The 57,671-nt window shown below is 70.0% G+C and carries 36 protein-coding genes (1 of these 36 cut by a window edge); 11 read left to right on the forward strand and 25 right to left on the reverse strand.

Annotated features, from left to right (window positions below; all coding sequences use genetic code 11):
* The 3 genes from ACH413_RS34585 to ACH413_RS34595 all read right to left on the reverse strand — a co-directional run.
* Nucleotides 1-16,046, reverse strand: partial view of a non-ribosomal peptide synthase/polyketide synthase gene (locus ACH413_RS34585; protein WP_360045646.1) — the 5' portion only. The gene continues 2,206 nt to the left of window position 1, outside the view; 16,046 of the gene's 18,252 nt are visible here — the first part of the coding sequence; it begins with the start codon at nt 16,044-16,046; the stop codon falls past the left edge of the window.
* Nucleotides 16,047-16,250: 204 nt separating this feature from the next.
* Nucleotides 16,251-16,448, reverse strand: coding sequence for a hypothetical protein (locus ACH413_RS34590; RefSeq protein WP_360045644.1), 198 nt, complete (start codon nt 16,446-16,448; stop codon nt 16,251-16,253).
* Nucleotides 16,449-16,534: 86 nt separating this feature from the next.
* Nucleotides 16,535-17,830 (reverse strand): serine hydrolase domain-containing protein, encoded by a 1,296-nt coding sequence (locus tag ACH413_RS34595; RefSeq protein ID WP_360045642.1) that lies wholly within the window; start codon nt 17,828-17,830, stop codon nt 16,535-16,537.
* Between the two features lie 237 nt (nt 17,831-18,067).
* On the opposite strand from ACH413_RS34595, the gene pdxY reads away from it, so the two are divergent.
* Nucleotides 18,068-18,919, forward strand: coding sequence for a pyridoxal kinase PdxY (gene pdxY / locus ACH413_RS34600; RefSeq protein WP_360045640.1), 852 nt, complete (start codon nt 18,068-18,070; stop codon nt 18,917-18,919).
* A gap of 273 nt (nt 18,920-19,192) precedes the next feature.
* Here pdxY and ACH413_RS34605 read toward each other — a convergent pair whose 3' ends face one another.
* The 14 genes from ACH413_RS34605 to ACH413_RS34670 all read right to left on the reverse strand — a co-directional run bounded on the left by ACH413_RS34605 (nt 19,193) and on the right by ACH413_RS34670 (nt 32,487).
* Entirely contained in the window at nt 19,193-20,134 is a 942-nt protein-coding gene (locus ACH413_RS34605; RefSeq protein ID WP_360045638.1) for a hypothetical protein, read from the reverse strand.
* On the reverse strand, nt 20,131-20,523 hold the full coding sequence (locus tag ACH413_RS34610) for a hypothetical protein (RefSeq protein ID WP_360045636.1): 393 nt from the start codon (nt 20,521-20,523) through the stop codon (nt 20,131-20,133). The genes ACH413_RS34605 and ACH413_RS34610 overlap by 4 nt, the downstream gene beginning before the upstream one ends.
* A gap of 17 nt (nt 20,524-20,540) precedes the next feature.
* Nucleotides 20,541-24,191: a CHAT domain-containing protein gene (locus ACH413_RS34615; RefSeq protein WP_360045634.1), complete on the reverse strand. Its 3,651-nt coding sequence runs from the start codon at nt 24,189-24,191 to the stop codon at nt 20,541-20,543.
* 156 nt (nt 24,192-24,347) lie between these two features.
* On the reverse strand, nt 24,348-24,944 hold the full coding sequence (locus ACH413_RS34620) for a TetR/AcrR family transcriptional regulator (protein ID WP_319986325.1): 597 nt from the start codon (nt 24,942-24,944) through the stop codon (nt 24,348-24,350).
* Between the two features lie 28 nt (nt 24,945-24,972).
* Nucleotides 24,973-26,019, reverse strand: coding sequence for a hypothetical protein (locus ACH413_RS34625; RefSeq protein WP_360045632.1), 1,047 nt, complete (start codon nt 26,017-26,019; stop codon nt 24,973-24,975).
* Nucleotides 26,016-27,485 carry an FAD-dependent monooxygenase gene (locus ACH413_RS34630; protein ID WP_360045630.1) on the reverse strand — a complete coding sequence of 490 codons (1,470 nt, stop codon included), beginning with the start codon at nt 27,483-27,485 and terminating at the stop codon, nt 26,016-26,018. The genes ACH413_RS34625 and ACH413_RS34630 overlap by 4 nt, the downstream gene beginning before the upstream one ends.
* Nucleotides 27,486-27,609: 124 nt before the next feature.
* Nucleotides 27,610-28,317 carry a GvpL/GvpF family gas vesicle protein gene (locus ACH413_RS34635; protein ID WP_360045628.1) on the reverse strand — a complete coding sequence of 236 codons (708 nt, stop codon included), beginning with the start codon at nt 28,315-28,317 and terminating at the stop codon, nt 27,610-27,612.
* Nucleotides 28,314-28,649 carry a gas vesicle protein GvpJ gene (gene gvpJ / locus ACH413_RS34640; RefSeq protein ID WP_360045626.1) on the reverse strand — a complete coding sequence of 112 codons (336 nt, stop codon included), beginning with the start codon at nt 28,647-28,649 and terminating at the stop codon, nt 28,314-28,316. The genes ACH413_RS34635 and gvpJ (ACH413_RS34640) overlap by 4 nt, the downstream gene beginning before the upstream one ends.
* A complete protein-coding gene (locus tag ACH413_RS34645; RefSeq protein ID WP_360045624.1) occupies nt 28,646-28,915 on the reverse strand; it encodes a gas vesicle protein K in 270 nt (89 codons plus the stop codon). The genes gvpJ (ACH413_RS34640) and ACH413_RS34645 overlap by 4 nt, the downstream gene beginning before the upstream one ends.
* Entirely contained in the window at nt 28,912-29,070 is a 159-nt protein-coding gene (gvpJ, locus tag ACH413_RS34650) for a gas vesicle protein GvpJ (RefSeq protein ID WP_319980723.1), read from the reverse strand. Before gvpJ (ACH413_RS34650) ends, ACH413_RS34645 begins: the two co-directional genes overlap by 4 nt.
* Nucleotides 29,063-29,746 carry a GvpL/GvpF family gas vesicle protein gene (locus ACH413_RS34655; protein ID WP_360045622.1) on the reverse strand — a complete coding sequence of 228 codons (684 nt, stop codon included), beginning with the start codon at nt 29,744-29,746 and terminating at the stop codon, nt 29,063-29,065. The genes gvpJ (ACH413_RS34650) and ACH413_RS34655 overlap by 8 nt, the downstream gene beginning before the upstream one ends.
* Nucleotides 29,743-30,048 carry a gas vesicle protein gene (locus tag ACH413_RS34660; protein ID WP_360045620.1) on the reverse strand — a complete coding sequence of 102 codons (306 nt, stop codon included), beginning with the start codon at nt 30,046-30,048 and terminating at the stop codon, nt 29,743-29,745. The genes ACH413_RS34655 and ACH413_RS34660 overlap by 4 nt, the downstream gene beginning before the upstream one ends.
* Before the next feature lie 17 nt (nt 30,049-30,065).
* Nucleotides 30,066-30,368: a gas vesicle protein gene (locus ACH413_RS34665; protein WP_360045618.1), complete on the reverse strand. Its 303-nt coding sequence runs from the start codon at nt 30,366-30,368 to the stop codon at nt 30,066-30,068.
* Between the two features lie 202 nt (nt 30,369-30,570).
* Nucleotides 30,571-32,487, reverse strand: coding sequence for a S8 family serine peptidase (locus tag ACH413_RS34670; RefSeq protein WP_360045616.1), 1,917 nt, complete (start codon nt 32,485-32,487; stop codon nt 30,571-30,573).
* A 150-nt stretch (nt 32,488-32,637) separates the two neighbouring features.
* Between ACH413_RS34670 and ACH413_RS34675 the strand changes: the two genes are divergently transcribed.
* Entirely contained in the window at nt 32,638-34,998 is a 2,361-nt protein-coding gene (locus ACH413_RS34675; RefSeq protein WP_360045614.1) for a tetratricopeptide repeat protein, read from the forward strand.
* A 25-nt stretch (nt 34,999-35,023) separates the two neighbouring features.
* Here the strand turns inward: ACH413_RS34675 and ACH413_RS34680 are convergent, their stop codons facing one another.
* The 3 genes from ACH413_RS34680 to ACH413_RS34690 form a co-directional block, all read right to left on the reverse strand.
* Nucleotides 35,024-35,887, reverse strand: a complete 864-nt coding sequence (locus ACH413_RS34680) for a class I SAM-dependent methyltransferase (protein WP_360045612.1) — start codon at nt 35,885-35,887, stop codon at nt 35,024-35,026.
* Nucleotides 35,888-36,029: 142 nt separating this feature from the next.
* A complete protein-coding gene (locus ACH413_RS34685; RefSeq protein ID WP_360045610.1) occupies nt 36,030-37,103 on the reverse strand; it encodes a hypothetical protein in 1,074 nt (357 codons plus the stop codon).
* On the reverse strand, nt 37,103-37,603 hold the full coding sequence (locus ACH413_RS34690; RefSeq protein WP_360045608.1) for a SigE family RNA polymerase sigma factor: 501 nt from the start codon (nt 37,601-37,603) through the stop codon (nt 37,103-37,105). The genes ACH413_RS34685 and ACH413_RS34690 overlap by 1 nt, the downstream gene beginning before the upstream one ends.
* Nucleotides 37,604-37,724: 121 nt before the next feature.
* Between ACH413_RS34690 and ACH413_RS34695 the strand changes: the two genes are divergently transcribed.
* The 3 genes from ACH413_RS34695 to ACH413_RS34705 all read left to right on the forward strand — a co-directional run bounded on the left by ACH413_RS34695 (nt 37,725) and on the right by ACH413_RS34705 (nt 44,183).
* Nucleotides 37,725-41,279 (forward strand): S8 family serine peptidase, encoded by a 3,555-nt coding sequence (locus ACH413_RS34695; RefSeq protein ID WP_360045606.1) that lies wholly within the window; start codon nt 37,725-37,727, stop codon nt 41,277-41,279.
* A 65-nt stretch (nt 41,280-41,344) separates the two neighbouring features.
* Nucleotides 41,345-42,199: a helix-turn-helix domain-containing protein gene (locus ACH413_RS34700; protein ID WP_360045604.1), complete on the forward strand. Its 855-nt coding sequence runs from the start codon at nt 41,345-41,347 to the stop codon at nt 42,197-42,199.
* Nucleotides 42,200-42,227: 28 nt separating this feature from the next.
* Nucleotides 42,228-44,183, forward strand: coding sequence for an ATP-binding protein (locus tag ACH413_RS34705; protein WP_360045602.1), 1,956 nt, complete (start codon nt 42,228-42,230; stop codon nt 44,181-44,183).
* Nucleotides 44,184-44,185: 2 nt separating this feature from the next.
* Here the strand turns inward: ACH413_RS34705 and ACH413_RS34710 are convergent, their stop codons facing one another.
* Entirely contained in the window at nt 44,186-44,683 is a 498-nt protein-coding gene (locus tag ACH413_RS34710; protein ID WP_360045600.1) for a MarR family transcriptional regulator, read from the reverse strand.
* 167 nt (nt 44,684-44,850) lie between these two features.
* On the opposite strand from ACH413_RS34710, the gene ACH413_RS34715 reads away from it, so the two are divergent.
* The 3 genes from ACH413_RS34715 to ACH413_RS34725 all read left to right on the forward strand — a co-directional run bounded on the left by ACH413_RS34715 (nt 44,851) and on the right by ACH413_RS34725 (nt 47,331).
* Entirely contained in the window at nt 44,851-45,318 is a 468-nt protein-coding gene (locus ACH413_RS34715) for a cupin domain-containing protein (RefSeq protein ID WP_360045598.1), read from the forward strand.
* Between the two features lie 97 nt (nt 45,319-45,415).
* Nucleotides 45,416-46,351, forward strand: a complete 936-nt coding sequence (locus ACH413_RS34720) for an NADP-dependent oxidoreductase (RefSeq protein ID WP_360045596.1) — start codon at nt 45,416-45,418, stop codon at nt 46,349-46,351.
* Between the two features lie 29 nt (nt 46,352-46,380).
* On the forward strand, nt 46,381-47,331 hold the full coding sequence (locus tag ACH413_RS34725) for an alpha/beta hydrolase (protein ID WP_360045594.1): 951 nt from the start codon (nt 46,381-46,383) through the stop codon (nt 47,329-47,331).
* Nucleotides 47,332-47,377: 46 nt separating this feature from the next.
* Here the strand turns inward: ACH413_RS34725 and ACH413_RS34730 are convergent, their stop codons facing one another.
* The 4 genes from ACH413_RS34730 to ACH413_RS34745 form a co-directional block, all read right to left on the reverse strand.
* A complete protein-coding gene (locus ACH413_RS34730; protein WP_360045592.1) occupies nt 47,378-47,794 on the reverse strand; it encodes a DUF6892 domain-containing protein in 417 nt (138 codons plus the stop codon).
* A 67-nt stretch (nt 47,795-47,861) separates the two neighbouring features.
* On the reverse strand, nt 47,862-48,731 hold the full coding sequence (locus ACH413_RS34735; protein WP_360045590.1) for a peptidase inhibitor family I36 protein: 870 nt from the start codon (nt 48,729-48,731) through the stop codon (nt 47,862-47,864).
* Nucleotides 48,732-48,800: 69 nt separating this feature from the next.
* Nucleotides 48,801-49,682, reverse strand: coding sequence for a hypothetical protein (locus ACH413_RS34740; protein WP_360045588.1), 882 nt, complete (start codon nt 49,680-49,682; stop codon nt 48,801-48,803).
* Nucleotides 49,683-49,734: 52 nt separating this feature from the next.
* Nucleotides 49,735-50,172 (reverse strand): peptidase inhibitor family I36 protein, encoded by a 438-nt coding sequence (locus tag ACH413_RS34745; protein WP_360045586.1) that lies wholly within the window; start codon nt 50,170-50,172, stop codon nt 49,735-49,737.
* 142 nt (nt 50,173-50,314) lie between these two features.
* Between ACH413_RS34745 and ACH413_RS34750 the strand changes: the two genes are divergently transcribed.
* The 3 genes from ACH413_RS34750 (at nt 50,315) to ACH413_RS34760 (ending at nt 57,640) form a co-directional block, all read left to right on the forward strand.
* Complete coding sequence (locus ACH413_RS34750) at nt 50,315-52,795, forward strand: tetratricopeptide repeat protein (RefSeq protein WP_360045584.1); 2,481 nt, start codon at nt 50,315-50,317, stop codon at nt 52,793-52,795.
* Nucleotides 52,796-53,017: 222 nt separating this feature from the next.
* Nucleotides 53,018-54,550: a serine/threonine-protein kinase gene (locus tag ACH413_RS34755; protein ID WP_360045582.1), complete on the forward strand. Its 1,533-nt coding sequence runs from the start codon at nt 53,018-53,020 to the stop codon at nt 54,548-54,550.
* A 264-nt stretch (nt 54,551-54,814) separates the two neighbouring features.
* The gene (locus ACH413_RS34760; RefSeq protein ID WP_360045580.1) at nt 54,815-57,640 is read left to right on the forward strand and encodes an MGH1-like glycoside hydrolase domain-containing protein; all 2,826 of its coding nucleotides are present in this window, start codon (nt 54,815-54,817) and stop codon (nt 57,638-57,640) included.
* Nucleotides 57,641-57,671: the final 31 nt, after the last annotated feature.

Here is a 57,671-nt window from a genome sequence, read left to right on the forward strand (position 1 = left end):
GTCTCATCCACGTCCACCCGGACGGGCAATGTGTTGATGAAGATGCCGGTGATGTCGTCCACGCCGGGCAGATCGGCCGGACGACCGGACACCGTGGCACCGAAGCAGACGTCCTGACGCCCGCTGTACCTGGACAGCAGCAACGCCCAGGCGCCCTGCACCACGGTGTTCACGGTCAACCCGTTGTGCTGGGCCATGTCGCGCAGACGGCTCGTCTCGTCGGCGCCCAGCTCGAACGGCAACCACTCCGACGAGCGGGTGGCGTACCTCTGGGCCGGCGTCCGTTCATAAGGCAAGGTCGCCGGCGCCTCGTAGCTCGCGAGCACCTGACGCCAGTAGGTCTCGGCGGCGTCGTGGTCCTGCTCCGCCAGCCACCGGAGGTACTCCCGGAACGGTCGGCGGCTCGACGGCGTGGGCGGCCGTCCACCGGACAGCGCGGCATGCGCGTCGAACACGTCCGACAGCACCCGGAACACGCTCCACCCGTCCAGCAGAACGTGGTGGAAGGTCCACAGGACCTGGACCTCGGTGGCCGACAACCGTGCCAGGACCAGTCGCATCAACGGAACGGTCCGCAGATCCAATCCCTCGGCCCGATCAGCGGCGAGAAGCTCCGCGAGCCTGCGCTCCCGGTCCTCCTCGGACGGCGAGTCCCACTCGAGGAACGTCACCGGCACCGCAGCCTCGGCGTGGACCAGTTGCAACGGCTCGGCGACACCCTCCCAGACCATGCCGCTGCGCAGCACCGGTGTGCTGTCGACGACGTGCTGGAAGGCACGGGCCAGCACCCCGGGATCGGGCACGCCGTCGAGCACGAACGTCGCCTGCTCGAAGTAAAGACCCTGCCCCTCCTGCGACAGCCCGTGGAACACCATCCCGGCCTGCATCGGCGTCAGGGGGTAGACGTCCTCGACCGAGCGCCCGTCTCCCACGAGCCGGTCCACCGCGGCCTGGTCGAGCCCGGCCAGGGGGAAGTCGGACGGGGTGCGACCACCCGCGCCCGGCTCCGCGCAGTGCGCGATGATCTCGCGCAGCGCCGCCACCAGCTTCTCCGCCAGCACCCGGACCGTGCTCTCCTCGTGCACGTTGCCCGAGTACAGCCAGGTGAACTCCAGTCGCCCGGCCTCGACACTTCCCACGACGTCGAGGAGATGCCCACGGGTGGCCTCGGCGCTGATGTCGGACTGAAGACCGCCGAGCACCTCGTGGAACAGCCCGTCACCGAGGCTCGTCCAGTCGAACCGGCCCAGGTAGTTGAAGCTGACCGGTGCCGTGGGCGTCACGTCGCGGCCCGCGAGGTAGCGCAGGGCGCCGTAGCCCAGGCCACGACGTGGCACAGAACGCAGCCCTTCCTTGACGGACTTCAGCGTCGAGCCCCAGTCCCCCGTGCCGCCGTCCAGGACCACCGGGAACATGCTCGTGAACCACCCCACCGTGCGCGACACGTCCACGCCGGCAAGGACTTCCTCACGACCATGCCCTTCCAGGTCCACGACGACGCGGTCACGTCCGGCCCATCGGCCGAGGACCCGGCCCAGCGCCGCCAGCAGCACGTCGTTGACCTGCGTCCGGTACACGCCAGGAACATCACGCAGCAACGCCTCGGTCTCCGCGACGCCCAGCCCCACCGACACCGACCGGACCGAGGAGGCGGTGTTCTCGCCGTCGTGGTCCGCCGGGAGTCCGGTGTCGGCCGGGATCTCCGCCCAGTGGGCCAGCTCGTCGTCGAACCCGCCGCCGAGCGTGAACTCGTTGAGGCGCAACGCCCAGTCGCGGAACGCGGTCGTCTTCTGCTCGGCGTTGACCGGCTCACCCGCGGCCAGCTTCTGATAGGTGGCGTCGACGTCCTCGAGCAGGATCCGCCACGACACGCCGTCGACCACCAGGTGATGCACGGCCAGCAACAACACCGGACGCCGGTCGCCCGCGAACCGGAACAACACGGCCTTCAGCAACGGCCCGCCGGCGAGGTCGAAACCCGCGTGCACCTCGGCGGAGACCTGGCGCATCACGGATTCGCTCTCCGCCTCGGACAGGTCGTGGATCTCCAGCAGATCAGCCTGTTCGACTGGAGCGTTGTGCTGCGTCCAGCGGCCGTCGGCGACGTCGAAGCACATCCGCAACGCGTCGTGATGGGCGAACACCGCCTCCAGCGCGCCGCGGAGTGCCTTCTCGTCCACTCCACTGCTCAGCTCGACGGTCACCGACTGGTCGAAGTGCCCGGCGTGATCCGGATTGGTCTCGAAGTACCAGTGCTGGATCGGGGTCAACGGCACGTCGCCGGTCACCACGCCCTGGTCGACCCGCTCGACGACCACCTCGCTGACGCTGGCGGCGAGCGCCGCGACCGTGGAGTTGCGGAACAGATCCCTTGGTGTCATCCCGAATCCGGACTTCCGGGCCCGGGACACCACCTGGATGCTCAGGATCGAGTCGCCGCCCAGCTCGAAGAAGTCGTCCTCGACACCGACCTGGTGAACACCCAGGACCTCCGCCCAGATCCGCGCCAGTTCGGTCTCCGCGGCGGTGCGCGGAGCCACGTGGTCGGCGAGGGCGCTGTGGAAGTCCTTGGCGGCCAACGCGTTGCGGTCGAGCTTCCCGTTGAGGGTCAGCGGCAGTTCGTCCAGCACCAGCACCGCGGACGGGACCATGTAGTCGGGCAGCTGCACGGCCGCGTGCCGCCGCAGGTCCTCCACCTCGACACCGCCACCGTTCTCCGGCACGACGTAGGCCACGAGGCGTTTGACGCCGCTGCGGTCCTGGCGGGCGATGACCACGGCCTCGCCGACACCGTCGTGCCCGGTCAGCGCCGACTCGATCTCACCGGGCTCGATCCGGAACCCGCGCACCTTGACCTGGTCGTCGGCGCGACCGACGAACTCCACCACGCCGTCGTCCGTCCAGCGCGCGACATCGCCCGTCCGGTACATCCGGCCGCCGGGTTCACCGAACGGATCGGCGATGAACGACTCCGCCGTCAGACCGGGGCGGCCCAGATAGCCGCGCGTGACGCCGGCTCCCGCGATGAACAACTCCCCCGGCGCACCGATGGGCAGTGGGCCGAGGCCGCCGTCCAGGACGTAGACCTGCTTGCCGTCCATCGGACTTCCGATGGGCACGATGTCCGGCACCGGGTCCGGCGCGCGGAAGGCGGTCGCGAACGTCGTCGTCTCGGTCGGACCGTAGCCGTCGACGACCGTCAGTCCCGGACAGGCCTCCAGCACGCGCCGGACCGCGCCCGCGGACACGACGTCCCCGCCGGTCCACACCTCCGACACGCCCGCCAGGCACGTCGGATCGTCCTGTGCCAGCACGGTGAACAGCCCCGCCGTCAGCCACAACGCCGTCACCCCGTGCCGGGAGATCAACGCGCGCAACACGTCGGGATCGACGTCGCCCGCCGGCGCCACCACGACCCGGCCGCCGGTCAGCAGCGGAACCCATACCTCGTAGGTCGAGGCGTCGAACGCCGAGGCGGAATGCAGCAACACCCGGTCGTGCGCACCGGTGAACCGCCGGTCGGCGGCCAGTGTGACGACGTCGCGATGGCATACCGCCACGCCCTTCGGCACTCCCGTGGAGCCCGACGTGTACATCACGTACGCAAGGCTGTCCGGGTCGATGTGGGTCGCGGGCGGCTCGCTCGACTCCTCGTCGACGTCCGCGGCGCGAATCACCGAACCGTTGTGCGCCAAGGACGCGGTCACGTTCCACTCCTGATCGGTGATCAGGACGGACACGTCGGCCTCGGCCAGGATCGTCCGCATCCGTTCCACCGGAGCGCGGAGGTCCACCGGCATGTACGCCCCACCGGCCTTGAGCACCGCCAGTTCGGCGACGACGAAGTCGACCGAGCGATCCATCAGCAGCCCGACCCGGCTTTCTCCGCCGACGCCGAGCCCGTGGAGGCGATGTGCCAGCCGGTTCGACCACGCGTCCAACTCGGCGTAGGTCAGGGACTGGTCGTCCGACGCCACCGCGACCGCGTCCGGCGTGAGAGCCACCTGAGCGGAGAACTTCCCGGGAACCGTCGAGTGCTCGACCTCGCGGACGTTCTCGTTCCACTTCAGCAACACGTGGATGCGCTCCATCGGAGACACCGTGTGCAGCTTGCGCAGGGGGCGGTCGAAGTCCCTGGCGATGCTCGCCAGCAGCGCTTCGAGGTTCGCCGTCATCCGTTCGATCGTGGTGGCCTCGAACAACGCCGGGTCGTAGTCGAGCCTGATCGACAGTGCGGGGCCGGGGCTCACCACGACCGTGAGCGGGTAGTTGGTCGGCTCCACGTCCTGCGACTCGACCAGGCCGATGCCCTGGGTGGCGCTGGTGCCCGGGTCGAACGGGTAGTTCTCGAACACCACGATGCTGTCGAAGAGGTTGGTGCCGCACCAGTTCTGCAGCTGGGCCAGGGAGACGTACCCGAAGCGCCGCGACTCCGCCTGGGAGGCCTGGAGATCCAGCAGCCACGGGACCAGTCGCCGGGCACCTTCGACGTTCGCCCTCGTCGGCACCGTGTTGATGAACAGGCCGATCATGGTCTCCACGCCGGGCAGTTCGGCCGGCCGGCCCGAGACGGTCGTGCCGAACACCACGTCCTGCTGACCGCTGTAGGCCGACAGCAACGCGGCCCACGCGCCTTGGACGACCGTGCTCAACGTCAAGCCGTTCTGTTTCGCCGCCGTGCGAACGCGTTCGGACTCCTCGGCGGACAGCGTGACGCGGACGGTCTTGGAGGAGTGCGTCCGATGCGCCTCGCCGGGTTTGCGGTCGTAGGGCAACGGGGTCGCGGAGTCGACGTCACCGAGCAGCGAACGCCAGTACTCCTCGGCGGCACCGAGGTCGCGTTCGGACAGCCATTCCAGGTAGTCGCGGAACGGCCGCCTGACCGGCAGATCCGGCACCCTCGCCTCGACGATCGACGCGTAGTGCTCGCACACCTCCGCGAACAGCTGAGCCGCGCTCCACCCGTCCAGCAGGACGTGGTGGAAGGTCCACACCAGCAGCACTTCGCCGGGCCCGGTCGTGATCACGGCGAGCCGCATCAGCGGTGGTGCGGCGAGATCCAGTCCCTCCGCCCTGCCCTCGGCGAGGACACGGGTCAGTTCGGCGTCCTTGCGCTCGTCCGTCCACTCCGTCCAGTCGTCGTAGCGGACCGGCAGCACCACGTCGCGTTCGACGACCTGCAACGGTTCGGCGAAGCCGTCCCACACCACACCGCTGCGCAGCACCGGGGTGCGTTCGACGACCCGTTGCCACGCGGTTCCCATCGCCCGCGGGTCACCGACACCGGTCAGGCGAAGGCGCACCTGGTTGAGGTAGTCACTGGAGCCGACGTCCTCCACCAGGCTGTGGAACAACATCCCGGCCTGCATCGAGGTCAGCGGGTAGACGTCCTCGACCCGGGACCCGTCGCCCGCCAGGAGGTCCACCGCGGTCTGGTCGAGACCTGCCAACGGGAAGTCCGAGGGCGTGCGACCGCCTGCTCCCGGTTCGGCGCAGTGCGCGATGATCTCGCGCAGTGCCTGGATCATCTGCCGCGCCAACGACTCGACCGTCGACTCGCGGTGCACGTTCAGCGAGTAGTACCAGGTGAGTTCCAACGCCCCGTGCTCGACCGCGCCGACCACGTCCAGCAGATGCGGCCTTGGTGCGTCCGGGTCCGCGCTACCGCCCACACCGCCACGAACCTCGCGGAAGAGGCCGGTGGTGTTCCAGTCGAACTGGCCGAGGTAGTTGAAGCTGAGCTGCGGGGACGCCTCGGACACCGACAGCGTGGTGCCGGCGAGATGGCGGAGGGCGCCGTGCCCCAGGCCGCGTCCGGGCACCGACCGCAGCTGCTCCTTGACCGCTTTCAGCGCCGAACCCCAGTCCCCGCCACCGGCGTCGAGCACCACCGGGAACATGCTGGTGAACCACCCGACGGTCCGGGACAGGTCGACGTCGGGAAACAGCTCCTCCCGGCCATGTCCTTCGAGGTCGACGAGCACCTGGTCACGGCCCGTCCACCCGGACAACGTCCTGGCGAGCGCGCTCAGCAGGACGTCGTTGACCTGCGTGCGATAGGCCGCGGGAACGTCCTGCAGCAACGCCCTGGTGTCCTCGGCCTCCAGGCGCACCACGACTTCCCGCATCGACCCGATGGTGTTGGCACCGTGGTCATCGGCGGGCAGCGCCGGATCGGCCGTCACGGTCGCCCAGTGCGCCAGTTCGTCGGAGAACCCGCCGCCGCGCACGTGCTCGGTCAGCCGCGTGGACCAGTCCCGGAACGACGTCGTCTTCGTCGGTAGCGCGAGGTTCCGGTAGGCGGTGTCGAGGTCCTCCAGCAGGATCCGCCACGACACGCCGTCGACCACGAGGTGATGCACCGCGATGAACAGCTGCTGAGTCTCTCCGAGGTCGAACAACACGGCCTTGAGCAGTGGCCCGTGCCGCAGGTCGAAGCTCGCGTGGATCTCGTCGATCACCGGCTGCACGTCGGGCGACTGGTGGACCCGGAGAACGTCGGCGGGATCGACCGGAGCGTTGTGCTGCGTCCACTGGCCGTCGACCTCGTCGAACCGCATCCGCAACGCGTCGTGGTGAGCGATCACCGCGGCCAACGCCTTCGCCAGCGCCGCACGGTCGGTGCCGAGGTCCAGTTCGGCGAGGATCGACTGGTTGAAGTGCTCCGGGTGCGCGGTCTGGGTCTCGAAGAACCAGTGCTGGATCGGCGTCAGAGGCACGTCACCGGTCACCGGGCCCTGGTCGACGGCCTTGAGCACGGTGCCCGCACCCGCGGCGGCCAGCGAGGCCACGGTCGGATGCCGGAACAGGTCGCGGGGCAGCACCGTGAGACCGGCCTGGCGGGCGCGGGAGGCGATCTGGATGCTGAGGATCGAGTCGCCGCCCAGTTCGAAGAAGTTGTCCTCGACGCCCACCTGCGGGACGCGCAGGACCTCGGCGAAGATCCTGGCCAGCTCCAGTTCCTCGGCGTCACGGGGTGCCACGTGGCCGGACGTCGTCAGCGCCGCCCAGTCGACCTCTGGCAGCGCGCGGCGGTCGACCTTGCCGTTGACGTTGAGCGGCAACTTCTCCAGCGGCACGAACACCGAGGGCACCATGTAGTCCGGCAGGGTGCGCGCCAGGAACGCTCGCAACTCGGTGGTGTCCGGGGTTCCGACGACGTAGGCGACGAGCCTCTTGCGACCGGCGCTGTCTGCGGTCGCGACGGTGACGGCCTCGACCACGTCCGCGTGGCCGAGCAGCGCGGCCTCGATCTCGCCGAGCTCGATCCGGAACCCGCGGATCTTCACCTGGTCGTCGGTCCGGCCGACGAACTCCAGTTCACCGTCAACCGTCCAGCGGACGACGTCACCGGTGCGGTACATCCGTTCGCCCGCGGTGCCGAAGCCCGGCACCGCCACGAACCGGTCCGCGGTCAGCCCCGGCTGGTCCAGATACCCGCGGGCGAGTCCGGCACCGGCGATGTACAGCTCCCCCGGCGCACCGATCGGCACCGGCCGCAGCGCACTGTCCAAAACGTACACACGCACGTTGTCCAGCGGACGCCCGATCGGCACGACGTCGGGGACCGCGGCCACACCGACCATGCTTCGCTGGGTGGCGTACGTCGTCGTCTCGGTCGGCCCGTAGACGTCGACGACGACAAGCCCTGGGCAGGCTGCGGCCACGCGCCGCAACGCCGCGGCGGGAACGATCTCCCCGCCCGTCCAGACCTCCTGTGCGCCGGCGAGGCAGTCCGGCGCGTCCTGGGCCACCATCCGGAACAGACCGGAGGTGAGGAACAACCCGGTGACCCCGTGCTCGTCGATCATCCGGCGCAGCACGTCGGCGTCCACCTCGCCCGGAGGTGCCAGGACGGCCCGTCCGCCGTTGAGCAGGGGCACCCACAGTTCGTACGTCGAGGCGTCGAAGGCCAACGGCGAGTGCAGAAGCACGCACTCGTGCCCACCACCGCGGAACCGGCGGTCGCGGGCGAACGAGGTGACGTCGCTCTGGCGGGCCATCACTCCCTTCGGAGTGCCCGTCGAACCCGACGTGTACATCACGTAGGCGAGGTTCTCCGGATCGACGACCACAGCGGGCGGATCAGTCGGCTCCCACACCAGATCGCGATCCACGACAATGCGGTGTCCACTGTGGACTTCCGCCGACTCCCACCGCTGATCGACCAGCAGCACCGGGACGCCGGCCAGCACGGCGCGCATCCGTTCAACGGGAGCCCGCACGTCGACCGGCACGTACGCGCCACCTGCCTTGACGACCGCGAGCTCCGCGACCACGACGTCGAGCGAGCGCTCCATCAGCACACCGACGAGGGTCTCCGCCCGCACGCCCAGCTCGATCAACCGGTGCGCGAGCTCGTTCGCCCGCGAGTCCAGTTCGGCGTAGGTCAGCGATCCGGCGTCCGACGTGACGGCCACCGCCTGCGGAGCGCGGCTCACCTGCTCCGCGAACAGGCTCGACACCGTGGCCGGCGCCAGTTCGTTGGCCGTGCTGTTCCACTCGACGAGCATCTGACGGCGTTCGTCGTCCGTCGTGACGAGCAGCTGGGACACCCGCCGTTCCGCGTCCTCGGCGATGCCGTCCAGCACGAGCACGAGATGGTCGGTCAGGCGGCTGATCGTGGCCGCGTCGAACAGGGCCGGGTCGTAGCCGAGCTCGACCGACAGCTGCCGTCCGGGCGTCACCATGACGCTCAACGGGAAGTTCGTCGTCTCCACCGCGGACAGCTCGCGCAGCCCCAGACCGTGCGCGGCGGCGGCTTCGACGTCGATCGGATAGTTCTCGACCACCACGATGCTGTCGAACAGGGTGGTGCCGCTCTTCTGCAGCCGCGCCAGCGAGACGTGCCCGAACCGCTGGGCCTCTGCCTGGCCGGCCTGCACCTCCCGCAACCACGTCAGCAGGTTCTGCCGGGGGTCGATGCCCAGTCGGGTGGGGATGGTGTTGATGAACATGCCGATCATCGACTCCACCCCGGCCAGCTCGGCCGGGCGGCCGGACACGGTCGTCCCGAACACCACGTCCCGCTGACCGCTGTAGGCGGACAACACCAACGCCCAGGCACCTTGGACGACCGAGCTCAACGTCAGGCCGGCCTGCTGGGTCATCGCACGCAGCCGGTCCGTCCGCTCCGCGGAGAGAGTCGCGGCCACGGTGTCCGACGACTCGGCGTGGTGGGCGTCCAGCGGGGGCCGGTCGTAGGGCAGGGGCGTGGGCGAGTCGAGGTCTCCGACGACGTCCTGCCAGTACTTGTCACTCGCGTTCTGGTCCTGTTCGGACAGCCACCGCAGGTAGTCGCGGAACTGCCAGCGGCTCACCGGTTCGGGAGCGCGGTCTTCGGCGAACGCGGCGTGGGCGGCGAACACGTCCGACAGAACGCCGAAGATGCTCCACCCGTCGAGCAGCACGTGGTGGAACGTCCAGACGACCTGCACCTCGGTGGCGGACAGTCGCGCCAGCGCCAGCCGCATCAAAGGGGCCGTCCGCAGGTCGAGACCCAGTTCTCGGTCCACGGCCAGGAACTCGGCGAGCTGCTGTGCCCGATCAGCGGCGGACAGATCGCTCCAGTCCAAGATGGACACCGGGATCGACGCCTCGCTCCGGACGACCTGCACCGGCTCGTCGACGTCCTCCCAGACGATGCCGCTGCGGCACACCGGGTTCTGGTCGACCGCGTGCTGGAAGGACTGGGCCAAGGTCCGCGAGTCGCGAACACCGTCGAGCACGAACGTCAGCTGCTGGAAGTAGACGCCCTGATCACCCTGCGAAACCCCGTGGAACACCATGCCCCGCTGGGCCGGGGTGAGCGGGTAGACGTCCTCGACCGTGCGCCCGCCACCGGCGAGGAGGTCCACGCCCGCCTGGTCCAGCCGCGCCAGCGGGAAGTCCGAGGGCGTGCGTCCGCCTGCCTCCGGTTCCGCACAATGCGCGACGATCTCCCGCAGCGCCGTGACCAGGTCCTCGGCCAGTACTCGGACCGTGCTCTCGTCCTGCACGTCCTCCGAGTAGAACCAGGTGAACTTGAGCGTTCCTTCCTCGACCATGCCGACGACGTCGAGCGCGTGGGTGCGCCTGGCCGTCGGGTCATCACTCAGCTCAAGTCCACTGTGGAGTCCCTGGTACAGCGCGCTTTCACCGGTCACCCAGTCGGCCTGGCCGAGGTAGTTGAACCGCACAGGCGGGGCGGGTGTGTGCGGCAGCTTGTTCGCGAGGTAACGCAGGGCGCCGTACCCCAGTCCGCGCTGAGGAACCGAACGCAACTGTTCCTTGACCGCCTTCAGCACCGCGCCCCAGTCGCCGGAGGTCGTCTCCAGCACCACCGGGAACATGGTCGTGAACCACCCCACCGTGCGAGAGGTGTCCACTCCGGCAAGGATTTCCTCACGACCGTGGCCTTCCAGATCCACCACGACCCGGTCTCCCAGCGCCCGGCCCAACGCCGCCAGCAGCACGTCGTTGACCTGCGTCCGATAGACCCCGGGAACGTCCTGCAGCACCGCTTTCGTCTCCGCGGCGGTCAACGCCACCGAGACCGACCGCGTCGACGCGACGCTGCCCGGGTCGGTCTCCGCGGTCGGGGTGACCGAGTCCCAGTACGTCAGCTCGTCGTCGAACCCGCCGCTGAGCGCGTGCTCGGTGAGTTTGCGCGACCAGTCCCGGAACGACGTGGTCTTCGGGCTCAGGGCCACGTTCCGGTAGGCGGCGTCGATGTCCTCCAGCAGGATCCGCCAGGACACGCCGTCGACCACCAGGTGGTGCACGGCCAGCGACAGCACCGGCCGTTCGCCCCCGACCATCAGCACCGCCCTGAGCAGCGGCCCGTGACCGAGGTCGAAGGTCACCTCGCCGTCGGACAGGTTCCTCACTTCGAGAACGTCCGCGGGCTCGACAGGCGCGTTGTGCTGCGTCCATTGGCCGTCCACGATCTCGAACCGCATGCGCAGGGCGTCGTGGTGGGCGATCACCGTGTTCAACGCGCCGCGGAGTGCGTCCTGATCGACGTCGCCGGCCAGTTCCACCGCGAGCGACTGGCCGAAGTGCCGCGGGTCCGTGCGGGAGTCGAACAGCCAGCGCTGAATCGGCGTCAGGGGCACCAGACCCGTTACGGGACCCTGGTCAAGCACTTCAGATGGCGCCGCCATCACGTGCGGAGCGAGGGACGCGACGGTCTGATGGAGGAACAGGTCCCTCGACATCACCGTCAGACCCGCCTGGCGTGCCAGGGACACGACCTGGATGCTCAGGATCGAGTCACCGCCCAGGCCGAAGAAGTTGTCCTGGACGCCGACCTGCTCCAGGCCGAGCACGTCGGCCCAGATCCCGACGAGCACGCGTTCGACGTGTGTTCTGGGCTCCACGTAGCCGGTGCGACCGGCGCCGAAGTCCGGTTCAGGCAGGGCGGCGCGGTCGAGCTTGCCGCTGGAGTTGAGCGGAAACGCGTCGAGAGCGACGAACGCCGACGGAACCATGTAGTCCGGCAACGTCCGGCCAAGGAGATCTCGCAGTTCGGCGACGTCGACCGCCGCCGCGACGACGTAGGCGACGAGCCGTTTGTGGCCGGACTCCTCCTGCCGGACGACCACGACCACGTCGTCGATGTCGTCGTGCTGCCTCAGCGCGGCCTCGACCTCGCCGAGCTCGATCCGGAACCCGCGGATCTTCACCTGGTGGTCGGCCCGGCCGAGGTACTCCAGTTCGCCCGCTCGGTTCCACCGCACGACGTCCCCGGTGCGGTACAGCCGGACACCCGGCTCGCCGAACGGGTCCGCGATGAAGCGGTCCGCCGTCAGACCCGGCCGGTTGAGGTAGCCGCGGGCGAGGCCACGGCCGCCCAGGTGGAGTTCGCCGGGAACGCCGATCGGGGCAGGTCGCAGCGACGGGTCGAGCACGTAGGCGGTGGTGTTGGCGATGGGGCGGCCGATCGGCGGTGCCTGCCGCTGGTCGCCGCCGTCGGAGTACCAGGCCGCCGCGTAGACCGTCGCCTCGGTGGGGCCGTAGATGTTGGCGATCCTGCTGCCGGGCAACGCGGTGCGGATGTCCTGGACCAGTGCCGCCGGCAGCGCCTCACCCGCGAGGACGACCGTGTCCGCGTTGAGGGGTAATCGGTCCTGAGCGAGCAGCTGGGCGAACGCCGACGGAACTCCGCCGATCAGGCTGACCTGCCCGGTCACCGCGCCCTCGCCGAGCGCCAGCAGGTCGCGCACGATCTCGACGGTGCCGCCGACGGCCAGCGGACCGAAGATCTCGAACACGGACACGTCGAAGGTAAGCGAGGTCGACGCCACGACCCGGGCCAGGCCGGTCGCGCCGAACTCGGCCGCCGCCCAGGCCACCAGGTCGACCATGCTCCGGTGGGAGACCACGACTCCCTTGGGGCGGCCGGTCGAGCCGGACGTGTAGATCACGTACGCCGGACTGTCCACGAGCAGACCGCCGGCCGGATCGTCTGCCGGGCTCGCGGCGAGTTCTTCGACGGCAGCGGGTTCGTCGAGGACCAGCCGGGTCACGTTCTCGTGGTCGGGGATCCGGTCGGCGACACCGGTCGTCGTCAGGACCAGCGCGGGCCTGGCGTCGTCGAGGATCAGGGAGATCCGTTCGGCCGGGTAGCCGGGGTCGATCGGCAGGTAGGCGGCGCCGGACTTCAGCACGGCCATGGCCGCCACGACCAGGTCGGCGGACCGGGGCATCGCCAGCACGACGGACCGCTCGGGTCCCGCGCCCGCGCTGATCAGCAGGTGTGCCAACCGGTTGGCCCGCTCGTTCAGTTCCACATAGGACAGCCGGACGTCGTCGCAGACCAGGGCCGTGGCCTCCGGTGTCCGTGCCACCTGCGCCTCGAACAACGCGGGCATCGTCGTCGGGGGAACGTCCTGCGCGGTGTCGTTCCACGCCACGACGACCTGCTGCCGTTCGGCGTCGGTGAGCAGGGGCAGTTGCGCCAGCGTGCTGTCCGGCTGGGAGGCGATTCCGTTCAGCAGCACCACGAGGTGCTCGGTCATCCGTTCCACGGTGGCCGCGTCGAACAGGTCGGTGTTGTACTCGATCGCGACGTCCGTGCCGCGGGAGCCGCGCGGCCAGAACTCGACCACGAGGTCGAACCTGGCGGACGGTCGCGGCAGATCCTGCTCGGTGATCCGCAGGCCGCCGATCTCGTGCGGCCGGACCACGGCGTTCTGCAGGACGACCAGGGCCTGCACGAGCGGTGTCCGGCTGGGGTCGCGTTCGGGTGCCAGTTCCTCGACGACGCTGTCGAAGGGAACCTCCCCGTGGGCGAACGCCTCCAGCACGGTCTCCCGGACCTCGCGGAGGAACTCGGTGAACGGCCGGGCGGGCTCGACCCGCGAACGCAGCACGAGGGTGTTGACGAAGAAGCCGACGAGTCTTTCCAGCTCGGCTCTCTCACGGCCGGCGACGACGGTTCCCACCGCGATGTCCTGCTGGCCGGCATGGCGCGAGAACAACACCTGCACGGCCGCGGTGAGCGTCATGAACACGGTGGCGCCGTGCTCACGTCCCACTGCCGCCAGTCCGTCGATCAGCTCCGCTGGCAAGGACGCGCGGTGAATCGCGCCAGAGCTCGTGCGCAGGTGCGGACGAGGCCGGTCGGTGGGCAGTTCCAGCGGCTGGACACCGGCGAGCTTCCGCTTCCAGTAGTCGAGTTGCCCGGCTGCGGCCGGGGTGGACAGCTGCGAGCGCTGCCACACCGCGAAGTCCGGGTACTGGATCGGCAGTTCCGGCAGGTCCGCACCCGCGTAGAGCTTGCCCAGCTCGTCCACCAGCAGGCCGACCGACCAGCCGTCGGTGACGATGTGGTGCTGGCTGAGCATCAGGACGTGGTCGTCATCGGCGATCCGCACCAGCACCGCACGGGTCAGCGGGCCCTGCCGGAGGTCGAACGGCAGCGACAGTTCCTCCGCCAGAACCTGATCCAGATCCATTGTGGACAGTTCGACCACGCGCAACGGAAGGTCGGCCTCCGCGGCCACGACCTGGACCCCACGGCCGTCCACCGTGTGAACCGTTGTCCGCAACGACTCGTGCCGGGCGCTCAGAGCCGTCAACGCGGCCCGCAGCGCGTCGACGTCCAGCGACCCGGACAGGCGCAGCCCGACCCCGGTGTTGTACTCCGTCCCTCCCCCGGTCAGGTTGTCGAGGAACCACAACCGTTGCTGCGCGGAGGAAAGAGGTAACGCCTGATCCCTGAGAGCAGGCGTTACCTCCGTCTGTGCGGACTCCGGCCGGTCCGGCAGCAACTCGGCGAGTTCCGCGACCGTGCCGGCGTCGAACACCGCACGCGCGGACAGCCCGATCCCGAACGCGGCGCGGACTCGTGCCAGCACCTGAGCGCCGAGGATCGAGTCACCACCGAGTGCGAAGAAGTCGTCCTCGACCCCGACGCTGCGCACGCCCAGAACTTCTGCCCAGATACCGGCCAGAATCCGTTCGTTGTCAGTCCGCGGCTCCACGGACCCCACCGCCGTGTCCAATGGCTCGGGCAACGCGCCACGATCCAGTTTGCCGTTGGGGCTCAACGGCAAACGTTCCAGGAGCACGAACACCGCCGGAACCATGTAGTCCGGCAGGCTTTCGGCGACCACGGCCCGCAGCTCGCCCGTCAACGCCTCGTCGGCGTTCGACGTGGCGACGTACGCCACCAGCCGCTTGCCACCCGACAGCTGTTCCTGTGCCACGACAACAACATCGTCAACGTCCGCGTGGCCTCGCAGCACCGTCTCGATCTCACCGGGCTCGATCCGGAACCCGCGCACCTTCACCTGGTGGTCCATCCGGCCGATGAACTCCAGGTCCCCCGCCGGATTCCACCGAACCCGGTCTCCGGTCCGGTACATCCTGGAGCCCGCAGGCCCGAACGGGCACGCCACGAAGCGCTCCGCTGTGAGGCCCGCACGCCCCAGGTACCCACGCGCCAGCCCGGCACCGGCCACGTACAACTCTCCCGCGACGCCCACGGGCACCGGACGCAACCCGTCGTCCAGCACGAACACCCTGGTGTTCCGGATCGGTCTGCCGATCGGGGGAACCTCCCCGGCCGTCAACGGCTCGCTCCACGTCGAGACCACCGTGGACTCGGTCGGCCCGTACGAGTTGATCAGCCGCCGGCCCGGCGCCCAGCGCGCCACCAGCTCCGCCGAGCACGCGTCCCCGCCCACCGTCAGCATCCGCAGGCCAGGCAGGTCCACGCCCTCGGGCACCGTCGCCAGCGCGACCGGCGGGATCAACGCGTGCGTCACACCCCGAGACGCCACGACGTCCGCCAACGCCTCCCCCAGCAACGGCCCTGGCGGAGGGATCACCAGCGCCGCACCCGCCGGCAACGACATGCACAGTTCGAGCACCGACGCGTCGAAGCTCGGCGACGAGAACTGCAACACCCGATCACCGGCATCGACCTGGTAGTGCTCGATCTCGGCCGCCGAGAAGCTCGCCAGTCCGGCGTGCGACACGACGACGCCCTTAGGACGTCCCGTCGAACCGGACGTGTAGATCACGTACGCCGCGGTCGCCAAATTCAGCGGGGACAAGCGATCCGGCCGGTGACCGACACCGTCCTCGATGGACAGTTCATCGATCAGCAATACATCGGAATCAGGCACCACATCGGCGAACTCCGTCGTCGTCACGACCAGCACCGGCTGCGAGTCCGACAGCATGAACGAAATCCGTTCGGCCGGATAGGCGGGATCGACCGGCAGGTACGCCCCGCCCGCCTTCGCCACCGCCAGCTGCGCGACAACGATGTCGACAGACCGCGGCAACACCAGCGCCACGATCCCCTCCGGCCCCACACCGCGCCCGATCAACACGTGCGCGAGCCGGTTCGCCCGCTCGTCCAACTCGGCGAAGCTCAACGTCCCGCCGTCGAACACCACGGCGGTTGCTTCCGGCGAGCGGTCGACCTGTGCCTCGACCAGCTCCGCCAGCGTCAGTCCCGGAAGGTCGATCTCTCCCAGCGGCACGGACGGATCCCCGGTGAGCACGAGGCCGAGATGCTCGGCGAACCGTTCAGCCACAACCGGATCCACGCCATCTCGCTGAAATTCGACCACGCTCGACACACCACCCTCGTGCTCGACCTGGCACACCACCAGATCGGCTAGTTGAAGTCCCGACAACGACGGCGTGTCGGCGAAGCGATCCGCCACGACCACCGTCGGCCATGAGTCGTTCAGGTTCGTTCGTGCGCCGAACCGCCCACCTGGGCCAAAAAGCCTGCGAGCGGGCCCGCATCATCCACTGTGGACTGCGGCGTCGCTACCGTCGTGGAGAGTGGCGCGGCCGCTGGGAATGTGCGCACTGAGCGTCTCCGGCACGATGTACAACGACGGTTCGTCGACTTCGTTACGGTGCGCGGAAAACAGCACCACATGTTCGTTCTCGTTCACCGAGAAACTCACGGTCTCATGCGGCATCGTGTCGTGGGCCATGGGGGATGTCGAACCTTCCGGGCGCGTCGAACCGACCGGCGCCCGTCAGAGGACGTCGGGAACTCAGTGCACAAGGTTGTTCTGTGTCAAGGTTTACGGCGACCGGCGACACGACCGCCGGTCTGGATCCCGCTCACCTGTCCCGTCGACGAATCGCCCAGGAAGCGACCACCGAGAATCCGGCGACCGGAGGCAGGCTCACGGACGGAGAAGAGCCAGCCCTCGTGCAGCGCGAGGTCCTGGTACCTCTCTCCGTTGACCGCGAGGGAGGCCGTGTCACCATCCGGCCCGTCCACCACGTACTCCACGTCTCCATTCCGGTAACTGCCGAACATGTTGCCAGGTAATGGAATTTGCTCGTTCAACTCTGGCAGGGCGTAGTCCCCCACGGGTATGTCCCTCGACCGCAGCTCGTAAACCAACTCGTCCCACAACGCCGAGCCGGTGCCGGAATTCGTGGTGAGGGCGACTACGCGGTCGTGCGCCGGATCGACTCGAAGGCGGCAGGACGTGCCGTCGGCGTTGCCGTCGTGACCGGCCCAGTCGCCGTCCGCACCCCGGAAGACGGCCCAGCCCAGCCCCCACCCGTCGGCGAGACCGAACGCTTCGGCACCGGCGACAGGGCGTCGCATGTCCTGACACACATCGGGATCCAGCGGTGCGGAGCCGGCGAGATGCGCGAGCCCGAACCGGACCAGGTCCTTGGCGCTCAACGCGAGCGCACCACAGGCGGCCTCGACCGCTCGGATCGTCTGGGCGACCGCGACGGCCCTGCCGGTCGTCTCGTTCACGGCGTGCCCCGGCACGAAGGAGTCGCGCGCACCCGGCCGCACCGTGAACGACGGTTCCACGCCGAGCGGCTTGAGCAGGAGCGCCTCGACCGCGTCCCACCAGCTCATCCCGGTGATCTCCTCGACCATTCGGCCGATCAGCACGTAGCCCACGTTGGAATAGGTGAATCCCGAGCCGGGAGGCTGGACGAGAGTGAGCTCGCGGCAGTCGCGCAGGTACTGGCGCGCCGAGGAGGCGGCGTCGGACCGTTCGTCCAGACTCGACGGCAACCCGCTGGTGTGACTGAGGATCTGACGCAGAGTCAGTCGGCCACCGAGGCTGTCCACTTCGGTGCCCAGTTCGGGAAGGTGTGTGCCGACGTGGTCGTCCAGATCGAGGTCACCATCGGCCACCAGGAGCATCGCGAGCGACGCCGTGACCGTCTTGGTGATCGACCCCACCGGGAACTTGGCGTCGGAGTCGACGTCGCCGGCGGTCACGTCGATCGCCCGGCCGTCTCCGTGGAGGGAGAGCTGGGCGGCGGGAACACCGTGGCGTCGCGCGAGATCGGCGAACATCTTCCCGAGCTGCGCGGTGTCGGTGCCGGGCATGAAGGCGAGTCCTCCCGATGCTTGCGCTACCGGGGTCCAGGGCAACACCGCGACGTTACGTCTCCCGCACACCGGCGAGTACCGCCGGATACCGCAGCATCCGCCATTCGGCCGTGCGCCGAGTCACGCCGAAAACCGCGTCCACGCAGTCTGCGTGGGACAGTGGTCCTCTCGGACGTTCTCGCACGTGGTCCGGTGGGTGCCACGACGTCAAGGGGTCCGTTCTAGGCTGGACGGATGAAGGTTCTGTCCATCCAGTCGGTCGTCGCCCACGGCCACGTCGGCAACTCCGCCGCCGTGTTCCCGCTGCAGCGCCTCGGGGTCGAGGTCGTCCCGATCCCCACCGTGAACTTCTCCAACCACACCGGGTACGGCGCGTGGCGCGGTCCGCTCCTGCCGCCGTCGGACGTGGCCGAGATCCTGCTCGGGGTGGAGGAACGCGGGGTGTTCCCGCAGGTCGACGCCGTGCTGTCCGGCTACCAGGGCGGCACGGGCATCGCCGATGTGATCATCGACGCGGTGCGCAGGGTGAAGGCGGCGAACCCGGCGGCGCTCTACGCGTGCGACCCGGTGATGGGCAACGCCAAGTCCGGCTGCTTCGTCGCGCCCGAGATCCCCGTGCTGCTGCGCGACAGGGTCGTGCCGGCGGCCGACATCATCACCCCGAACCAGTTCGAGCTGGGCTTCCTCACCGGCACCGAGCCGGCGAGCGTCGAGGAGACGCTGGCGTCGGCCGACCTGGCCCGCGCGATGGGCCCGTCGACCGTGCTGGTCACGAGCGTCGAGCGGCCCGACCGGGAGGAGGGCACGATCGAGATGCTCGTCGTGGACACCGCCGGGTCGTGGCTGGTGAGCACCCCGCACCTGCCGTTCAAGGCGAACGGGTCCGGCGACGTCACGGCCGCGCTGTTCACCGCCCACTACGTCCAGACCAAGGACGCGGCGCTGGCGCTGGAGCGCACCGCGTCGAGCGTCTTCGACCTGATCGACCTGACCTACCGCTCCGGTGAGCGCGAACTGCGGCTGGTGCAGGCCCAGGAGTACTACGCGACGCCGCGGATGCAGTTCAAGGCCGAACAGGTGCGCTGAGCCCGAGTCGCGCCACCCCCGCGCAGGTCGGTGCCGAGTCACGGGACCGGCAGCGCCGGGGTGGCGGGCCGGACGGCGCAGCCGCTCCCGCGTCCCCCGCCCAACTCAACGCCAAGCCCGAGCCCGATCTCCCGTAGAACGTCGACTGTTCCGGTGACCTCGCGGCCGACGCCGGCGCGTCTCCGCGGGTGGTGACGACATAGGAGGTCAGCGGGCCCATGCCGGCAGGAACGTCCAGGGGCGTGCCCAGATCTGCTTGTGCGCGCCTCCACCTCACTTGTCGGCCTGCCCGGGGTGGTGGTAGGGGTCCTCGAACGGGACTCCTTGCCGCCACAGGTCGCACAGCGCCTTGTTGACCGTCACCTCGTCCGCCGGTGTTGCCGGCAGAGGGAGGTGGAGCGATCCGATCAGGTCGAACCGGTGCAGGTCGAACGCGGCCCGCACGGCCTCCGCGTAGCTCTCCGCTGCTCGCCGTGCGCCCGAGTAGGCGAGCACTCCGATCGCGGCAGGCGCCAGGGTCAGCAGCAGCCACGGTCCGGAACGGAGGAGCAGCGCCGCCGAGACCGCGGCCACGAAAGCGCCGGTGACCGCGGTCCGGGCGCTGGAGTCCAGGACGTCGCGGCGATCGTCGACGATCGCTCGCATGCGGTCGCCGAGCACGACGTAGAGCCTTGGCCACGCGACCACCGCGTCGAACCCGTACACGCGCCCTGCTGTGTCCTCCATGGCGGTCAGGGCGTTGCCGAGTGCTGTGGCGCGGACGAGGTGGTCGTCGTGCGGGAACCGTCGCGACAGCAGCTCCCCGGCCTCTGCGGCGCGCAACACCGCCTCGGGGGCGGGCTGTGTGCCTTCGTCGAACTCGGCGGGCTCGGCGAGTGCCTGGAGCCGCTTCTTGCGACGCAGCTGCCACCACCGGCCCGCGGCTCGCGGCCATCTCGGCCATCGGCCTTCCAGCAGCCGGACCGCGGCGAGCTGCACAGGAGTGAGCAGGAGGGAGACCAGCACGACGGCGAGGACGATCAGCAGCACCTGGCCCGCACCGAGCTTGGCGGTGGTGGCCCAGGCGGTGCCGAAATCGATCCGGTTACCAGGCGCACCGGCCCACACCAACGTCAGCAGGAACCACGTGCCCGCGAACGTGGGGAGGAAGCTCACCACGAAGAACCGCAGCGAAAGAATGTCGAGCGAGGACTTGGCGACGTCGGCCGGGCTCATCGGACCAGCCGCATCGGGCCGTGACAGACCGGGACGGCCCGCTCGTCGTAGAAGATCCGGTGCACGGTGCGGTCGCAGACGCCGCATTCGAAGCGGATGAGCCGGAACGCGGTCGACTGCCCCGGCTGGGCCGCGCGGTCGCCGTCGCTGAACGTGCGTCTGCCGGAGAAGAACTCGGCTTCGAGGAAGGCACGCGACGTCGCGCCGATCAGTCGTCCCTCGACCACTACGACGATCCCACCCAGGTGGCCGTCCGTCAGCAGCAGTGCTTCCAGCGCCGCAGCTGCGGCCGTCACCGGAGTTCCCTCGCGCAGGTCGACCGTCACCCAGGACGGGTCCGGCGTCAGTTCGGGGTCGACCAGCAGGTCGTATCCCAGGGGGAGGTCCACTGCGAGCTCCTTCGGAGTCAGGGGCCGACGTGCACGTAGCAGGCCCACACTTCAGGACGGCGCGGTAGTCGCCGGTGCAGTTCCCGGGTGGCCCGGTGCACCGCGAGAGCGGCGGCGTCGACGCCTTCCGGCCGCACCAGGGTCGCGTAGACGGCATCGGCGACGGCGGGCGACTGCCCGTCGTCGGCCGACCACAGGGTTCCGATCACGTGGCGGTAGCCGGCCGCCGACAGCCCGGAGGCCAGGCTGATCGACTCGTCGATCAGCGCGATCCCGCCGACCGCGGTGTCGCACGCCGACAGGAAGGCGAGCTCCGCCTGCGTGAGCCGCAACGCGACCAGGTCTCGCACGGTCAGCGGGCGGTCCCAGAGCCTGATCTGCCCGTTGGCCGGCTCGGTGATGTCCTGGTGGCCGTGGCAGCAGAAGTGCGCCCACCGATGAGCTTCCAGCAGCTGCGTGACAGCGTCGCGGCTCGCTTCCTCGCCACGGAGCACCGTCGGTGTCGTCAGAGGTGCCAGCCTGCTGCTCAGCACGCGCAGCTCGTCGTCCACCGACGGCAAGGGCGCCTGTCCCGGCGTCTCGGGCAGGCCGATCGCGAGCACCGACGGGACGGCGTCCGACACCGGGCGGGCGCGTGCCGAGGTCAGGATCGACAGCGTTGGTGTGTACGAGGACACCACTCGGTCGAAGACTCGGTCGGAGTCGCGGCCCGCGGCGTGGATCGGCTGGAACGACAGCGGCCCGACGAGGCACCACCACACGCGTGGAGCGGCCTCGTCCTCGTGGAGCTCCCCTTCGAACCCCAGATGGGTCAGGACCGGCTCCGCGATCCTGTCCCACAGCTCGGCCAGCAGCGAACGGAGGTTGCTGCGCGCTGCCACGCGGGAGGCCAGTCCGGTGCCCGTCAGATCGGTGATCACCGACAGGAGCACGTTGCACATGCGCAGCGCGTCGTCGAGATCGAGCGGCAACGGCATAACGTCGACTCCCGCCGTGGTCACGATCAGGGCGTCACAGCGCAGCCTGCTGGTGTTGACCAGCACCACCGGTCCCCCGGCCGCGGCCTGGGTCAGGTCGGCGAACGGCATGGGCAGCAGGAAATGTTCGAAGCCGGGGAGACCGCGGATCTGGTGGAGCAGTTCCTCCCACTCCGTCACCAGCCTCGTGTGCGCGTCACGCCGTCGCCTGGTCGAGGTGGGATCGAGGTCGGCCACGTCGGCGTCGGCCGCGGCGAGCCGGGCGCGCAGGCCGGTGAACCGCTCGGCGAGATCCGGAACGTGCGCGAGCAGTGCGGAGAGGTCCTGCTGCGACCGGAGTGCGTCCGCCCACAACACCGAGCGCCCGTGGTCGAGCAGTTCCACGGCCCGTCGCGGCCGTCCCACCTGCAACGCACAGGCGGCGGCGTCGGCCGCGACCCCTGTCCAGTCGGCGATCAGGTTCTCCCTGGTGGTCCGGTTGAGCCGGCGGCCGGTCAGATCGGGCAGCAGCGCGACCGCCGCGGTGAACCCCTCCAGTGCCTCCGCGTGGTCGTCGCGGGTCATCGCCAGCATGCTCCAGAACCGGGCGGCACCAGCACGTACCTCCGGCCGGGCGAGCGGGTGGGACGCCGCTGCCCGGTAGGCGTCGATCGCGGCTTCGGCGTCGGCGGGGTCGTCCGACACCGCGAAGCGATGTTGCCGGGCCGCGCCGAGGAGCACCAGGGTGGCCGCGCGTGCGGGATCGTCCGGCGGCGTCAGGTCCAGTGCCTGCTGGTGCGCGTCCACTGCCCGGTCGAGGTTCGTGAGCCGCCCGTCGGACGTGCTCGCCGTGATGAGCCCGAGCAGGTTCAGCACCTCGGCGCTGCCCTCGGACCGCGGCGCCTCGGCCAGTGCGCTGAGGCACAAGCGTTCCGCCTCCGCCAGGTCCTCCCGGTCTCCGTCCAGCTCGTCCCTTCCACCGGCGAGCACGAACGCGAGGTTGAGCGCGATCTTGCCTCTGGACACGTTCGCCTCGCCGATGGTGGCGATCGCCTCCCGTGCCAGCCTGATGGCTTCCTGCCGGTCCGCGGGGTTCTTGCGGGCGGTGAAGAGTTTCATCAGAACGTCGCTGAGGTTCGCCAGCAGGATCGGACGATCGGGAACGTCCGGTCCCATCGCCGCGATCGCCCGGCGCGCCGCCTCGGCCGCCTCGGCCAGGTCCGCCGGTTCACCCGTGTGGCGATAGCGCAGCAGCAATGCCTGCCGGAACGTGTCGACGCAGGCAGCGTGGCCCGCCGTCCCGCGCTCCGAGCTCTCCACCGCGGCACGTGCCTCCAGCACGGCGTCGTCCAGATCGGCCACGCGTCCCATGCGGGAGAACCGCCGCAACAGCGAGGCGGCCAGTCCGGTCCGCATGGCGTCGCGCGCCCAGTAGTCGTCCGGCATGATCCGCACAGCGCGCCGGTGGTGCTCGACGGCCCGGTCGATCAGGTCGATGTCGCCCGTGAGCTCGAACCGCAGTGCCGTGACGGTCGCCAGCAGGTGCAGCGCTCTCGTCTCCTCGGTGTGGCCGGGTGGGGTGAGGGAGACCGCGGCCTCGGCGCACTCGGTGGCCTCGACCAGGTCGCTCTCGACCCCGAAGTGCACGTAGCAGGTCGACAACGCGGTTCCCAGCGACCACAGGCGAGCAGACCGCGTGCCGGGGAGGGCGTCGTCCCCGGTGTCACGGAGGGCGGCGCGACCGGCGGTGACCGCCTCCCGGAGATCGGCGGCGTCACCGCTGTGCTCGAACCTGATCCTCAGTGCGAGACACAGGTCGCTCCACTGCATCCCCGCCGTGCCGTGGTCCGCCGTGGCGGCCTGAGCGGCCGTTCGCAGCAGTGCGACCGCCGCGTCCAGGTCGGCCACGTTCCCCGTTCCCTCGAACCGGCTGCGCAACGCCACCGCCAGGACGTTCAACCGGGTGCCGCGGCGGGGATCGTCCGGCGACGTCGCCTCGACCGACGCCCTGCCCTCGTTCACCGCCTCCTCGACGTGTTCCGGCCGTCCAGTGCGGTCGAAGAGCATGCGGGCACAGTTGCTCAGTCCCACCCGCATCTCCGGCAGGTCTTCGGCATCCGCCGCGGCGACCGACTCGCGGAACATCCGCAGCGCGTGCTCACCGTCTTCGCCGAGCCCCGAGTTGTGGTAGCGCGTGAGCCACGCGCTACCCACGTCGTTCAGAGATCCCGCCCGCAACGGATGCCAGGGCGGCAGCATCTCGACGGCCTCGAGGAGAACGCCAATGGCTCGGTCGATCAGGACCAGGTCACCTCGCCGGGCGCCCTCGTCCGCCATCCTCCTGCCGGTGACGGTCAACGTCCGCACGCGCTGGTCGAGCACCAGCTCGCCCGCTTCGTCGAGCCGTTTGCGCGCCAACGGGTGCAGCCACTGCGGCGCGATGTCGTGCACCATCGCGAACAGCTTCAGCATCGTGTGGAGGTCGCGACCGGCCAGTTCGATCGGCGCGGACTCGTACCGGGCCCAGTGCAACATCCCCACCCACATCAGGGCTTCCGGGTCACGCACGAGGATCCCCTGGTCCGCGTAGCCGGGACCCAGCAGCCGCACCGCCTCGGCGACGGCCTCGGGCGCGAGCACCGAAGTGCCGTCCTGGGACCGGGCGAACGCCATGAACCGGTCCTGGATCGCCTTCAGGTACTTCTCGCGCATGGACGGGTAGTCGGCTTCCGAACCGATGTCGTTAGCCCCTCCCCTTCCTCGCCCGGTCAGCGGGCTCGTGCCGGGAGGAACGTGCGGACGTCGACGCGGGCGAGCCGGCGCGGGACCGTTGTGCGCATGCGACTTCTCGCCTCTCGGACACGGCGGCTACCGAAGCGCGGGCCCGATCCACCGGCGGACCAGAGCCCGCAGCTGGTCGTCGGTGAGCGCCGGCGTCGAGGGATGCTGCAGGAACGACAGGAAGAGCCGCATCAGGATCTCGGCGAGCCCCTGGAGCTCGTCGTCGGTGGCGATCCCGGCACCGGCCCAGTCCACCGGCACGTCGCGGAGGATGCGCGCGCCGAGCGCGAAGGACTCCGGGGAGGTCACCGCTACGGTGAAGAAGTCGGATTCGCCTGCCTGCAGGAGCAGGCCCAGGTACGGCTCCCTCGGGACCTCCAGGACGCCGAACACCACGGACTCCACGGCCACCTCGGCCGGGCTGCCGAACGAGGCGAGGTGCCGTGCCATCCGCGCGGCGAAGTCCTCGACGCCTGCCAGCGCGACGGCGCTGAGGATGTCCGCGAGGCGCGGGAAGTAGCGGTAGACGGTCTGCCGCGTCACGCCCGCCTCGGCGGCGACCACCGACATGCTGGTCTTGGCGAGTCCGACGCGGTCCACGCAGGCCATCGCCGCCTTGACGATCCGGCGGCGTGCCTCGTCCTCGGTGCCGGGAGGGTTGCCCTGCCAGCCGTGGTACCCCATGCGCACCATCATCCCCGAGAGCGTTGGCTCAGACGGTGGAAGGTGCTTTCCGGTGCACGCGACGCAGCGCCGCGAGCAACAGACCGGCACCGATGAAACAGGCGAGCGCGTACAGCGCCCCTGCGATCGGTGGGCCGTCGGGAAGAGCGCTGAGCCAGAACACCGCCATCCCGCCCAGGTAGACGGCCGGGTAGATCCGGACGAAGGCGGACAGCGGTTCACCAGGACCCGGCGACCTCAGCTGCGACAGGACGATCCAGCCACCGGCCAGCCACACCAGGGCCAGTTCGACGCCGAGAACCCAGGCCTGGGCGGTGGTGTTGCCGCTGAAGAGGCTCGACGGAATGCCAGCGATCGTCATGGTCGGCGGCGTGAGGACGCCGGCGAGCAGAACGCGCGGCACCAACGACCACCCGCGGCGCTCGCCGGCCAGGCGCACGACCAGATAAGTCATGGCCCCCAACGAAACGGACGCGAACAGCAGCATGCTCGTCATCGGCACCGCTGCCAGCGCGGGGTGGTTGACGATGCGGTTGTCCGGGTTCCAGGCCCACCACCGCAGCTGGGGTCCGATGTGGTCGAACACCTCGTAGAACACCTGGCAGGCGAAGGCGACGGCGACCGACCCCACGAGCGCGCCGCGGCGCCGGAAGACGCCGAGCGACCGCACCAGCTCGTAGGCGAGCTGACTGATCACCGGGTAGAACGCGATGATGTAGAGCGGCAACCTGTCCCACATGAACTGCACGGTGAACTGGTTGTGGGCGAAGATGAAACCGTAGATCTCGTCGAGTCCGAACCACTCCGGGAAGTACAGCGGTGGTTCGACCACCGCGAGGTACACCAGCGACGTCCACCACAGCGCCAGGTTGATCGGATCACCGTGGCGGTAGCGGCGCAACGCGTGCACCAGAGCGAAAACGGCGCCGCCGATGATGAGCAGCTCGAGCAGCGGCATCGTCCAGTGCACGAGATCCCACGGAAACCGCACCGAGACCACGGGTGACACGTCGTGGCAGTCGAAGCCGAGGCCGCGGGCGACGGCTTCCGCCTCCGGCCCGCACACCGCGCTCATCGAGAGGTAACCGTTGCCGCGGCGCCGTTCGGCGAGTAGTCCGTGGCCGGCGGCTCCGCCTGGGGATCGAACCCGAAGGGAATCCGCTGCCGTCCCAGCGCCGTCCGGATCCGGTAGCGCACGAGCGCCGCGATCACCCGCGGGTTCCGCATCATCTCGCCCAGCGACTCGTCCATGTTGAACACCTTCGCGAAGTGCTCGTCGACCACCTCGTACTCACGCGCCGCACCGACGATGAGACTGAAAGCCGGGCCGGACATGGCCGCGAGAACGCGACGCCACCACTCCGGCACCTTCTCCGTGCCCACCGCGCACTCGTAGCCCTGGTCCCTCGCCATGGCCAGCGACCAGGGCACGGTGAGCGATTTGCGTTGTGCCGACGAGAACCTGGCGCAGACCTCCGCGTCGAGGCGTTGTGCGCGAGACAGGTGCTCGCGCAGCAACAGCGCGGACATCGCCGCAGAGCTGATTCCCTGTGCGTAGAACGGGTTGAACGCGCAGATCGAGTCGCCGACGAACACCAGACCAGGTGTGCTCAAGCGGTCGTAGCGCCGCCACTTGTTGCCCGTCGACCGGGTCAGGTGCACCTCCGAGGTGGGGGAACACCGGTCCATCGCGGCCGCGAACAACGGCGTCCGCACCCGGCGCGCCGACTCGACGAACGCCTCGGTGGTGCGGGGCATGTCGATTCCCCACGAGCCCATGCAGGCGATGACCCGGTTCCCCTCGACGGGAAAGAAGTTCACCAGGAACTCGTGCTCGGCGGGGTGCTCCCCCTTGTCCGGGGTGGGCATGATCACCAGGTGCTGCCACCACCACGACGCCGGTCGCTCGGCCGGTGAGGGCAGCTCGTACCAGCGCGAGGTGTAGGTGACCTTGGCGTCGAGCGTGCGCACCTCGGGCTCGGGCCATCCGGCGGCCACGAGCCAGCCGCCGACCGCGGACCCGCGCCCCATCGCGTCCACCACGAGGTCGGCGTCGAGGTGCTCCTCGCCGGCGGACGTGGACAGGCCGACCCCGGTGACCGCCCCGTCCCGCGTGGTGAGGCCGTGCACCGAGACGCCCTCGCGAATGGTCGTGTTGGGCAGGACTCGAACCGCGTCGCGCAACACGCGTTCGATGAGGATCCGCGATCCGTAGATCATCGTCATCGCCCCGCGCTTGCGCGCCGACCAGCCCTCCCCGTCGAGGTAGGCGGCGTCCAGAGACGGCATCAGGTGCAACCCGCCCGCGGCGATGAGCTCGTCCTCGAATCCGGGGAACAGCGCCCCGATCGCGCGCCGTCCCGAGTTCAGCAGGAAGTGCGGGTGCTTGCTCTGCGGCACGCCACGCCGGTGCTCCGCGACGGCCGGGAGCTCGTCCCGTTCCAGCACCACCACCTGGTCGAAGTAGGGGGCGAGCGCCCCGGCTGCACACAGACCAGCGGCGCTGCCACCCAGTACGACGGCGGTTCTGCCCAGCGTCACGCGGACCACCCCTCGTCATTCATACAACCAGAGCTCGAATGTATGAATGACGAGGGGTGGCGTCAATCCGGCTTACGGGCTACGGCCCGTCCACGAGCGCAGGCCGGGCCGGCCGCTACCGGACCTACCAGCCCCAGCGCGATGCCGGCTGGTCCTGGTGGCGCGGTTGTCGTGGTGCCAGGTCGAGGAAGTGGAACGCGGGCAACGGGCCGGTGCAGATCGCCGTGACGCCGGTCAGCGCGGCGACACCGTCTCGCACGGCCTCGACCTCACCGAGCGGAACCAGGAACGCGCGGTGTTCCTCGGTGTGCACCGGCGGGTCGAGCAGTGCCACCGCGAGAGCAACGGCGGACACCGATGCGAGCATTCCGTCGGCCTGGTTCCGGCGCCAGGCCACGATCTGCCGTGCGATCCGTTCGCCCTGTGCGATGGTGGCAGCGAGATCGGCCCCGCCGCCGCTGAAGCCGCTTTCGTCGTGGACGGCGCGTAGTGCGGTGTCCTCGTCGAACACCAAGCGCACGTGCATCTCCGCCACGCCGTCGAGCTGGTTCAGCCGGTCTCGGACCACCGGCACGGACAGCGCGTGCACGGCGGCACGGGCGGCGGTCTCGTCCACTGCCGTGGTGCCTATCCGCAGCGGCACCACCGGTCCGCCTGGCAGCAGCGCGCACAACCCGGCCAGGTCGTCGACGGCCTCCTGCTCGGTCAGCACGCGGCCATCGGGATGCTCGCTGACGACGACGGCGACGTCCTCCAGCTCGACGAGCCGGAACGGGGACCCGTCCGGTAGCTGATGGGCCGACCGTACGACGGCGTGCAGGTGCAGGCTCACGGGTGGGTCTGCTCCGCAGGCACCGGGGTGGCCACGGCGGGGGTGACCACAGCGGGGACCGCGGCGGCCAGCAGGCCGTAGGTGCCGCCGATGCCTTGCGCGACGGGCGGCGGTACGACCACTCCGCGCCGGACCGTCTCCAGGCGGTGCATCGCCTCCAGGTACCGGATGTAGGTGTCGACGCTGGCGATCACGACCTTGATCTCGATGGCCAGGATCTCGATGCCGATCAGCGAGACGCGCACCGACGCGTCGATGACGAGTCCCTTGTCCAGCAGTACGTTCAGCACGTCGGCCAGGCCGCCCGAGTTCTGCGTGGCGGGAGCGGTCACGATGATGTCCTCTCTTCGTGCAGCAGGCTCGCGATGTCGACGGGAAGCCGTACCGCGGAGGTGTCCGGTTCTCCGAGTGCTTCGCGCAGCGCCGCGAACTGGCGTTGCAGCGAGACCAGCGCCTGGCCCAGGTTCTCGACCTCCTCGTCGGTGAGGGTGCCGGCGTCCACCCGGCGCAGTGCTTGGCGTTCAAGCAGTTCACACACGATCTCCAGGACCGCCACGACGATCCGGCCGAGCCCTCTGCCCGCGTCCTGCGCACTCAACGGGCGCCGCCAAGGCCGATCAGCAGCAGTCTCAGGTCGAGCCGGATCAGCTCGACACCCGCCAGCGTGATGACCACGTCACCGCGCACGACCGCACCCCGGTGCACTACGCGGTCGAGCAGGTCGACCAGGGTCGTGGTGCTGTGCTCAGGCATCGGCGAACTCCACTGTCGTGAACGAGTACGGCGGCCACGGCCCGGTGATCTCCACCGACAGCCCCAGTTCCCCGGTCAGCCGGCGGACCTCGGCTCGGAAGTCCTCCTCGCTCGCGGTGTCGACCAGGTACGCCGCTTCGAGGAGCAGATCGCCCGCGAGGTCGCGGAAGGTGCTCTCGGCGGCTCGCCGGGCCAGTTCCTGATGCACGGCAGCGGCATCACGACGGGCGTTCTCGGCGGCAGTCAGCCGCGCGCGCCGCTGCAACAGGTAGGCCGTTCCCGACACCGCGTCCAGGTTCACCGGCTCATGCCCGGCCGCGCGGACCCGCACTCTCCACTCCCGCCGTCCCTCCACCCGGTCCAGCCAGGCCAGCGCCTCCACGTGACGGGCGCCGAGCAGGCGCACGGCGGCGTCGGCGCCGTCGAGGACGGTGCCGAACCGCAACGGCAGCACCGGTTCGTGCCGGAACACGGCGCGCACCACGGCGTCGTGCTCGCGGACCAGCACGGCCAACGGGCTGTCCTCCTCTGGTTCGTCGCAGTCGAGCCCGGTGAACCGGTCGAGGTCGACCTCGGCCACGACCAGCGCCAGGCCCCGATGGCTGATCAGCCAGGGCCCTTCCAGGTCGATCTGCCGGGCTCTGGTGATCGCGTAGGCGTACAAGCCGCGTCTCACGCCCGTTCCTCCCCCAATGCCCGCTCCAACGCCGCGACGCGGTCGCGCAGGTCGGCGTTCGCCTGGGCCAACTCGTTCTTCCCGATGTCCGTTTCCACCGCTTTCGGCGTGAAGAACGGATCGTTCGTCCACCAGTCCATTCCCATTTCACGCGCTGTCTGCGCGGAGGCGATGAACAGCCGGACCCGCAGCGTGAGGAGCTCGATGTCCACCACGCACACGGCAATGTCGCCGACAATCACGACGCCTTTGTCGAGAACCCGTTCCAATGTGTCGGCGAGCGAACTGGATGTGTTGTTCACCTCTCGCAACCGTCCCGTCACATGCCAGTCGTTCCACGGGTGTAGCGCCTGAGCCGCTCGCAGGCGCACAGCTCACCGGCCGGGTCGACGTCGACCCGATAGGTGGCGATGATGCTGGTGGTGGCGGGGATGCGTTCGAGTTCGACGACGTCGACCAGCACCGACCAGCCGCCGTCCGGCAGCGCGCGTATCCCCGAAACGGCTTCCGGCGCCCTGCCGATCAGAGCACCGAACTGCTCCGTCGCGGCGCGAATGGCGAATGCCGCACTCAATTTCTCAGGTTTGCCGGGTGGATGAGTATCGTTCGATTCGACGTCCACTAGAAACATCTTAGGCATACGGGACCGAACGTTACCGCATCCACCGAGGGGAACAATTGACACATTCACTCAGGCGGTCGAACGAATCGAATACTGGTCCAGCTGCCCGAATGCGCAGCGCCGAAAGGGGTCTCAGCCTCGTCCGTTGGAACGCAGGACGGCCGGGGCCGCCTTCGCGAGGAAGGCGGCCCCGGCTCTGTCGTCACGACGCCAGGGGTTTGTCCCCCTGCACGCCCCACGCGACGGTGAACTGGGTGCGCACGAACCACTGCCCGGTGGACGGGCGCCAGACCGCCAGGTCACCCACCCCGTCGCCGTTGTAGTCGCCGGGCACCGGCACGTCGCCCTGCTGACCCCACTGCGTCGAGCTGACGCCGCGCACGTGCCACTCACCGGTCGACGGACGCCACACCGTCAGGTCGAACCCGCCGTCACCGTCGTAGTCGCCCACCACGGGAACGTCACCGCTCTGTCCCCATTGGACGGACACGACGACGCCGAACGCGCCGATGTAGTGCCAGGTGCCGGTGGACGGACGCCACACGGCGGCCTGCGCCGCGCCGTCGCCGTCGTAGTCGGCGGGCACCGGGATGTCACCCTGCTGGCCCCACTGCTGGGTGAACTGGTTGCGCACGAACCACTGGCCCGTCGACGGACGCCACACCGCGACGTCGGTGATCTCGTCGCCGTTGTAGTCACCCTGCACCGGGACGTCGCCCTGCTGACCCCACGCGACGGTGAACTGGCCGTTCACGAACCACTGACCGGTGGACGGACGCCACACCGCCACGTCGGACACGCCGTCGCCGTTGTAGTCGCCCGGTACCGGGACGTCGCCCTGCTGGCCCCACTGCTGGGTGAACTGGTTGCGCACGAACCACTGACCCGTCGACGGACGCCACACAGTGGTGTCCGTGCGCTGGTCGCCGTTGTAGTCGCCGTCCGGCCCGCCGAAGGTGTAGCGGGAGTTGAGCAGCAGGTTCGGCGAGCCCGCGCCCGCGTTCACCACCACGTCCTTGACGGACTCGGTGAACGCCATCTCGAACCAGACGGTGGTCGGCGAGGCGTTCGCGTTGCGCTGCAGGTACAGCGCGGCGACACCGGCGGCGTGCGGCGCGGCCATCGACGTTCCGCTGAGTGACCTGGTGGCGGTGTCGCTGGTGTTCGACAGCGAGGTGATGTCGTCGCCGGGCGCGAAGACGTCCACACAGCTGCCGAAGTTGCTGCCGCCGCTGGTCCAGTTCGTCGGCCGCACGTCGTTGCGGTCGGTGGCGCCGACGGTGATCGCGTTCGGCGTTCGGGCCGGCGAGGTCTGGCAGGCGTCGACGTTCGAGTTGCCCGCGGCGACCGCGTACGTGACGCCCGTGGCGATCGAGGCTTCGACCGCCGCGTCCAGCGCCGCGCTGGCGCCGCCGCCGAGGCTCATGTTCGCCACGGCCGGGCGCACGGCGTTCTGGGTCACCCAGTCGACACCGCTGATGACACCCGTGGTGGTGCCCGAACCGAAGCAGTTGAGGACCTTCACCGCCACCAGCCGCACGGACTTCGCGACGCCGTGCGTGGTGCCGCCGATGGTGCCCGCCACGTGGGTGCCGTGGCCGTTGCAGTCGGTGTTGTTGTTGTCCCCAGTGGTGTTCGTGCCCCAACTCGCGCGGCCACCGAAGTCCGTGTGCGTCGTGCGGATGCCGGTGTCGATCACGTACGCACGCACGTCGCGGGCACCGGAACCGGCGGAGACGTACTGGCCGTTGGACCTCCCGCTGATCTGGTCGAGCCGGTCGAGGCCCCACAACGCCGACGGCGTCGGCTGGGTCGCGTCCGCGGTGATCTCGGCGTCCTGCTCGACGTAGGCGACGCGCGGGTCCGCCGCGATCCGCCTGGCCGTGGTCTCGTCGGCCCCGAGCGCGAACCCCTTGAGCGCGTGCCGCCAGGTCTGCCGCACCTCACCGCCACCGTTCTTGGTGACGACGTCCGCCGCGTCCGCGTTCTCCTTGAGCACCACGACGTATCGGCCCGCGATGGTCTTCGCCCCCGCGCCCACGCGGATCTCGCCCTGTGCCGCAGTCGCGGGTGTGGCCAGCCCCGCGAAAGCGAGCGCCGCTGTCGCAAGGGTGAGCACCACCCGTCTTGATGAGTACGACAATTCCGTCCTCCCAACGAAATCGTGGACATGTCCCCCGACGTCCGGCACCGACGATGACTACCCGGTGCGGGCGGAAGCCAGGGAAACCGCCGGAGTTTCCGGTGAACTTCCGCTACGGTCGGCGCGGTGTCCGCGTTCGCCGAGCTGCTGCGCCGTCACCGGGCCGCCGCCGGGCTGAGCCAGGTGGAACTCGCACGCCTCAGCGGGATCAGTGACCGCGCGTTGCGGGACCTGGAGCAGGGCAGGAGGGTTCCGCGAGCGCAGTCGGCGCGGCTGATGGCAACGGCGCTGAAGCTGACCGGCGACGACCTGACCGCCTTCCTCGCCACGGCACGCCCCTCGACGCCGACGGCCCCCTCGGCACCAGCCGGCACGGACGGCCTGGTCGGGCGGAACAACGAGCTGCGGTCGTTGCTGGACCTCGTGTTGCGGACCCGGCACCGGCTCGTCTCGATCACCGGCCCGGCGGGCGCCGGCAAGTCGCGCCTCGCCGCCGAACTGGCCGCGTTGCTCGGCGGGCGCACCGATCTGGTGGTGTGCACGCTCGACCTGTCCGCTGTCAGCGACGTGGCGCTGGTCGGCGATCTCGTGGCGGACGCGCTGGGCTGTGGTCCGTCCCGGCTGGCGCCGCCGGACCGGGTGGCCGCGCACCTGCGCGACCGGCGGGTGGTGCTGGTGGTCGACCGGTTCGAGCAACTGGTGGACGCCGCGGCGGATCTCGCCGCACTGCCCCGCCGCTGCCCCGGCCTGACCGTCGTGGTCACGAGCCAGCGGCCGCTTCGGGTGCGCGACGAACACGTGCTCGCGTTGAGCGGCCTGCCGCGTGAAGCGGCGGCAGCGCTGTTCGTGCGACGAGCCGGGCTGAAGGTCGCCGACGACGCGGTGCACACCATCTGTCAGAAGGTCGAGCACCTGCCGCTGGCGATCGAACTGGCGGCGGGCTGGGTGCGGCTGATGAGCCCTGCGGACCTCGCCACGCGCCTCACGCACCGGTTGCGGTACCTCACCGACGGGCCGCGCGACCTGCCCGCCCGGCACCGTTCGCTGCGTGCGTCGATCGAGGCCACGCTCGACCTGGTGACCACCGAAGCGCGCACCACGTTCCGCTTCCTGGGCGGCTTCCACGGCGGCGTCCGCCTGGAGGACCTCGAAACGCTGCTCGGCCAACCGTTGCCGGAGCTGACCGAACTGGTCGACATCAACCTGGTCCGGCTCACCCCGGACGGCGACACGTCGCGGTACACGCTGCCGGACACCGTCGCCGAACTGGCCGCCGAACAGCTCGACTCCCCCGACACCCACGCCCGGATCGCCTCGCACTACCTCGACCGGTTGCGCACCGGTTCGACGTTCGGTGCCCTCGACGCGGCCAACATCCGGGCCGCGGTGCGCTGGGCCGCCGCCGAGGACCCCGCGCGGCTCGACGCGGCCACGGCGATGGCGCTGACCCAGTTCTACGAGGGCGCTGGACGGCTCGGTGAAGGCGCGGAGCTGCTCAGCCAGGTGGGCACGGGCGGGATCCCGCCGTTGCTGATCAGGTCGGGTCAGCTGGCGGCGTTGCGCGGCGACCTGGACGCGGCGAGCGAGTCGGCGGAGCGTGCGCTGGCCGTGGCGGCGGACGACGATCACAGCACGAGAACCGCCGGTCTGAGCCTGCTCGGCATGGTCGCGGTGGAGCGGGGCAACCCCGGCGCCGCTCTGGCGCACCTGCGCCAGGCGCTGGCCGTCGCCCGCCTCTCCGGCGACGACGCGACGCTCGGCCGCGTGCTCAACAACCTCTCGTCGGCGCTGGCCGAGATCGGACGCCCGCAGCAGGCGATCCATCAGCTGGAGGCGGCGCTGGCGGCGAAACGCCGAGCGGGCGCCGGACCGTTCGAACTGGGTCGCACGCAGTTCAACCTCGCGCTGCTGACTCTGGACCTCGGTGCCCTGGAGACCACCGTCAGCCGGGCGGCCGAGGCCGTCCGCCTGCTCACCGAGGGCGGCCACACCCTGCTCGCCGCTCTCGCCGAGACCACCGCCGCACTGGCGCTGCTGGACCACGACCCGGCGGCGGCCGCCGCCTGCGTGCACCGCGCCGACCGTCTGCTCGCGGACACCGTCGGGGAGAACGGGAGCGACCGCGTCGAGGCCACCGTCCACCTGCGGGCGAGCGTGGTGCGGCACGCGCTGCGCGACGCGACGGCGTGGCGGGAACTGGCGGAGGCCATGCGGATCTCGCTGAGCCACACGACCCGTGACCGCGACTCGGTCGCGGAAGCCCTGACCCTGCACGCCCGGTACCTCTGCGCCCGCGATCCCGAGGCTGCCGCTGTGCTGCTGGGATCAGCGGATCGCCTGCGGCGCAAGAAGATCACACCGTTCGTGGCCGCCGCACGGGATCATGTCCTGACCGTGCTCGGAGACCGCTGGACCGAGTGCCGCGTCCTGGACGACGCCGCGCTCGTGGCCTTCGCCGACGAACTCGCCACGCACAGCCCTCGATGAACGGCTGCCGGCACCCCAGGCGTCCTCAGCGGCTCGCGCGCAGCACGCGGATCGCGTGCAGCGCCGGGGGTGGTTCGCCCTCGACCTCCGCGGATCCGCCGAGGTAACCGGCGACCAGGTCGGGAGCGGAGTGGTCCTCGACATCGGTGAACCCGAGAGCGCGCAACCGCGCGGCGATGCCGTCGGGAGTGAAGTAGCTGAACAGGGGTTCGCCGACGGCGGCCAGCCGATCGGCACGGGCGCGCTGGTGGACGCGTTCCGCGTCGGTGGTCGCAGACCGCAGGTAGTCGAAGACCACCTCGACCGGCTGGGCCTGACCGGCGATGTAGGCGAGGGTGGCGTGGGCGGCGTCGGGGGTCAGGTAGTAGACGACGCCCAGCCACACGAACACGGCCGGGTCCGTCCGGCTGAACCCGGCGGCTTCGAGTTCCGTTGCCAGCGCTTGGGTTTCGAAGTCGACCGGCACGAAGGTCAGCGTGTCGGGACTGTCGATTCCGGTCGTGGCGAGGCGTTCTCGCTTCCACGCCTGGGTGGCGGGGTGGTCGACCTCGAAGACGCGCACATCACGGCGCGGATTGCGGTAGGCGAAGGTGTCCAGGCCCGCGCCCAGGATCACGACCTGCCGCACACCGGCGGTGACGGCCGCGGCCACGGTGTCCTCGGCGAAACGAGCCCTGGTGGCGAAGACCAGGCGGCGGCGCCGGTCCGTCACGGCGCCGCCGAGGCGATCGGTCGCAGCCGTGCCCAGGCTCGGCAGTTCGTCCTCGGCATGGCCGAGCAGACGTGCCGCGAGGGGGTCGGTGAAGATCCGTGGCCGGTCAACGATCTGGTGGTAGGCGCGGGCGTACGCGGTGACAAGCGCCGTCCGGCTGGGTCCGCCGTTCTCCATGGTCACGACGCTACTCACGAAGTGCGGTCAAGACCCAGCCGAGCCGGCGTCGACGTCACCGCGTCCACATCCCGGTAACCCAGAACCTGTAGCCCCCAGTTGAACGGCGACAGGTTCTGGTTCACCCCTGTTCGAGCCGCGGTCAGCGCGGCAGGACGAGCCGGTTGGCGATGTCGTACAGGTCGGCCTCGGGCACCTGGCCGGCGATGAAGAGCGGGGCTCCCCCGATCGCGTCGAGGACCCACAACCGGTGGTAGCCGTTGTCGTCGACGTAACGTGTCGCGTGGCCCTGAACGGGTTGTCCCGGTGTGCCGGCCGGTTCGCCGGCGACAGCGCTGTTGACGAAGACCGTCGGCGGGACGGCGCACGTGCCCAGCGAGTAGTTCGTGGTGGTCCCGGGCTTGCTCCCCTGCGCGACCGGGGCCCGGTCGAGGCTCTGTGCGACCTCGAAGGCGCAGATCCGCATCCCGTCGGGCAGGTCGCGCAGGCCGAACGCCGGGGTCACGGTCGTCGTGCCCGGGAACTGGATGTTCTCCGCGATCCGGCGGCCGGCGTCGACGAGTTGCTGTGCGGGCGCGGTGCTGCCGTGCTCGGCGGACACGTGCACGTACATCGAACCGCCGTCGGGGTGCTCGACGTACAGCTCGTACCCACCTGGCCCGGTGGACACCGAACTCTCGACCCCGCGCCGGCCTTTGATCGTCACGGGCGCGCCTGGACCCGACTTGAACATCGCCTCGTCCACCGACACCATCCGGAACTGCTGGACGCCGACCTGCAGGACCTGACCGTCTGCCGTGACGGTCAGCATGTACTCGCCGCCGTACAGGGGCGTGCCAGGGTCTTCCGCGCTGGACCCGATGTTGATCCGTTGCGCCCGGTAGGCGACCGTGCCCGGTGGGAGCCAGCCGAGGGAGTAGGGCATCTGCAGCCCCGCGGCGGCCTGGCCGGCAGGGGCCTGGGTCTGGCCGCCTTGAGATCCGTTGGCGGTGGCGACCGTCTGGGACTGCTCCACGGGTTCCGGCCGGTTCAGCGCCACGGCGGTGACCGCGCCGAGGGTCAGCACGGTCGCCCCGGCGGCGACCGCCAGCGGCCGGCTCAGCCCGGAGCGCCTGCTGTCGATGCGCCGGCGCGCCGCGGCGAGAACCGCATCGCTGTCGGGCGCGTCGTGTTCGCGCGCCGTGAAGGTGTCCTTGATCAGGTTCTCGATGTTCATCACGTCTCCCTGGCCTCTGCCATCTGCTCGATGGCCAAGCCGTTTCGCAGTGCCGCCAATGCCTTGTGGGCGTGTGCCCGGACGGTGGCCTGGGCGCAGCCGAGCAGCCCGGCGATCTCGGAATCGGGCAGCTGCTCGTAGTACCGCAGCACCACCACGGCCCGCTGGCGCTTGGGCAGCCGCGCCAGGCGCTGCCACATGTCCTCGCGCGCGGCGTGGTCCGACGCGAAATCGTCCGCCCGTGCCTCGTCGGGGAGGTCACCCGGCGTGATCACACGTGCGGACCAGCTATGTCGCCAGGACAGGTAGCCGTTGGTCACCATCCGCAGCACGTACCGCTCGGGGTGATCCGTGCCGCTGATCCGGGACCAGTGCCGGTACATCTTGACCAGCACGTCCTGCACCAGATCAGCGGCCTGTTCCCGCTCGCCGGTGAGCATCGTCGCGTAGCGCAGCAACCGCGGCAGTTGCGCTCGGGCGAAGTCGTCGTAGTCAGCCATCACTCTTGAAGACTCACGCCGGCGGCGAACCGTTTACCTGCTTCCCGAATAAACAGGTTGATCCACTCCACGAGTCATAGAGGCGAGGGGAAGTACCGGACGACGTCACAAGGGGCGATCTGTGCGCAAACGCGGTTTCATCCACGCGGCGGTCTTCGCCGTGGTGGCCAGCGGCCTGGCCGTCTCACCGGCGGCGGCGCGACAACCCACCACACCGGCGCCGGTCGAGGCGCCCAGGACGGTCACGCTGATCACCGGCGACAAGGTGACCGTGACCAGGAAGGACGGCTCCTGGGACGCGAAGATCCAGCCGGCCGCCCGGCTCGGGCCGGTGCGGTTCATCAAGTCGGTCAGCGCCAACGGCGTCACGGTGATCCCATCGATCGCCGAGCCGCTGATCCGCGCTGGAAAACTGGATCGCGAGCTGTTCGACGTGACCGGCCTGATCGACCTGGGCTACGACGACGCCCACACGCCCGAGATCCCGCTGCTGGTCGAGTCCGCGGGCGCACGGACGCTCGGCAGGATCACGCGGGAACTGCCGGCGGTCGGGCTCTCCGCGGTGGCCACGCCGAAGAACAAGGCCGCGGAACTGTTCAACAAGGCCGACGTGGGCAAGATCTGGCTCAACGGCAAGGTTCATCCATCACTGGACGTGAGCGTGCCGCAGGTCGGTGCGCCGGCCGCCTGGCAGGCCGGGCACACCGGCGCGGGCGCGACCGTCGCGGTCCTCGACACCGGCTACGACCCGAAGCACCCCGACCTGGCCGGGATCGTGAAGGGAGAGAAGGACTTCACCGGGGAGGGCATCGTCGACAACGTGGGGCACGGCACGCACGTCGCCTCGACCGTCGCCGGCCGCGGCGCCAAGTACACCGGCGTCGCCAAGGGCGCGGACCTGCTGATCGGCAAGGTCTGCCAGACGGGTGGCTGCCCGTTCGACGCGATCCTCGCGGGCATGCAGTGGGCCGCGGACAGCGGCGCCGACGTCGTGAACATGAGTCTCGGTGGCGGGTCCGGTGACGGCGTCAGCAACCCGCTGGAGATCGCGGTCAACCGGCTCTCGGCCGAGAAGGGCACGTTGTTCGTGGTCGCGGCCGGCAACGACGGCCAGAGCAGGCCGGTCGCGAGCCCGGCCTCGGCGGACGCCGCACTGGCCGTGGCCAGTGTGAACAAGCAGGACGGGTACAGCAGGTTCTCGCAGCCCGGACCGCGGTTCAAGGACTACGCCGTCAAACCCGACATCTCCGCGCCCGGTGAGGACATCGTGGCCGCACGGGCCGAGGGCACGCTCGCCGACCGAGCTGTCGACGAGCACCACGCCCGGCTGAGCGGCACCTCCATGGCGACGCCGCACGTGGCCGGTGCCGCGGCGATCCTGGCGGCGCAGCATCCGGACTGGACCGGCCGGCAGATCAAGGCCGCGCTGATGGGCAGCGCGACCCCGATCGACGCCACGATCTACCAGCAGGGCGCCGGCCGGCTCGACGTGGGCCGGGCGTCCAGGCAGACGATCATCCCCGGCACCGGGAGCCTGAGCCTCGGGTTCGTGCGGTGGCCGCACAACCAGCCCGCGCCGACCAAGCAGATCACGTACCGCAACACCGGCGGCACACCGGTCTCGCTCCAGCTGAGCACGGACGTCCCGGCGTTCCGCACGAACGTCGACCAGGTCGTGGTGCCCGCCAACGGCGAGGCCGCGGTGACGGTCACCTTCGACCACTCCGCCGCCCAGATCGGTGTCCACGGCGGCAGGCTCGTCGCCAGGAGCGGCGACACGGTGATCCAGACGCCGGTCGGTGCGTACAAGGAACCGGAAAGCTACGACCTGACGACGAAGCTCGTCGACCAGAACGGCGCCGCCCCGGCCGACGGACTGTTGGCGAGCGCGATCTGGGTCGCGCTGGGCACCGGCCAGGACGATTTCGACCTGGTGGGGAACAACAGCACCGTGCGACTGCCTGCGGGACGCTACGCCGTGCTGGGCACGATCCAGACCGCGGTGCCCGGCCGGCCCCTGCCGACGAGCACCAGAGTGGCCGACCCGGAAGTCGACCTGCACAAGGACACCGTGGTCACACTGGATGCCAGGAACAGCAAGAAGGTGACCGTGCAGACCGACGAGAAGGACGCCCGCCCGTTCTCCTGGACGAACGGGATGGTCGTCGACACCGGAGCACGTGGAGTGGGCTACTACAGCATGTCGGACCACGACGACTACGCCGTGCCCACCTCCAAGCACACCAAGGAATTCCGGTACTTCGACCGGATGAAGCTCGAACGGCCCCAGGTCCGGCTGACGGTCGACAGGCCCGAGGCGTTCGAGGTCCCCGTGGAGTGGGTGCCGGGCTCGCCACGGACGACCGACACCCGTGCGCTGTCCGCTGTGGACGTTGGGCACGCCACACCCGGTGAGATCGCCGCGGCCGACCTCAAGGGCAAACTCGCGGTGTTTACCCTGGGCAACGGCGAGGGCCTCGAGTTCAGCCCGCGGGTGCGTGCCATCGCCGAGGCGGGCGCGAACTCCGCGCTGTTCCACTTCTCCGGCAGCCCCGTGCGGTTGATGGAGGCACCGCCACTCCCGTTGACAGCCGCGTTCGGCCCCGAGGGCGCTCGGCTGGCGAAGTCACCGAACGCGTCGGTGACGCTGACCGGCCTGCCCGTGAGCCCGTACCGGTACGAACTGGTGTTCCCCAGCTACGGGGACGTTCCGGCGAACGTGACCTACCGGCCGCGCAACAGCGATCTGGCCACGGTGAAGACGACCTACCGGGCACCGGTGGACGGTGTGGGCTACGCGTCGATGTTCGCCACCGACGGGAAGTACGAACTGGAGGGCGCGCTGGAGTCGACGCCGACCCCGCTTCCCCTGCAGCGGACCGAGTACTACTCCCCCGCCACGTGGGCGAACTCCGTGAGCGTGCCGGTGGGCGGTACCGCGCAGGACTACGCGGCGGCCAAGCGAACCTTCAAGCCCGGTGACAAGGCCACTGTGGACTGGGGCAAGGCCGTGATCGGGCCGGGTGTCACCGGGTCGGTGGGCTTCTTCTCGACCGAACCGCACCTGGCTTACCGCGCGGGCGAGAAGATCAACACCCGTCTGCCGCTGTTCTCCGACTCCGCCGGCCACTCCGGGTTCCCCGGTTCCAACGACACCGGCGACACCGTGCTCTACGTCGACGGCAAGGAGATCGCCCGCAGCGGCCGGCCCGGCAGCGGGCAGTTCACGGTGCCCGCGGGCGCGGCGAACTACCGGCTCACCGCCGAGGCGAGCCGAAACGACCAGGGCTGGCCGCTGTCCACAAAGGTCAGCGCGGAATGGGGCTTCCGGTCGGGGCACACCACCGCCGCCACACCACTGCCGTTGCTGACGATCGGTTTCGACCCCGAACTCGACCTGACGAACCGCGCGCCCCGCAACGCGCTGTTCTCGGTACCGCTGCGGGTGGACCGCCAGCCGGGCGCACCGGGAGGCAAGGCCGAGCCGAAGCAGGTAGAGGTGTCCCGCAACGAAGGGCAGACCTGGCAGCGGGTGCCGGTGCTACGCGTGAACGGCACCTGGGTGGCGGTCATCCAGAACCCGGCGTCCGGTTTCGTGTCACTGCGCGCGAACGCAGCGGACCAGGACGGCAACACCGTGACCCAGACGGTCATCAGGGCCTACCAGGTGAACTGACCGCAGGACCGCATCACCGAGTGGCCCGTGCGTGACGCATTTGCTCCACAAGGGACACTTGCGTCATGACGTTGCGGGATCTCGGCGCGGAGGTGCGCCGGTTGCGCGAGAACACGGAACCCGCCGCGATCGGGATGCCGCCCGGCAGCCGGCGAGCTCGTGGTGTGCGGCGGGAAGAGCTCGCGGAGCTGGCCGGGGTGTCGGCGGACTACGTGCGGCGGCTCGAACAGGGCCGCCGCCACCCGTCGGCCGCCGTGGTGAACGCGATCGCCCGTGCGTTGCGCGTGAGGCCGGCCGAGTACGAGCGGCTTTGCGCGCTGGCCGGGTACGCCGCGGTGGACGGGCTGGTGCCGCGCGCGGCCGGGTCCTCCGCGATGCGGTTGCTCGAGCGGTTCGCCGGCACCCCCGCTTTCCTGACGGACGCGGCGTGGAACGTCGTCGCCGTCAACAGTGCCTGGATGGCGCTCGGAGCGGGAGCGTCGAACCGGAAGGCCAGGGACTGGAACGTCGCGTGGCGCACGTTCTCCCACGCCCACCGCGAGATCAGCCGCGATGACGACCACGCGGCCGCGTTCCGGACGATGCTCGCCTCCCGGCTGCACAGCACGTCCCTGCGCTACCCCGGCGACGAGCCGCTCGCGGAGCTCGTCGACGAGCTGCGGACCACGAGCCGCTCGTTCGACACCCTGTGGCGTGCGCCGAGAACCGTTGCCGACTACGGGAATCGAGCCGTGTTCCGCCATGCGGGCGTGGGTGACATCGCGCTCGACGGCACTTTGCTGCAGGTGCCCGGCGACGACCTCCAGGCGATGGTGCTCACCACCGCACCGGGTTCGGCCGACGCGGGACGGCTGGACGAGGTCGTCCGCGCCTCCTCCGGGCCTGCCGTCATCAGGGTGGGACAAGCAGACCCTGGCTGACCGGTCGGCGGTCGGCGATCCTGGGGCCATGTCGATCAACTCGGACCTGGCGGACCGGCTGACCACGGCGCGAGCGGGAACGCTGGTGGGCAGGGACTTCGAGCAGTCGGTGCTCGACCGGATGCTGGCCGGGGCGGCCGACGCCCCGGTCGTGGCGTACGTCCACGGTCCCGGCGGCATCGGCAAGTCCTCGCTGTTGCGCTACGCCGCCGCGCGGGCGGAACTCACCGGTCGCGAGGTCGTCCAGGTCGACGCGCGGTTTCTCGGCGCGGATCCGGGCCGGCTGGAGGTGGCCGCAGCGGCGGCGTGCGTCGAGCCCGGCGCGGTGCTCCTCATCGACACCTTCGAGCAGGCCCAGCAGCTCGAACCGTGGCTGCGCGACACCTTCCTGCCCAGGATCGCGGCCGGGGCGATCGTCGTGCTCGCGAGCAGGATCGCCCCCGACTCCGGGTGGGTGACCGATCCCGGCTGGGCGCAGCTGTTCACCGAACTGGCCGTGCGACCGCTCGACGCCGCCCTGTCCGGATCTCTCCTCGCGGCACGGAACGTCGCACCGGACGACCGCGCCGCCATCGTCGCGTTCGCGGGCGGCAACCCGCTCGTCCTCTCCCTCGCCGCCTCGTCACCGGCCGCGGTCGCGGACCCCACCGGTGACGTCCTGACCACCTTGGTGGAGCGGCTGGTGGGCGATGTCCCGGGCGGTCTGCACCGGCGCGCGCTCGACGTACTCGCGCAGGCACACGTCACGCGTGAGGAACTGCTGCGCGCGGTGCTCGGTGCCGACGATGCCGCGACGGCGTTCTCCTGGCTGCGCCGACAGCCCTACGTCGAGACCACTCCCCAAGGGCTGCACCCTCACGACGCGGTGCGATCCGCGCTCACGGCCGATCTGCGGTGGCGGGACCCCGAGCGCTTTCAGGAGGTCCGCACGCGCATCTCGGCCGCCTGCCTGAGCGCGGTGCGCCGGGCCGCCGAGGACGACGCACTGCTGCGCGTCGCGGAGTGGATGTTCCTCCTCCGCGACCAGGCGGGCTCGCACGACCTGTACGACTGGCAAGCCCATCCCCACGTCGAGGACACGCCTCTTGCTCCCGCCGACGTGCCCGAAGTCCTCGGCATGGCCGGGGAGTCCGCTGTCGCGCACTGGATCCAGCGCCAGCCGGAGGGCTTTCGCGTCTACCGCTCCGCGGGCAGGCTGCTGGGGTACATGGCCGTTCTCCGGTTGAGAGTGCCTTCGCCGGACGACCTCTCCGCCGACCCGGTGATCGCGGCGCTGTGGGAGCACGTCGAGGCGGCCGCTCCCCTGCGCCAGGGCGAACACTGGGGCATCCGCCGGTTCGCGGTGCAGTCCGGCGGGCACCAACGGCCCTCGCCGCTGATGGACCTCGTCGGCCGGCGCACCGTCGCGACCGAGATGCGGACCCCGGGACGGGCGATGACCTTCACCGTCTTCCAGGACGCCGAACGGTGGCGGCAGCACCTCACCGCCGCCGGGTTGCACGAGGTGGTGGCGGTGGAGGTCGACGGGCTCCGCCAGCACGTCTTCGGCAGGGACTGGCGACGGCAGCCCGTGGAGCGGTGGATCGAGGACAGGGCCCGTGCCTCCACACCCGTCGCCTCGTGGGGCCCGGCACCAGCCGATCCCTTGCCGCGCAAGGAGTTCGAGGAGGGTGTGCTCGAGGCACTGCGCACCTGGCGTGCTCCGCGCGAGTTCGCGACCAGCGTGCTGCTGCGGTCGCACCTGGTGTCACCGGAATCCGCCGATCCCGTCGCGGACCTGCGCGAAGCCATCACGGCGGCCCTCGACGCCCTGCGGGTCGATCCCGCCGGCGTCAAGGCCCACGACGCCCTCACCGCCACCTACATCGCGGCGTCGGGCACCCACAAGGCGACCGCGCGACGGCTGGGCGTGCCGTACGGCACCTACCGGCGCCACCTCGCCCTGGCCAAGGAGCGGCTCGTCGAGCACCTCCTGGCCAGGTGACGTCAGCTCTTGCGGCGGCGAGGCGCTGCCGAACGCGGCGGCGTCGACCGCATGTGGTCGCGCACCGGCGCCAGCAGTCCGGCGAGGGTCTGGACGTCCTCGCGCGAGAGCGGTTCGAAGAGCAGCCCGCTGACGATCTCGACGTGCCCAGGCAGCACCGCCGCGAGCAGCGTGCGCCCGGCTTCGGTGATGGTGACGGTGACGCTCCGCTCGTCCTCGGCGGACGGCGTGCGTTCGGCCAGGCCGGCCTTCTCCAGCAGTCCCACCTGGTAGGTCAGGCCGCTGCGGCTGTAGACGACGCCGTCGGCCAGGTCGGTCATGCGGTGGCTGCCCGTCGGCGAGTCGCCGAGCCGCGCCAGCAGCTGGAACTGCACGTAGCTCAGGTCGCCGGCTTCCTTCAGCTGCTGCTCGACCGCGTGGCGCAGCAGGCTGGTCACCTCGACGAGGGCGAAGTAGGCGCCGAGCTGGACGGGGTCGAGCGACGGCGGTGAGTCGGGCATGGTCGCAGCCTACTGCTTCGAATTCGAAGGAGCGCTCGGGGAACCGCGTGAGGTGAGCAGCGCTGGACACAGGTGAGCACCGCAGGACCTGGTGGCCGGGCAGCGGTGCACACCAGGGTCTCCAGACAAGAGGACGGCGCCGCCGTCCCACCGAACCGAGGACGACCTTGAGCATCCCCCACCTCGCCCAGCGAGAGGACCAGCAACAGCTCGAATGGATCGGCGGGAGCGTGTTCAGCGTCCTGCTCGACGCCGAGGCGACCGGAGGCCAGTTGACTGTCGGCCGTTTCGACGCCGGCCTCGGTGAAGCGCCGCCGTGGCACATGCACAACAACGAGGACGAGGTCTTCCTCCTGCTCTCCGGCTCCGCGCTCGTGTGGGCCGGCGACGAGGAGCACGAACTGCGCGAGGGCGGAATCGTCTTCCTGCCCCGCCGCGTCCCGCACAGCTACCGGATCACCTCCGAGAGGGCCGACCTGCTGCTCATCTCGACGCCGGGCGGGCTGGAGAAGATGTTCCGCCACGCGGGTCGCGACCTGCGCGAACCGCGCCCCGACGGGTTCGAGATCCCGCAGTCGCTGCTGGCCGAAGCCGCCGAGATCTCCGGCAACGTCGTGCTCGGCGCTCCGCGCTGACCCCACGTGCCGCACGTCACTTTGCTTCGAATTCGAAGCAGGTCTACTGTCGGTCCCAGTTGCTTCAAGTTCGAAGCAAAACTGAGGGAGAGCGATCATGAAGGCAGTGCGTTTCCACGAGTTCGGCGGCCCGGAGGTCCTGCGGTACGAGGACGTCGAGCAGCCGGTTCCCGCGACCGGTGAGGTCCTGGTCCGCGTCACGGCGACGACGTTCAACCCCGTCGAGGGCAACATCCGCCTGGGCGTCATGCAGGGCCCGATCCCGGTCGAGCTCCCGCACACCCCCGGCCTCGACGTGGCCGGCACGGTCGACGCGCTGGGCGAGGGCGTCGAGCGCCTCGCGGTCGGCGACGAGGTCGTCGGCTTCCTCCCGATGACCAAGCCCGGCGCGGCGGCCGAGTACGTCATCGCACCGGCCGCCGCCCTCACCGCGGCGCCCAAGGGCATCCCGCTGGCCGACGCCGCCGCGTTGCCGTTGGTCGGCCTCACCGCCTACCAGGCGCTCTTCGACCACGGTCAGCTGAAGGCCGGGCAGCGCGTGCTGGTCAACGGCGCGGGCGGACCGGTCGGCGGCTACGCCGTCCAGCTGGCGAAGCAGGCCGGTGCGCACGTGATCGCCACGGCCAGCCCGCGCAGCGCCGAGGCCGTGAGGACCGCCGGCGCCGACGAGGTCGTCGACCACACCACCACCGACGTGCTGTCAGCGGTGACCGAGCAGGTCGACCTCGTGCTCAACCTCGCGCCGGTCGACCCGGCGATACTGGCTGCGCTGCCCTCGCTGGTCCGCGATGGCGGAGCCGTCGTCAACACGACGATCTGGATGCCCGCGCCGACCGACGCGGAACGCGGCGTGCGCGGCGTCAACCTCTACGTCCGCAGCGACGCCGAGCAGCTCGCGAAGCTCGTGGCACTGGCCGACTCCGGCGACCTGCGGGTCGACGTCGAGCAGCGGGTACCGCTGACCGAACTGCCGGCGATCCACGTCCAGGCCGCCTCGGGCGAGGTCCGCGGCAAGGTCGTCTTCGTCGTCTGACACCCCCTTCACCTGACAGGAGAAAGACCATGTCACTCGGGCTGGATCCCGAGATCGCCACCGCACTGGCCCCGATGGCTGGCGCGATGGCGGCAGCCACCCCTCCGGCCGTCGGCGACGTCGAGGCGCGCAGGGCGATGTGGGAGCCGATCATCGGCGCCGCCGGGACGGCCCAGCCGATCCCGGCCGACGTGACCACCACCGACCACCACGCCACGACCGGCGACGGCGCGCAGATCACGTTGCGCTGGTACACCAAGGAAGGCGCGACCCCAGGCTCCGCCGTGCTGTTCTTCCACGGCGGCGGGTACATCTTCGGCCACATCGACCTGTTCGACGGCCCGGTCTCCCGGTACGTGTCCGCGAGCGGCGTGCCGATGCTGTCCGTCGAGTACCGCCGAGCGCCCGAACACCCCTTCCCCACCCCGCTGGAAGACGCCTTCACGGCGCTGCGCTGGCTGCACGACCACGCCGTCGAACTGGGCGTCGACCCCGCACGGATCGGCGTCATGGGCGACAGCGCCGGGGGCGGGATGGCGGCGGCGCTGTCGATCCTCGCCCGCGACCGCGGCGGCCCCGCCATCGCGAGGCAGATCCTGATCATGCCGATGCTCGACGACCGCACCACCGAGGTCGACCCGCACGTCGCGCCGTACGCGTTGTGGTCCTACGACGACAACCTCACGGCATGGCCCGCCCTGCTCGGCGACGCCGCCGGCGGCCCCGACGTCCCTGCGACCGCGGCACCCGCCAGGCTGAAGGACGCGACCGGCCTGCCGGCGGCCTACATCGAGGTCGGCCAGCTCGACGTGTTCCGCGACGAGGACCTGGCCTACGCGACGACGCTCAGCCGCGCCGGCGTACCGGTCGAGTTCCACCTGCACCCCGGCGCACCGCACGAGTTCGACTCGATCGCCTTCGACTCCGACGTGGCCCGGCGCGCCATCGCCGATCGCGTCCGCGTCCTCAGGTCGATCTAACGTCGCGCGCGCGTCGACCTGCTACCGCCGTCACCGAGGCGCGGGTTCAGAGCCAGTCCGCCTCGATTCCGCGGGCACGCAGCGTCTCCAGCGCCTCCTCGTTGCCCGTGTAGAACAGCGTCATCGACTTCAGGTTGGGAAAGTGCCGCAGGTCGGCGAACTCGTCGACGTCGAACAGCCCGTCCTCGCCGTCCCAGTTCGGCGCGATCTCGAGGTAGATCTCGTTGCCGCCGTCCATCTCGATCTCGGTGATCTTCTCCGCGAGCTCGACGGGGACCTCGAGCGCCTCGAAGTAGGCCAGAGCCTCCGGCACTGCCGCGACACTCCCGTCGTCGTAGCTGAAACCCTGCTCGGCGGCGTACTCGCGCAGGTCGAACCTCGGCAGAAGGTCCTGGCTGTACATCAGTTCCTGGACGACGGCGAGCTTGAAGTTGGCGTCGGCGAACGGAATCGGCTGGCTCATACCCGAACCGTATAGGCGGCGAAGCTATCGCAGCTTCGCCGCCTGTACGGTCAGCGTGCCGTGCCGATCAGTCGCCGTGGGGGTTCTGAACGGACACGTGCACGTGGTCGTAGTGACCGCCGGTCACACCGGACCCGCCGGTGTACGTGCGCCAGCCCTCGGACGCACGGGCCACACTCCAGATCTTGCCCTGCCAGATCACGTACCGGACGTCGAGCGCGGCGGCGTACTTCTGCAGCCAGTACGCCAGCTTCCAGCCCTGAGCCTTCTGCGCCTCGGACGGGTAGGAGCCGATCGCGTTCGAGATCGTGCAGTCGAGCGCGTTGCCGGTGTTGTGGTTGCTCGTCGAAGGCTGGCCGGGGCGGTAGGCGCCCACCGAGCAGTGCTTCTCGCCGGTCAGTCGCGCGATCTGGTCGTCGACGAACTGGGTGCGGGCCGTCGCGCTGGGCGCCCGGCTGGTCGCCGACGGGTGCGGGTTGTTCGGCGGTGCCGCGTAGGTCGCGCCGCCACCGCCGCCGGACCCGTTGTCGTTGAGCCGGTGCGAGGCGTTCTCGTTCTTGAGGCTCGCGTCCAGGTTGACCTTGCCGTTTGCCGCGATGGTCTGTTTGGCACCGCCGTACTCGCTGTTGTAGTACACCGTGACCGGGCTGCTGGTGCGGTTCCAGGCAGCGGCGGCCTCGTTCTTCACGCACAGGCCCTGGCCGGCGCCGGCGCCCTTGAAGTCGTAGCAGCTCGGCTGTTCGTCGCCGTAGTCGGGAACCGACGTGGTGAAGTCGGACACCGAGCCCGCGTGGTCGCTGTTGTAGTACAGGCAGAACTCGCCTGCCTCGCAGACCCCGTTGCGGGCCGTCGCCGCGGACGCTGTGGCCGCGCCGAAGGACACGCTGATCAGCGCACCCGTCAACGCCGCGACGGTGACTCTCTGGAACAACCTCACGAGATCTCCTGTTTCCTCGGTCGGACTTGCTCTTTCGGGCGGACAGGTGCGACTGCCCGAGAAACTCGCTCAGCCGGTCGCGAGCACCTCGGTCGCGTTGTCGAGGCGGACTTTCATCCCGCGATCGAGCGCGTCGAACCGCTCCGCCCGCTCCGCGATGGCCTGGCGTTGGTACGCGGTCTCGACGGCGAGCCAGGTGTCGACGAGCCCGGTGCGCTGACGGCAGGTCACGTCCGTCTTGGCGGTGTCGATCTCGACCGGCAGCGGCGTTTCCGACTCCCAGCGGATGTCGTTGTTGGCCGCCCACACGTCGGTGTAGTCGTAGCCGGACTCCGACATGCACTTGCGCCAGTTCGCCATCGCTCGCTGCACTCGGTCGTCTCGTTGCGCCTGCTCGAACATCTCCTGGTCGATGCGGATGAGTTCGGCGGCCTGGAGCGCCGCGGGCACCCCTTGTTCCAGCTCGCGGCGTGCCTGGCCCAGACAGCCGTCCTCGGGAATGCGTTTGCCGCCGATGGACGTCGTGCCCTTGCCGGTGTAGATCATCATCGCTTCGGGCGGGGCCGCCGGCCGGCCTTCCGGCTGCCGTGGCGCGCTTTCCGCCGGGTGGTAGCCCGACTTGGAGGCCTGGTCGCTGTCCATGAGGCCGTACCGGGAGGACCCGGTGCTCTCGGGCACCGGAGGCGGGTCGGGTGGCGCCCAGGTCTGGCCGAAACCGCTCAGGCACTTCCGCGCCAGCACGGCGGTGGCGCGGTCGATCGTGGTCAGGTCGGCAGGCGAGTGCTGGTAGCGGTCGAGCGGCAGGACGATGTCCTTGCCGGAGTGCACCGGCCGCACTTCGCCGACCGGCGGCGGCGCGGCGGCGACCTCGTTCCGGTCGACCAGCGTGATCGTGCCGGCCGCCGCGACCACGGCGGCGGTGATCAGCCAGATCGCGTGTGCTCGTTTCACAGTTCCCCCTGGGCGATGCGGTGCCCCGCCGGTGACGGGGCACCGCCGCTGATCAGCCGTGGATGGTGCCCGTCTGGCAGTTGCTCGGGTTGAACTTGTGCGAGTTCATCCGGTCGTTGGCGTCGCCGTTGGACAACTTGACGTCCTGGAAGTTCCACACCCTGCCGTTCGGCTTGATCCGGAAGCACGGACCCGTGTAGTTCGAGTTGTAGTAGACGGCGATGTACGAGTTCTCGTCCCTGTTCTCCATGGAACTGACGTTCTGCTGCGAGCCGTCGCCGCGGTACAGCGCGATGCTGGAGTTCTTGTAGGTGACCTGGCCCCAGTTCGGCCTGCTGAGCCCGTCGTCGCGAATGAGACCCTTGAAGTCCTTCTCGGAGTACATACAGGCGTGGTCGTACGTGCAGGCCGCGTTCGCGATGCCTTCGGCCGTGACGAGTGAGACCGCGGCCACCCCCACGGCGGCGAGCACGGATGCGATCTTCTTCATTGAGTTGCCGTTCCCCTCTTCGTGTGGAGAGGCGGCGTGCGCCCCTCCGTCGAGATCGAAGATGCCAAGCCGGCGGCACCGGACGGCTGAATCCGACCGAATCCGAACGCCGCGCACCGCTGCGCCACTAGGGTGAGGGTTCATGTGCCCCGCACCCGCTCCACTGCCAGATCCCGGGCAGGCTCTGACGCTCGACGACCTGGTGGAACGGTTGCGGTTGTTGAAGGTGTGGGCGGGAGCGCCCTCCTACGAGCGGATCACCGCGGGCATCAACGCCGAGTGGGCGCGCGAAGGCCGTCCGGAAGCCGAGATGGCGCGCAAGACGACGGTGGTCGACTGCTTCCGGTCCGGGCGCAAGCGCCTCAACACCGACCTGGTGATCGCGATCGTGCGGGCACTGCACCCCGACCAGGGCTACGTCGCCCAGTGGCGGCAGGCGTTGCGGGCGGTGGCCGGCGAGATCGTCATGGCCGCTCAGGTGCGGGTCCACGACGAACTGCCCGGCGGGGAACCGGATTTCGTCGGCAGGGAGACCGAGCTGGCGCGGCTGAACGAGGCGCTGGCAGGCGGATCGGTCGTGATCTCCGCCCTCGAAGGCATGGCCGGGGTGGGCAAGACCCAGCTGGCGCTCCGGGCGGCGACGCAGCTCGCCGCCGCGCATCCGCGCGTGCTGTTCGTGGACCTGCGGGGATTCGACCCGAAACAGCCGCCGGCGGATCCGAGCGCGGTGCTGGACGGGTTTCTGAGGCTGCTCGGCGTTCCTGGCACCGAGGTTCCCCACGACCTGCCCTCGCTGGTCGGCGCCTACCGCGAACGGGCCGCGGGCGTGCTCGTGGTGCTGGACAACGCCGCCGACGAGGAGCAGGTGCGGCATCTGCTGCCCGGTGCGCCGGGCAGCGTCGCGATCATCACGAGCCGGCGCAGCCTGACCGGCCTGCCCGCTGTCACCCGCCTCGACCTGGCCGTGTTCACCGCTGCCGAAGCGGTCGCGTTCCTGGAGCACGCGGTCGGTCACCTGTCCCTGGGCAACGACCCGAAGTCGTTGTCCCGCATCGCCGAACGGTGCGGTTTCCTGCCGCTCGCGCTCAACCTCATCGTCGGGCACATCCGCGCGGTGGAGGGCTGGACGCTCACCGACCACGCGGACCGCCTCGACGACCGGCATCGGCGGCAGCGGCTCGACGACGGTGTCCACCTCGCGCTGGACGCCTCGTACCAGCGGCTGCCGGAGGACCGGCGGCGAGTCCTGCGCCTGGTCGCACTGCACCCGACCGGCGAGTTCGACGAGTACGGCGCGGCCGCGCTGACGGGCCAGGACCTGGACGACACCCGCGTCCATCTGGAAGGCCTGCGTCGCGACCACCTCCTCCAGTGCGCGTCAGGGCGCTACTCCTTCCACGACCTGGTGCGCGAGTACGCGGCCGAGCGGGCGTCCGACGAGGACCCGCCCTCGGTGCGGCAAGCCGCCCGCGGCAGCCTGGCCGGTCACCTCCTGGCCACCGCCTCGCTGGCCATGGACGTCCGCTACCCCGGGGACGCCCACCGCCGTCCGCGGGTGGAGGCCGCCAAGACCGCGACGCCCGAGCTCACCGACCCGGACGCCGCCCTGACGTGGCTGGAGGCGGAACATCCGGCGCTGATCACGTCCGTCGAGGTCGGTGAACCGCTGCACGCGGTGCAGCTGTCGCTGACGGTGTTCCGGCACCTCAACCGCGACCGCTGGAGCACCGCGCTGACGATGAGCACCTGGGCTCTCTCCGCCGCGCGCTCGCTCGGCGACCCCGTCCTGATCGCCAGAACGCTCCACGACGTGACCGCTGCCCTGCTCGAACTGGGCAGGCCGGAAGACGCCGTCCCCGTCCTGGAGGAAGCCGCGGAACTGTTGCGCACCACCGACGATCGCGAAGGCGAGGTCCGCACGCTGGTCCTCCTCGGGGTCACGGACACCAGGCTCGGCCGGTTCCGCGAGGCCGCCGACCACTACTACCGGGCGCTGGAACTGAACAAGGCCACGGGCGACCTGGCCGTGGAGGCCCACGCCCTGGTCAACCTCGGCGCGGCGGAAGAACGGCTGGGTCTCAACTCGTCGGCGGCGCGACACCTGGAACGGGCCCAGCGTCTGTACGTGGACATGGGCGACGTGGACGGTGAGGCCTGGGCGATCGACGGCCTGGCCTCGGTGGAGATCGAACTGGGCCGCTACGACTCGGCGCTCGAGCACTTCACCAGGACCCTGGACATCTACCGGCACCGCGGCGACGTCGATGCCGAGGCGTGGTGCGTGCAGGGTTTCGGCCTGCTCTTCTCCCGGTGGGGCAAGCGCGATCGGGCGGTGCGGGAGTACACGCGAGCGCTGGCGATGTTCCGCGAACTGGGCGATCGAACCGGCGAACTGTACGTGCTCAACGGGCTGGGAGAGGCCACCGGCGACGTCGCCCTGCTCACCGAGGCCCTGACCCTGGCCACCGAGCTCAGCTCCGTCGAGCAGCAGGCACGAGCCCACACGGGCCTCGGCCACGCGCTCGGCTCGCGGGAGCACTACGAGCAGGCGGTGGAGTTGTACACGCAGCTGGCAATGCCCGAAGCGGAGCCGCTGCGCGCATTGCTGGCCACCGCGCCGTAGTCCGCCCTCCGAACAGGACCGAAATGGCCGACCACCGGACGAACGCTCCGTGACCAGAAAGTCGCGCCCGCCGCCGTCATCGCGGTGGCCAACCCCGACGACGTCACCTGTTTGCCCTCTCTCGCACCGGTTGTCACGCTCCGAGTACGAGTCATTCACTCGACTGGTAGCGTGTGGCCGGATCCGCCGCCTGAATGGCGACTCCCCCGGAGGGTCTGCACAGTGATCGATCCCGGCAGTTCCGCTTCGGCAACCGGAATGTTCGGTCCGTACCGGCTGGAGTCGTTGCTGGGCCGCGGTGGGATGGGCGAGGTCTATCGGGCCTACGACACCGTCAAAGAGCGCACCGTCGCCGTGAAGCTCCTGCCGGTCGGTCTGGCGTCCGACACGGGTTACCAGGCCCGGTTCCGGCGTGAGTCCCAAGTGGCTGCCCGCCTGCGTGAGCCGCACATCATCCCGATCCACGACTTCGGCGAGATCAACGGCCAGCTGTTCATCGACATGCGCATGGTCGACGGCCTCGACCTGGGCTCCCTCCTCCGCCAGGAAGGGCCACTGGCCCCTGCCCGCGCGGTGCACATCGTCGGGCAGATCGGCGCGGCGCTCGACGCCGCGCACGCCGAGAACCTGATTCACCGCGACGTCAAGCCCTCCAACGTGATCGTCGCCGGAGTCGGCGCGGACGAGTTCGCCTATCTCATCGATTTCGGCATCGTCCACAGTTCACTCGACACCACCGCCACCGGCGACGCCGCGCTCGGCAGCCCCGCCTACACGGCACCCGAGCGCCTGCAACCAGTCCTGGCCGCGGACGCCTTCCAGCGGGCCGTCGACATCTACGCCCTGGGCTGCGTGCTCCACGAACTCCTCACCGGGCAAGTCGCGTTCCCGTGCGAGAACAACCTGGCGATGATGTTCGCCCACCTCAACACCGCGCCGCCACGCCCCAGCGCCATCCGCCCCGGTCTTCCGCCCGGACTCGACGACGTCGTCACCCGCGCACTGGCCAAGGACCCCCGGCACCGCCACCCCAGCGCCGGAGCGCTGGCAGCGGCAGCACGCGCCGCCCTGGCAACCCCGCGACAGCTCATCCCGCCCCCCGCCGCGAACGCACCGGCGAGGCAGATGAGTTCAGCGGTCCCAGCGGTGCCACCGCAACGCACCCGGTTGCTGCCGGAGCACGCTCAGCCCCCGGCGGCTCCACCGCATCGCCCGCTCCGCGGGTGGCGCGGTGGGGCCGTCGCGACGCTCGTCCTGCTCGCCGTGGCCGCGTTGATCGTCACTCTGTACCCGCAGCTCCGGTCCTGGACGTCGTCCGCCTCCACGCCGTCCGGTTCCTCGACGCCCGTCGCCACGCCGTCCTCCAACCCGCCGTCCTCCAGCCCGCCGTCGTCCAGCGTCCAGACCACGACGCGCCTGCTGACCATTCCCGCCGGCGGCCCACTGTTCGGGAACGACGAGGCACAGGAGAAGGGGCCGGCCATCTGCGAGCAGGTGGGCGGCAAGTTCAACGTGGCGTGGTTCACCCCCGGCCAGACCGAAGGTGAGTACAGCATGGTGACCTGCGCCTTCGTGTTCGAACCGACCACCAAGCGCGCCCTGGACATCGACGCGGGCGGCGCGATCTCGGACGAGGCCGACGCGCGGAAGAAGGCTCCGGAGATCTGCGCCAAGGCGGGCGGCACGTGGAATCGCGTGTGGCGCGACGTGGTCTCGGGCAAGTACAGCGTCGTGAACTGCACGATCGGGTTCTGAGCCGGCGATCCGCGCGGAGCGGATGTAACGTTTCAACACCGCAAGACCGTGCCGACCAACTTTGTTGACAACGCACCCGAACGCCTAACGCCGCCGCGGTTGTTCGCGTCTTGACCGACAACGTCGTGAAGTTCTAGTGTTCGGCCCGATTGAAACGTTACAAGCTGTTCCGCACGGCCGCCGCAGCCAAGCCCGCTCCGATTCAGGAGGTGCTGTATGCGCGCGCCATCACGTCGAACAGCCTTTTCCGCCAGTGTTCTGCTGGTGCTGGCCTTGGCCAGTGCGCCGTCGTCCGCCGCCCAGGGTCCACCTGCCCTGCCCGCCGCACTGGCCGCGGTGGCAGCACCACCCGGCGCGATCGCGGCGCTCACCCTGTCGCCCACGTCCCGAACCGTGCGGCCTGCCGGTGTGCAGGGAACCTCCGGGTCGGTGGCCAACCCGCAGAACGTGTTGAACGGGGCTCCGACCCGGATCTCCGGGACGAACTCGTCGATCACCCTGGACTTCGGCAAGGAGGTCGGCGGGATCGCGACGTTGTCCTTCGGTGCCACCAGTGGCGGGCAACAGGTGGGGCTGGCGTTCAGCGAGTCCTCGCAGTACGTCGGCAGGGACAGTGACGCCAGCAGCGGCGGCCAGCCGGACCGCGCCATCTTCGGCAACGCCACGACCGACGGCACCTACGTCATGCCGGCGCCGAGGCTGCGCGGCGGGTTCCGCTACCTGACGATCTTCCTCCGCACGTCGGGCTGGGTGGATCTCACCGGTGTCTCGCTGAACTTCACGCCCGCGCCCGGCAAGTCCAACCCCGCCGCCTACGCGAACTACTTCTACTCCAGCGACAACCTGCTCAACAGGATCTGGTACGCCGGTGCGTACACCGTGCAGACCAACGTCATCGCGTCGAACCAGGGCCGCGCCTGGCCGCCACCACCGTCCGAATGGGACAACAGCGCGACCGTCGGCGTCGGGAACAGCGTGCTGGTCGACGGCGCGAAGCGGGATCGGACGGTGTGGCCGGGCGACCTCGGCCTGGCGGTCCCGACCGCCTACGCGTCGATGCACGAGCTGGAGTCCACGCGCAACGCACTGTCCACGATGTACAACGTGCAGGCCGGGAACGGTGAGATCCCGTGGTCCGGCCCGCCGTTCAACCTCAAGGGCTCCGACACCTACCACACCTGGACCCTGTACGGGACCTCGTTGTACTACAACTACTCCGCCGACCGGGCCTGGCTCGACTCGGTGTGGGAGAACTACACCCGCGGCATGCGGTTCATCATCGCCAAGATCAGTGGCAACAACCTGCTGAACGTGACGCAGACCCAGGACTGGGCGCGCAGTGGCCAGGGCGGCGAGAACATCCAGGCGAACGCGCTGCTCTACGCCGCACTCATCGGCGGCGTCACCCTCGCGCGGGTCAAGGGCGACAACGCGCTCGCGGACAGCTACGCCGGCCGGGCCGCCGCGCTCAAAGCCGCCGCGAACGCCCGGCTCTGGGACCCGAACGCGGGCCTGTACCGGGACAACCCCTCCAGCACCCTGTATCCGCAGGACGGCAACTCGCTGGCCGTCTGGTTCGGCCTGACCGACTCCTCAGCGAAGGCGACCACCATCATCAGCAGGCTCCGCAGCCGGTGGAACACCCTCGGCGCGACGACACCCGAGTGGGGCGGCGGCGTGCACCCGTTCACCGGCGGCATGGAGGTGCACGCGCGCTTCACCGCAAACGACGACTTCACCGCCCTCGACCAGATCCGCCGCACCTGGGGCTACATGCTGGACAGTCCGATCGGCACCAAGAGCACCTTCTGGGAGGGCATGAACGCCGACGGCAGCTTCGCCTACGGCGGTTCGTTCATGAGCCTGGCGCACGGCTGGTCGAGCGGCCCGACCTCCGCGCTGACGTTCCACGTGCTCGGCACCGCACCGGAACCCCAGGTCGGCCAGTACCGGTTCGTCCCGCACCCCGGCGACCTGACCAGTGCGGAGGGACGCATCACCCTGCCTCAGGGACAGCTCGACGCTTCCTGGGTGCGCGACCCCGCTGCGGGCACCTACACCGCCCGGCTCACGAGTCCCAGCGGCACGACCGGCCGGATCGGTGTCCCCAAGCTCAGTGGTACGAACGTGTCCGTGTCCGTCAACGGCGCGGAGGTGTGGCGCAACGGGACCTTCACCCCGCGCCCCGGCATCGGCGGCGGTTCCCAGGACGCCGACCACGTGTACCTGACCGGTGTGGCCGCGGGCACCTACGACGTGACAGCCTCTGGACTCGGCAACCCGCTCCCTCCACAACCTCCTGCTGCGGCTGAACTTCCGGCCGGATTCACGCACTGTGCGAACGAATCGGGCCGATGCACCTTCAGCGGCACGCGCAGCGTGGCCTACGGAGCCGGTGGCTACAGCTTCAGGACCGCGACCTCGGCGACCGACTGCACGAATGACGCGTTCGGCGGCGACCCTGCCCAGAACCGGGTCAAGGCCTGTTACGTCGCCCCGCTCGGCGGCCCGGCCGGATATGCCCAATGCGCGGGCGAGAACGGCACCTGCGCCTTCACCGGATACGGCAGGACAGTGGCCTACGGCGCCAACGGAGCCTTTGTGCAGCGAGTGTTCACCTCCAGCACGCCGTGCACGAACGGCGTGTTCGGCGATTCGATCGCGAACGTCGGCAAGGCCTGTTACCTCGCGCCAGATGGTCCACCCGCGGGTGGCTGGAACCGGTGCGGGGGCGAAGGAGCGACCTGCGCGACGGTCAGCGGCCAGCCGGTCTCCTACGGTGCCTACGGCGCGTTCCGCCAGGTCATCGCTTCCGGTGCAACGACCTGTTCGAACGCGGCGTTCGGCGGCGACCCGATCCCCGGTGAGTCGAAGGCCTGCTACACAAGGGAAGGCGCCCCACCTGGCTACGGCACGTCGTGCGCGGCAGAGGGAAGCACCTGCGGGTTCAGCGGACAACGCACTGTGGCGTTCGGTGCCCGAGGTGCGTTCGTCTACCGGTCCTTCACCAGTGGGGCGCCCTGCACCGCCACGGCGTTCGGTGCCGACCCGCTCAGCGGTGTGCCGAAGTCCTGTTACCTGACCCCCTAGCGCGTGTCGAAGTACACCTGAGGTTGGTGCT

The sequence above is a fragment of the Lentzea sp. NPDC020367 genome, from assembly GCF_044387305.1.
Classification (GTDB): Bacteria; Actinomycetota; Actinomycetes; order Mycobacteriales; family Pseudonocardiaceae; genus Lentzea.

Coding starts and splice junctions, on each gene's coding strand:
- ACH413_RS34590 (WP_360045644.1), bottom strand. CDS start 16,448: ATGGCCCACGACACGATGCCGCATGAGACCGTGAGTTTCTCGGTGAAC.
- ACH413_RS34595 (WP_360045642.1), bottom strand. CDS start 17,830: ATGCCCGGCACCGACACCGCGCAGCTCGGGAAGATGTTCGCCGATCTC.
- pdxY (WP_360045640.1), top strand. CDS start 18,068: ATGAAGGTTCTGTCCATCCAGTCGGTCGTCGCCCACGGCCACGTCGGC.
- ACH413_RS34605 (WP_360045638.1), bottom strand. CDS start 20,134: ATGAGCCCGGCCGACGTCGCCAAGTCCTCGCTCGACATTCTTTCGCTG.
- ACH413_RS34615 (WP_360045634.1), bottom strand. CDS start 24,191: ATGCGCGAGAAGTACCTGAAGGCGATCCAGGACCGGTTCATGGCGTTC.
- ACH413_RS34620 (WP_319986325.1), bottom strand. CDS start 24,944: ATGGGGTACCACGGCTGGCAGGGCAACCCTCCCGGCACCGAGGACGAG.
- ACH413_RS34625 (WP_360045632.1), bottom strand. CDS start 26,019: ATGAGCGCGGTGTGCGGGCCGGAGGCGGAAGCCGTCGCCCGCGGCCTC.
- gvpJ (WP_319980723.1), bottom strand. CDS start 29,070: ATGCCTGAGCACAGCACCACGACCCTGGTCGACCTGCTCGACCGCGTA.
- ACH413_RS34680 (WP_360045612.1), bottom strand. CDS start 35,887: ATGGAGAACGGCGGACCCAGCCGGACGGCGCTTGTCACCGCGTACGCC.
- ACH413_RS34685 (WP_360045610.1), bottom strand. CDS start 37,103: ATGAACATCGAGAACCTGATCAAGGACACCTTCACGGCGCGCGAACAC.
- ACH413_RS34690 (WP_360045608.1), bottom strand. CDS start 37,603: ATGGCTGACTACGACGACTTCGCCCGAGCGCAACTGCCGCGGTTGCTG.
- ACH413_RS34700 (WP_360045604.1), top strand. CDS start 41,345: ATGACGTTGCGGGATCTCGGCGCGGAGGTGCGCCGGTTGCGCGAGAAC.
- ACH413_RS34705 (WP_360045602.1), top strand. CDS start 42,228: ATGTCGATCAACTCGGACCTGGCGGACCGGCTGACCACGGCGCGAGCG.
- ACH413_RS34710 (WP_360045600.1), bottom strand. CDS start 44,683: ATGCCCGACTCACCGCCGTCGCTCGACCCCGTCCAGCTCGGCGCCTAC.
- ACH413_RS34720 (WP_360045596.1), top strand. CDS start 45,416: ATGAAGGCAGTGCGTTTCCACGAGTTCGGCGGCCCGGAGGTCCTGCGG.
- ACH413_RS34725 (WP_360045594.1), top strand. CDS start 46,381: ATGTCACTCGGGCTGGATCCCGAGATCGCCACCGCACTGGCCCCGATG.
- ACH413_RS34730 (WP_360045592.1), bottom strand. CDS start 47,794: ATGAGCCAGCCGATTCCGTTCGCCGACGCCAACTTCAAGCTCGCCGTC.
- ACH413_RS34745 (WP_360045586.1), bottom strand. CDS start 50,172: ATGAAGAAGATCGCATCCGTGCTCGCCGCCGTGGGGGTGGCCGCGGTC.
- ACH413_RS34750 (WP_360045584.1), top strand. CDS start 50,315: ATGTGCCCCGCACCCGCTCCACTGCCAGATCCCGGGCAGGCTCTGACG.